Origin of the sequence: Streptomyces cupreus, assembly GCF_014257025.1 — a bacterium.
Lineage (GTDB): Bacteria > Actinomycetota > Actinomycetes > Streptomycetales > Streptomycetaceae > Streptomyces > Streptomyces cupreus.
In genome coordinates this window covers 54,631-110,006 of sequence record NZ_JACMSF010000024.1, presented here as the reverse complement: position 1 = coordinate 110,006, position 55,376 = coordinate 54,631, and the positions used below count along the sequence as shown (strand labels likewise).

Annotated in this window: 54 protein-coding genes and 6 pseudogenes (2 of these 60 only partly in view); 34 read left to right on the top strand and 26 right to left on the bottom strand. The window is 70.2% G+C overall.

Annotated elements, in window-relative coordinates; translation table 11 throughout:
- On the top strand, positions 1–393 hold the 3' end of the coding sequence (locus H4N64_RS22610; RefSeq protein WP_186284232.1) for a cytochrome P450 family protein. 903 nt of this gene lie to the left of the window's left edge; only the last 393 of its 1,296 coding nucleotides appear in the window; the start codon falls outside the window, past its left edge; it ends in the stop codon at positions 391–393.
- Between the two features lie 48 nt (positions 394–441).
- Here H4N64_RS22610 and H4N64_RS22605 read toward each other — a convergent pair whose 3' ends face one another.
- Positions 442–1,830: a cytochrome P450 gene (locus H4N64_RS22605; RefSeq protein WP_186284231.1), complete on the bottom strand. Its 1,389-nt coding sequence runs from the start codon at positions 1,828–1,830 to the stop codon at positions 442–444.
- Between the two features lie 208 nt (positions 1,831–2,038).
- On the opposite strand from H4N64_RS22605, the gene H4N64_RS22600 reads away from it, so the two are divergent.
- From H4N64_RS22600 to H4N64_RS22590, 3 genes are all read left to right on the top strand, one after another.
- A complete protein-coding gene (locus H4N64_RS22600; RefSeq protein ID WP_186284230.1) occupies positions 2,039–2,722 on the top strand; it encodes a hypothetical protein in 684 nt (227 codons plus the stop codon).
- Positions 2,723–2,726: 4 nt separating this feature from the next.
- On the top strand, positions 2,727–3,929 hold the full coding sequence (locus H4N64_RS22595; protein WP_186284229.1) for a DUF6545 domain-containing protein: 1,203 nt from the start codon (positions 2,727–2,729) through the stop codon (positions 3,927–3,929).
- 127 nt (positions 3,930–4,056) lie between these two features.
- Positions 4,057–4,368, top strand: coding sequence for a hypothetical protein (locus H4N64_RS22590; RefSeq protein WP_186284228.1), 312 nt, complete (start codon positions 4,057–4,059; stop codon positions 4,366–4,368).
- Positions 4,369–4,409: 41 nt separating this feature from the next.
- Here H4N64_RS22590 and H4N64_RS22585 read toward each other — a convergent pair whose 3' ends face one another.
- The 7 genes from H4N64_RS22585 to H4N64_RS22555 form a co-directional block, all read right to left on the bottom strand.
- Positions 4,410–5,075 (bottom strand): hypothetical protein, encoded by a 666-nt coding sequence (locus tag H4N64_RS22585; protein WP_186284227.1) that lies wholly within the window; start codon positions 5,073–5,075, stop codon positions 4,410–4,412.
- Positions 5,076–5,233: 158 nt separating this feature from the next.
- Entirely contained in the window at positions 5,234–9,304 is a 4,071-nt protein-coding gene (locus tag H4N64_RS45290; RefSeq protein WP_186284226.1) for an SAV_2336 N-terminal domain-related protein, read from the bottom strand.
- Positions 9,301–10,368: an AAA family ATPase gene (locus H4N64_RS22575; RefSeq protein WP_186284225.1), complete on the bottom strand. Its 1,068-nt coding sequence runs from the start codon at positions 10,366–10,368 to the stop codon at positions 9,301–9,303. Before H4N64_RS22575 ends, H4N64_RS45290 begins: the two co-directional genes overlap by 4 nt.
- 26 nt (positions 10,369–10,394) lie before the next feature.
- Positions 10,395–12,308 (bottom strand): VMAP-C domain-containing protein, encoded by a 1,914-nt coding sequence (locus H4N64_RS22570; RefSeq protein ID WP_186284224.1) that lies wholly within the window; start codon positions 12,306–12,308, stop codon positions 10,395–10,397.
- A complete protein-coding gene (locus tag H4N64_RS22565) occupies positions 12,305–13,513 on the bottom strand; it encodes an RBBP9/YdeN family alpha/beta hydrolase (protein ID WP_186284223.1) in 1,209 nt (402 codons plus the stop codon). The genes H4N64_RS22570 and H4N64_RS22565 overlap by 4 nt, the downstream gene beginning before the upstream one ends.
- A 106-nt stretch (positions 13,514–13,619) precedes the next feature.
- On the bottom strand, positions 13,620–14,180 hold the full coding sequence (locus tag H4N64_RS22560; protein WP_186284222.1) for a carboxymuconolactone decarboxylase family protein: 561 nt from the start codon (positions 14,178–14,180) through the stop codon (positions 13,620–13,622).
- Between the two features lie 96 nt (positions 14,181–14,276).
- The gene (locus tag H4N64_RS22555) at positions 14,277–15,119 is read right to left on the bottom strand and encodes a LysR family transcriptional regulator (RefSeq protein ID WP_186284221.1); all 843 of its coding nucleotides are present in this window, start codon (positions 15,117–15,119) and stop codon (positions 14,277–14,279) included.
- Positions 15,120–15,201: 82 nt separating this feature from the next.
- Here H4N64_RS22555 and H4N64_RS22550 point away from each other — a divergent pair, with 82 nt between their 5' ends.
- Positions 15,202–16,107, top strand: coding sequence for an MBL fold metallo-hydrolase (locus tag H4N64_RS22550; RefSeq protein WP_186284220.1), 906 nt, complete (start codon positions 15,202–15,204; stop codon positions 16,105–16,107).
- 157 nt (positions 16,108–16,264) lie between these two features.
- A pseudogene (locus H4N64_RS45280) lies at positions 16,265–16,405 on the top strand (ergot alkaloid biosynthesis protein); the annotation flags it as partial.
- A 31-nt stretch (positions 16,406–16,436) separates the two neighbouring features.
- Here H4N64_RS45280 and H4N64_RS22545 read toward each other — a convergent pair.
- The 3 genes from H4N64_RS22545 to H4N64_RS22535 form a co-directional block, all read right to left on the bottom strand.
- Complete coding sequence (locus tag H4N64_RS22545) at positions 16,437–17,183, bottom strand: carbonic anhydrase (protein ID WP_336246760.1); 747 nt, start codon at positions 17,181–17,183, stop codon at positions 16,437–16,439.
- 123 nt (positions 17,184–17,306) lie between these two features.
- Positions 17,307–17,849, bottom strand: a complete 543-nt coding sequence (cpt, locus tag H4N64_RS22540) for a chloramphenicol phosphotransferase CPT (RefSeq protein ID WP_186284218.1) — start codon at positions 17,847–17,849, stop codon at positions 17,307–17,309.
- Positions 17,850–17,852: 3 nt separating this feature from the next.
- Positions 17,853–18,983, bottom strand: a complete 1,131-nt coding sequence (locus H4N64_RS22535; protein ID WP_186284217.1) for an RNA-guided endonuclease InsQ/TnpB family protein — start codon at positions 18,981–18,983, stop codon at positions 17,853–17,855.
- Between the two features lie 50 nt (positions 18,984–19,033).
- Between H4N64_RS22535 and tnpA the strand changes: the two are divergent.
- Positions 19,034–19,405 (top strand): annotated as a pseudogene (gene tnpA / locus H4N64_RS22530) (IS200/IS605 family transposase).
- An 89-nt stretch (positions 19,406–19,494) separates the two neighbouring features.
- Here tnpA and H4N64_RS45275 read toward each other — a convergent pair.
- Positions 19,495–19,575, bottom strand: a pseudogene (locus tag H4N64_RS45275) (phosphotransferase-like protein); the annotation flags it as partial.
- 64 nt (positions 19,576–19,639) lie between these two features.
- On the opposite strand from H4N64_RS45275, the gene H4N64_RS22520 reads away from it, so the two are divergent.
- Positions 19,640–20,164 carry a hypothetical protein gene (locus H4N64_RS22520; protein ID WP_260859871.1) on the top strand — a complete coding sequence of 175 codons (525 nt, stop codon included), beginning with the start codon at positions 19,640–19,642 and terminating at the stop codon, positions 20,162–20,164.
- Here H4N64_RS22520 and H4N64_RS22515 read toward each other — a convergent pair.
- Complete coding sequence (locus H4N64_RS22515) at positions 20,088–21,041, bottom strand: LysR family transcriptional regulator (RefSeq protein WP_186284247.1); 954 nt, start codon at positions 21,039–21,041, stop codon at positions 20,088–20,090. The genes H4N64_RS22520 and H4N64_RS22515 overlap by 77 nt on opposite strands.
- A 114-nt stretch (positions 21,042–21,155) precedes the next feature.
- Here H4N64_RS22515 and H4N64_RS22510 point away from each other — a divergent pair, with 114 nt between their 5' ends.
- The 5 genes from H4N64_RS22510 to H4N64_RS22495 all read left to right on the top strand — a co-directional run bounded on the left by H4N64_RS22510 (position 21,156) and on the right by H4N64_RS22495 (position 24,637).
- Positions 21,156–22,223, top strand: a complete 1,068-nt coding sequence (locus H4N64_RS22510; RefSeq protein ID WP_186284216.1) for a diaminopropionate ammonia-lyase — start codon at positions 21,156–21,158, stop codon at positions 22,221–22,223.
- A 3-nt stretch (positions 22,224–22,226) separates the two neighbouring features.
- The gene (locus tag H4N64_RS22505) at positions 22,227–22,766 is read left to right on the top strand and encodes a LysE family translocator (protein ID WP_186284246.1); all 540 of its coding nucleotides are present in this window, start codon (positions 22,227–22,229) and stop codon (positions 22,764–22,766) included.
- Between the two features lie 174 nt (positions 22,767–22,940).
- A complete protein-coding gene (locus tag H4N64_RS45270) occupies positions 22,941–23,066 on the top strand; it encodes a hypothetical protein (RefSeq protein ID WP_260859870.1) in 126 nt (41 codons plus the stop codon).
- An 88-nt stretch (positions 23,067–23,154) separates the two neighbouring features.
- Positions 23,155–23,700: a hypothetical protein gene (locus tag H4N64_RS22500; protein WP_186284215.1), complete on the top strand. Its 546-nt coding sequence runs from the start codon at positions 23,155–23,157 to the stop codon at positions 23,698–23,700.
- An 88-nt stretch (positions 23,701–23,788) separates the two neighbouring features.
- On the top strand, positions 23,789–24,637 hold the full coding sequence (locus tag H4N64_RS22495) for a Cof-type HAD-IIB family hydrolase (protein WP_186284214.1): 849 nt from the start codon (positions 23,789–23,791) through the stop codon (positions 24,635–24,637).
- 248 nt (positions 24,638–24,885) lie between these two features.
- Here H4N64_RS22495 and H4N64_RS22490 read toward each other — a convergent pair whose 3' ends face one another.
- On the bottom strand, positions 24,886–26,130 hold the full coding sequence (locus H4N64_RS22490; RefSeq protein ID WP_336246758.1) for a cytochrome P450: 1,245 nt from the start codon (positions 26,128–26,130) through the stop codon (positions 24,886–24,888).
- A gap of 197 nt (positions 26,131–26,327) precedes the next feature.
- Between H4N64_RS22490 and H4N64_RS22485 the strand changes: the two genes are divergently transcribed.
- The 3 genes from H4N64_RS22485 to H4N64_RS22475 all read left to right on the top strand — a co-directional run bounded on the left by H4N64_RS22485 (position 26,328) and on the right by H4N64_RS22475 (position 28,382).
- Positions 26,328–26,795 (top strand): MarR family winged helix-turn-helix transcriptional regulator, encoded by a 468-nt coding sequence (locus H4N64_RS22485; protein ID WP_186284212.1) that lies wholly within the window; start codon positions 26,328–26,330, stop codon positions 26,793–26,795.
- A gap of 64 nt (positions 26,796–26,859) precedes the next feature.
- Positions 26,860–27,849 carry a pirin family protein gene (locus H4N64_RS22480; protein ID WP_186284211.1) on the top strand — a complete coding sequence of 330 codons (990 nt, stop codon included), beginning with the start codon at positions 26,860–26,862 and terminating at the stop codon, positions 27,847–27,849.
- Between the two features lie 98 nt (positions 27,850–27,947).
- Positions 27,948–28,382: a tetratricopeptide repeat protein gene (locus H4N64_RS22475; protein WP_186284210.1), complete on the top strand. Its 435-nt coding sequence runs from the start codon at positions 27,948–27,950 to the stop codon at positions 28,380–28,382.
- 202 nt (positions 28,383–28,584) lie between these two features.
- On the opposite strand, the gene H4N64_RS22470 is transcribed toward H4N64_RS22475, so the two are convergent.
- The gene (locus H4N64_RS22470) at positions 28,585–29,280 is read right to left on the bottom strand and encodes an NAD(P)-dependent oxidoreductase (protein WP_186284209.1); all 696 of its coding nucleotides are present in this window, start codon (positions 29,278–29,280) and stop codon (positions 28,585–28,587) included.
- Positions 29,281–29,366: 86 nt separating this feature from the next.
- Between H4N64_RS22470 and H4N64_RS22465 the strand changes: the two genes are divergently transcribed.
- The 3 genes and pseudogenes from H4N64_RS22465 to H4N64_RS22455 form a co-directional block, all read left to right on the top strand.
- Complete coding sequence (locus H4N64_RS22465) at positions 29,367–30,038, top strand: TetR/AcrR family transcriptional regulator (protein WP_186284208.1); 672 nt, start codon at positions 29,367–29,369, stop codon at positions 30,036–30,038.
- Between the two features lie 106 nt (positions 30,039–30,144).
- A complete protein-coding gene (locus tag H4N64_RS22460) occupies positions 30,145–31,059 on the top strand; it encodes an oxygenase MpaB family protein (RefSeq protein ID WP_186284207.1) in 915 nt (304 codons plus the stop codon).
- A gap of 180 nt (positions 31,060–31,239) precedes the next feature.
- Positions 31,240–31,524, top strand: a pseudogene (locus tag H4N64_RS22455) (RNA polymerase subunit sigma-24); the annotation flags it as partial.
- 215 nt (positions 31,525–31,739) lie between these two features.
- On the opposite strand, the pseudogene H4N64_RS45265 reads toward H4N64_RS22455, so the two are convergent.
- The 3 genes and pseudogenes from H4N64_RS45265 to H4N64_RS22445 form a co-directional block, all read right to left on the bottom strand.
- Positions 31,740–31,998, bottom strand: a pseudogene (locus H4N64_RS45265) (IS200/IS605 family accessory protein TnpB-related protein); the annotation flags it as partial.
- A 151-nt stretch (positions 31,999–32,149) separates the two neighbouring features.
- Complete coding sequence (locus H4N64_RS22450) at positions 32,150–32,821, bottom strand: DUF2278 family protein (protein WP_186284206.1); 672 nt, start codon at positions 32,819–32,821, stop codon at positions 32,150–32,152.
- 66 nt (positions 32,822–32,887) lie between these two features.
- The gene (locus H4N64_RS22445; protein WP_186284205.1) at positions 32,888–35,437 is read right to left on the bottom strand and encodes an AMP-binding protein; all 2,550 of its coding nucleotides are present in this window, start codon (positions 35,435–35,437) and stop codon (positions 32,888–32,890) included.
- A gap of 262 nt (positions 35,438–35,699) precedes the next feature.
- Here H4N64_RS22445 and H4N64_RS22440 point away from each other — a divergent pair, with 262 nt between their 5' ends.
- From H4N64_RS22440 to H4N64_RS22405, 8 genes are all read left to right on the top strand, one after another.
- A complete protein-coding gene (locus tag H4N64_RS22440) occupies positions 35,700–36,719 on the top strand; it encodes an iron ABC transporter substrate-binding protein (RefSeq protein WP_186284204.1) in 1,020 nt (339 codons plus the stop codon).
- 13 nt (positions 36,720–36,732) lie between these two features.
- Positions 36,733–38,295: an ABC transporter permease gene (locus H4N64_RS22435; protein ID WP_260859869.1), complete on the top strand. Its 1,563-nt coding sequence runs from the start codon at positions 36,733–36,735 to the stop codon at positions 38,293–38,295.
- Positions 38,292–39,359 carry an ABC transporter ATP-binding protein gene (locus H4N64_RS22430; RefSeq protein WP_186284203.1) on the top strand — a complete coding sequence of 356 codons (1,068 nt, stop codon included), beginning with the start codon at positions 38,292–38,294 and terminating at the stop codon, positions 39,357–39,359. Before H4N64_RS22435 ends, H4N64_RS22430 begins: the two co-directional genes overlap by 4 nt.
- Before the next feature lie 205 nt (positions 39,360–39,564).
- Positions 39,565–40,665, top strand: coding sequence for an ABC transporter substrate-binding protein (locus H4N64_RS22425; RefSeq protein WP_186284202.1), 1,101 nt, complete (start codon positions 39,565–39,567; stop codon positions 40,663–40,665).
- A gap of 139 nt (positions 40,666–40,804) precedes the next feature.
- A complete protein-coding gene (locus H4N64_RS22420) occupies positions 40,805–41,620 on the top strand; it encodes an SAM-dependent methyltransferase (RefSeq protein ID WP_186284201.1) in 816 nt (271 codons plus the stop codon).
- Positions 41,621–41,809: 189 nt separating this feature from the next.
- Positions 41,810–42,874 (top strand): peptidoglycan recognition protein family protein, encoded by a 1,065-nt coding sequence (locus H4N64_RS22415; RefSeq protein ID WP_186284200.1) that lies wholly within the window; start codon positions 41,810–41,812, stop codon positions 42,872–42,874.
- 105 nt (positions 42,875–42,979) lie between these two features.
- A complete protein-coding gene (locus tag H4N64_RS22410) occupies positions 42,980–43,417 on the top strand; it encodes a hypothetical protein (protein WP_186284199.1) in 438 nt (145 codons plus the stop codon).
- Between the two features lie 110 nt (positions 43,418–43,527).
- The gene (locus H4N64_RS22405; RefSeq protein WP_186284198.1) at positions 43,528–43,998 is read left to right on the top strand and encodes a DUF6174 domain-containing protein; all 471 of its coding nucleotides are present in this window, start codon (positions 43,528–43,530) and stop codon (positions 43,996–43,998) included.
- Positions 43,999–44,042: 44 nt separating this feature from the next.
- On the opposite strand, the gene H4N64_RS22400 is transcribed toward H4N64_RS22405, so the two are convergent.
- A complete protein-coding gene (locus H4N64_RS22400) occupies positions 44,043–44,531 on the bottom strand; it encodes a hypothetical protein (RefSeq protein WP_418896280.1) in 489 nt (162 codons plus the stop codon).
- 182 nt (positions 44,532–44,713) lie between these two features.
- Here H4N64_RS22400 and H4N64_RS22395 point away from each other — a divergent pair, with 182 nt between their 5' ends.
- On the top strand, positions 44,714–45,268 hold the full coding sequence (locus H4N64_RS22395; protein WP_186284197.1) for a YciI family protein: 555 nt from the start codon (positions 44,714–44,716) through the stop codon (positions 45,266–45,268).
- A gap of 234 nt (positions 45,269–45,502) precedes the next feature.
- Here the strand turns inward: H4N64_RS22395 and H4N64_RS22390 are convergent, their stop codons facing one another.
- Complete coding sequence (locus tag H4N64_RS22390) at positions 45,503–45,736, bottom strand: hypothetical protein (RefSeq protein ID WP_186284196.1); 234 nt, start codon at positions 45,734–45,736, stop codon at positions 45,503–45,505.
- Positions 45,737–45,911: 175 nt separating this feature from the next.
- On the opposite strand from H4N64_RS22390, the gene H4N64_RS22385 reads away from it, so the two are divergent.
- Positions 45,912–46,571 carry a DUF1707 SHOCT-like domain-containing protein gene (locus tag H4N64_RS22385; protein ID WP_186284195.1) on the top strand — a complete coding sequence of 220 codons (660 nt, stop codon included), beginning with the start codon at positions 45,912–45,914 and terminating at the stop codon, positions 46,569–46,571.
- A gap of 460 nt (positions 46,572–47,031) precedes the next feature.
- On the top strand, positions 47,032–47,337 hold the full coding sequence (locus tag H4N64_RS22380) for a hypothetical protein (protein WP_186284194.1): 306 nt from the start codon (positions 47,032–47,034) through the stop codon (positions 47,335–47,337).
- Between the two features lie 531 nt (positions 47,338–47,868).
- Here the strand turns inward: H4N64_RS22380 and H4N64_RS22375 are convergent.
- On the bottom strand, positions 47,869–48,141 hold the full coding sequence (locus tag H4N64_RS22375; protein ID WP_186284193.1) for a hypothetical protein: 273 nt from the start codon (positions 48,139–48,141) through the stop codon (positions 47,869–47,871).
- A gap of 103 nt (positions 48,142–48,244) precedes the next feature.
- Between H4N64_RS22375 and H4N64_RS22370 the strand changes: the two genes are divergently transcribed.
- Together H4N64_RS22370 and H4N64_RS22365 are read left to right on the top strand one after the other, a co-directional pair.
- The gene (locus tag H4N64_RS22370; RefSeq protein ID WP_186284243.1) at positions 48,245–48,802 is read left to right on the top strand and encodes a Chromate resistance protein ChrB; all 558 of its coding nucleotides are present in this window, start codon (positions 48,245–48,247) and stop codon (positions 48,800–48,802) included.
- Positions 48,799–49,980 carry an MFS transporter gene (locus H4N64_RS22365; protein ID WP_260859868.1) on the top strand — a complete coding sequence of 394 codons (1,182 nt, stop codon included), beginning with the start codon at positions 48,799–48,801 and terminating at the stop codon, positions 49,978–49,980. Before H4N64_RS22370 ends, H4N64_RS22365 begins: the two co-directional genes overlap by 4 nt.
- A 155-nt stretch (positions 49,981–50,135) precedes the next feature.
- On the opposite strand, the gene H4N64_RS22360 is transcribed toward H4N64_RS22365, so the two are convergent.
- Positions 50,136–50,663: a hypothetical protein gene (locus H4N64_RS22360; RefSeq protein ID WP_186284241.1), complete on the bottom strand. Its 528-nt coding sequence runs from the start codon at positions 50,661–50,663 to the stop codon at positions 50,136–50,138.
- Positions 50,664–50,782: 119 nt separating this feature from the next.
- Here H4N64_RS22360 and H4N64_RS22355 point away from each other — a divergent pair, with 119 nt between their 5' ends.
- Positions 50,783–51,889 (top strand): protein kinase family protein, encoded by a 1,107-nt coding sequence (locus H4N64_RS22355; protein ID WP_260859867.1) that lies wholly within the window; start codon positions 50,783–50,785, stop codon positions 51,887–51,889.
- 24 nt (positions 51,890–51,913) lie between these two features.
- Here the strand turns inward: H4N64_RS22355 and H4N64_RS22350 are convergent, their stop codons facing one another.
- Positions 51,914–52,894: an alpha/beta fold hydrolase gene (locus tag H4N64_RS22350; protein ID WP_186284192.1), complete on the bottom strand. Its 981-nt coding sequence runs from the start codon at positions 52,892–52,894 to the stop codon at positions 51,914–51,916.
- A gap of 150 nt (positions 52,895–53,044) precedes the next feature.
- Here H4N64_RS22350 and H4N64_RS45260 point away from each other — a divergent pair.
- Positions 53,045–53,143, top strand: a pseudogene (locus H4N64_RS45260) (DinB family protein); the annotation flags it as partial.
- A gap of 19 nt (positions 53,144–53,162) precedes the next feature.
- Here H4N64_RS45260 and H4N64_RS22345 read toward each other — a convergent pair.
- The 3 genes from H4N64_RS22345 to H4N64_RS22335 all read right to left on the bottom strand — a co-directional run.
- A complete protein-coding gene (locus H4N64_RS22345; protein WP_186284191.1) occupies positions 53,163–54,824 on the bottom strand; it encodes a DEAD/DEAH box helicase in 1,662 nt (553 codons plus the stop codon).
- Positions 54,825–54,912: 88 nt separating this feature from the next.
- Entirely contained in the window at positions 54,913–55,116 is a 204-nt protein-coding gene (locus tag H4N64_RS22340; RefSeq protein WP_030069301.1) for a cold-shock protein, read from the bottom strand.
- A 158-nt stretch (positions 55,117–55,274) separates the two neighbouring features.
- Positions 55,275–55,376, bottom strand: the 3' end of a protein-coding gene (locus H4N64_RS22335; protein ID WP_186284239.1) for a DUF899 domain-containing protein. Its footprint extends 678 nt past the window's final position; 102 of the gene's 780 nt are visible here — the last part of the coding sequence; its start codon lies beyond the right edge, outside the window; its stop codon occupies positions 55,275–55,277.

The following is a 55,376-nucleotide window of genomic DNA, read 5'->3' as shown; positions in this document are numbered from 1 at the left end:
CTACGACTGGATGCGCCCGCCGCGACCACGATGTTCCTGTACGCGGTCCGGGACGTGACGGTCGCCGGGGTCACCATCCGGGAGGGCGAGCCCGTCCTGATCTACACCGCCGCCCTCGGCCGGGACGACGAGGTGTTCGACGATCCCGACGCGTTCCGCCCCGGGCGCCCCGACGCCCACCAGCACCGCGCCTTCGGCCACGGCCCCCACCACTGCCTGGGGGCGCCGCTCGCCCGGCTTGAGGCGCAGATCGCCCTGCCCGCGCTGCACAGACGGTTCGTGATCACCCCGGCGGAGCCGTTGGCGGAGGTGGAGAGGCTGGAGTCCCTGTCGAGCAACGCCCCGGCGAGACTGCCGGTCCGACTCGCTCCCAGGGAGGCGGACCGCCCGTAGGACACGCAAGGGCGGAAGCGGCACGGGGACCGCCTCCGCCCTCGCGGATCACTGAGCCATACGCGCAGTGAGCTGGGTCAGCATGCGCGGCGGGAACAGCGCGTGGGAGCTGCGGGAGGCGTCTCCCAGCGCCGAACTGAACTCCGCGTCCCCGTCGGCGGGCTGCCCGCCGGAAGCGAACGCGATGCGCAGACTGCTCAGTTGCCGCACGATGACCGAGCCGCCCCACTGGACGGCGTCCTCGTCCTCAAGGCGTAGGTTCCGGCACCGCACGAGCAGCCGCTCGACCGCGGCCTGGGCGATGATGTGGGCCAACTTCTGGGCCGCGGTGGGGCATTCGTGCGGGCCCGCGCCGAAGGCGTAGTGGTACTCGTTGGCGAGATGGGCGCCCTGTTCCTCGCCGCCGGTCGCGTCCGGGTCGGCATTGGCTCCGGCGAGTCCGAGGACCACCAGGGCGCCGCGCGGGATGGGGTGCTGGTTGCCCAGTTCGCCCTCGGGGATGTCCCGCACGGGGAACCGGCCGAGGACGTTCTGCACCGCTGGGTTCGACCGATGGGTCTCGTTCATGATCTCCGCGACCGACGCCTTGCCCGCCAGATACAGCGCGTGCAGGTCGGCTCCGCGCACGAGTTGTTCCATCACGTTGGCCATCCAGCCCGTGGTCCCGCCGGCGCCCGCCATGACCGTGAGCCAGGCCAGGTTGCGCACTTCGAGGTCGCTGAGGGCGGGCCCGTCCGTGACGGGGCCGTGGATCAGCCAGGACACCAGGTCCCGCTCCGGCTTGACCCGCCGCTCGTCCACCAGACGGCCGAGAATCGAGTTGATCTCCTCGTTCGCGCTCCGCGCCTCGGCGCCGCCCTCCAACAGCCGGAAGATCGCGGGCAGCAGGGCCTCCCCGGTCTCGTGCGGCAGCCCCAGCAGACGCAGCATGACGAGCATGGGCAGGGGAGCGGCGTACTCGCTGACGATGTCGGCACGACCGGTGGCGGCGAACCGGTCGATCAGCCGGTCGGCGACCCAGGTGACGAACCGGCGGACGAAGGCGCCGTCGGCCTGGTTGATGCCGGAGGACAACAGGCCGCGCAGCCGCCGGTGTTCGGGCCCCGTGGTGAAGCGGGCGTTGCCCTCGGCGTAGGCGACCTGGGGGAGCCAGGGCCAGTCGGCGGGCACACGGCCCTCGCGCAATGCGCTCCACTCGCGCGAGTCGGGGGTGAAGATGCCTTCCTGGCGGCATACGCCCAGCAGGGCGCGGTGACCGATGACCAGGTGCGCCTCGACACCGTCCAGCTCGATCGGCACGACCGGGCCGTGTTCCGCCCGCCACTTCTCGTACAGGCCGGCCAGTTCGCCCAGCATGGTGTCGCTGGACAGCCGTACGCGCCCGGCGTGGGCCGGGCACTCGGGCGGAGCAGGTCGGTCATGGGGAGGGAGGGTCATCGCACCGTCTTCTGGTCGTTGGTGGTGCAGATCTTGGGGCACCGGCCGCCATACAGTCAACAATTGTGAACAGTTGATGAGGGGCAGTCAAAGCCCCACAGGCAAGGCAGTTGAGGGTGTACCCGGAGTGCGTCGTTCCGTGGGCGGTGCCCTGGTAGCCTCGCTGCGTATACCGGCCAGTACTCACGGCGACAGGGGAATTGGCGGCGTGGACGTCCTTTTACCGGCGCCCGGCGACGGACCTGGAGTCAGGGGCCCGCGCTTCGCCCTCCGTGAAGCGACCGCCCTGTGGTCCAGGCGCCGCCGCGTGGTGCGCGCCGCGAAGAAACTCGGGCTGCGTCCGGACCTCGGACTTCAGGCCGTGGTCGCCCGCGTCGCCGACCTGCGGGGACAGCCCATCGACATCGTCGCCGAACCCCTGCCGCGCGCGACCACCGGACTGTGCTGCTTCGGCGAGCACCGCGACACCATCGTGGTCAACGCGGCCGCCGAACCACTGCACCGGGTCCTGATCACCCTGCATGAACTCTGGCACCTGATCGAGGACTTCGTGGGTCCGCGACGCCCGGTCCGCATCTGGCGCCGCTGCGTCCTCACACCCCTGGAGCGCTGCGGACTGCGCGAACCGCGCCCGGCCCAGGCCCTCTTCGGCGAACACTCGGTCTTCGAGCTGGACAACCTGCCGGACGTACTGAACGCACTCTCGCCCGAACTGGTGCGTGCCGTCCTCGACGACCGCCGCCAGGTGAAGATGCGCGGCGAGCACAACCACGGACACGACCCGGCCGAGGTGTTCGCCCGGCAGATGCTCCAGATGCTCGCCCTCGACGAGGACACCGACGGGACAGGGCCCATCACCTCGTCGTTCGCCCACCGCCGCACGGGTATCTGAGCCGATGCTCGAAACCGTCCTCACCACCGTCAACCTGATGATCTTCGCGGTGTGCCTCACCGTGGGTCTGGCCAAGGCCGCCGCGGCCCGCAGCGACCGCGACACGACCCTGCGCATCACCGCGTCCGTACTGCTGTGCGCGGCGGTGGTGTACCTGCTGTCCGCCCCCGCCGCCTACCGCATCGTCGGCACCGCGGCCGACTCGCCCAGCCTGCCCTCCCTGCTGGTCAACATCGCCATCCTGGTCTGCGTCGGCCACGCCCACGCCCTCACCCTGCTGTGGCACCCCCGCAGCCGCACCCCGGAAGCGCTGCGCCGCTCGGTGCTGCTGTGGGCGCCGATGTACGCGGCGGCGATCATCGCCATGACGGTGCTGTTCTGGGCCGCCGATCTCTCCGGCCCGGCCCGCCCGCTGTCCTTCGCCACGTCCTACGCCCATGTGCCCGCCGCCTGCGCCATGGAACTCGTGTATCTCACGGCCCTGGTCGCGGGCATCCTGGCCACGGTCCGCCAGTGCCGAGGCCCCGACGGCGTCATCGCCCTGCCCGGACGCCCCGGCCTCGAAGGCAGCCTGCGCCTGTTCGCCCTCGCGGTCGCCCTGGACCTCGGCTACGTCGCCTGCACCGGCGCCGCCGTCCTCGTCGCCTCCCAGGGCAACCACACCTGGGACTTCCTCGCCGCCGTCGGCTCCTCCGCCAGCAGCACCAGCGCCCTGGTGGCCAGCTACGGCCTGGCCAAGCCGGCGCTCATGGCAAGGGCTGCCGAACGCGCCGACCACGCCAAACTGCTGACACTGTGGCAGACCGTCACGCCCCGCTCCGGCCAGGTCCCCGGCGGCACCCCGGTGACCTGGTGGAACCGGTACGCCCTGGCCGACCTGCTGGCGGAGATCCTGGACGGCACCTACGCCCTGCGGCCCTGGATGACACCGGCAGTCGCCGACACCGTAAAGGATCTGGCCGAGGCCCAGCCGGACGCGGTGTACCTGGATGTGAAGTCGCTGCAGGACGCGGCGGTGATCCGGCACGCGTGTCAACTCCGTGACCGCGCCCTGCGGTTGGGCCTGCCGACGCCGAAGGCGCCCTCCGGGCCGGGTGAGGCGACCCCGCCCACCCTGGAGCGGGCCCGCCAAGTCCGTATCGCCGCGCACCTGTTCCATCCGCTGGTCGACGAGGCGCTGGCCCGGGTGCCACAGGAGCGCACCTGATCCCGCGGTGTTCACAATGATTGACACTTTGGTCGTGGGTCCAGGAGGATCGAACCCGACCGAGACCGCACCCCTGGCGTCGGCCGTATCCGCAGGGCCGGCGCCGCCGCGGTGACGAAGGAGCATCATGATCGTGCCGGTACAACGGGCCGCCTCCGAGTCGGCCGGGGGAGACTACTCCGCACAGGACGTGGCCGAGACCTGCGCCCACATCACCGATCTGCTGAGCGAATGCGCGAGCCTGACACGCCGGTACGCACCCGACGGCCGCTGGGAACCGTCCAGCCCCGATGGCGCCACCACCCGCACCGAGGCCGCCGAACTGCTCGCCTCGATGTCCCGCCTGCTCGCCAGAACCCGCCACGACCTGCGCAAGGTCGATGCCCGGGTGCGACAGCGGGCGTACGACTTGGAGCATGTGCCGCTGTCTGATCCATGAGCGTGTTTCAGCGTGCCGCGGCCCTCTGACTGCTCTGGGGGCTACTGCCGCCGCCGCGCGGCGATGACGGCGGCGAGGATCTCGTCCATCGCGTCGGCGTCGCCGCTCAGGTCCTCGCCGCTGCGTGCGGCGATCTTCGTCACGCCGTGCTCGTAGGCGTCGGCGACTGTCTTCAGGACGCGCAAGTGCTTGACGATCGGCCCGAGTTGGGAGGCGAGGGCCTCGCTCTCGGTGTAGAAGCAGAAGCCCGGGAGAGCTCCGAAGAAACGTTCCATGCCGGCGACGTTCTCCGGGCTCGTCTGACGTCCCTCGGTGAAGACGTAGTGCACGGTCTGCCGACTGAGCCCCGCACCCCGGGCGATCTCGCCATAGGTGTACGGCCGGGGAGTGCGGCCGCTGAGGCGACGGGTCATAGGCCGCTTGAGGCGGGTGGCGCGCAAAAAGACGAGCCGAGCCAGATACCGATCCTGCGCCGCGTCCTTGGAGTCACCGGTGTCAGGCTCGGCGCCCGCGAGGAGTTCGGCGACGCGCTCCGCCTCGATGCCCGTGTCGTAGCTGAGCTTCTCCGGCGACAGCAGACGCGCCAGGTGTTCCTGTGCCGTCGGGGGCAACGCCCGCTCCAGATCACGGAGTTCGGCGAGCAGGGCAGCGAGGCCGTCCTGTGCGGGGGAGTCGTTCTCGGCCGTCTCGTCGGCGGATTCGTTCACCTGGGCTCTCCGTCGCTGGCCGGCGTGACTTCTGGGACGCATTGAGGCTACCCCGGTGGCTGTCCCGTGCAATGAAGCTTCATTGATCGTACGGGTACGGGCCGTTCGGTGCCACAATCATTGACACATTGGCCTGGTGTCAGCGTGCCCTGACGTCATCATTGCTCGGAAGGGACGGGGCGGACGTTCTGCGCCAGTGGTCCCCTTGCGCCCTGGGTGACGCTGAGTCGGACCCGTTGCCCTGCCTCCAGTGAGCGGAAGCCCGGGGTGTCGATCGCGCTGTAGTGGACAAAGACGTCCGGGCCGTTGTCCAGGGCGATGAACCCGTATCCCTTCTCCGCGTTGAACCACTTGACGGTGCCATTGCCTTCCTGCTGGTGGTCGGTGACCGGTGAGAAGGCTGGATTCCGCAGGAAGAGGCTGGGGGTGTTGACGTCGTAGTACTGGTGGAGGCGGACGTTCCCAGCGCCCCTGCGGCCACGGATCCGATTGGCGATGTCCTCCAGGCTCAGCAAGTCCGGGCCGCCGCGGATGCCTGAGGTGAGTACGTCGACAAGCTCGTTCGTGAGGGCGTGGGGATGCTTCCGGTCATCCCATTCCGAGGTCAGGAGTGCCAGGTATCCACGAGGTGTGGTGCGGGGGGCGAACCACTCCCAGATCCTGTCCGGGTATCGGGTGTCGGCGTCGAGGACGAGAACCTTGAACAGGGCCGGGCTGTCGTCCATCAGCGACCGAAGCCGCCTGATGGAGAGGGCGGTATCGACGAGGTGGTCGCGACTAGTGTCGGAGAAGGTGAGTAAAGCGTCGTCGGGAGTTTCGAGTACGTGGCCGGCGTAGTAGAGCACGAGCGTGTGCTCGGCCTGCCGGGCCACGCGGGACATCGCCGCGCGGAATGAATTCCGGGACAGGTTCCAGACGACGGAGACGCTGCCGGCATCGAAGCTGCCGTTCCCTCCTCTCCGCCCCAACGCGGACGCCAGCGCCTGTGCCGCATCGGCGGCACCGGGCAGCTCCGGGAACTCCTCGTAGTCGTCCACGCCGATGAGGACGGCACGTGAGTGCGTGGGGTCGAGGAGGTCGGGGTTCGACGACCGCTCGGGTGTTCGTACGGCGGTCTGGGTGGGGGGAGTGATCCGTGAGGCGATGAGTCTGCCGTACTCCTCGTCGCCGTAAGACACTGCACCGATCACTGCCCCGCGCAGGTCGACGACCGCCGCCCCGAGGACTGGCCACGGCGCGGAGACGATCGGCTCCAACGAGAAGTCCTCGCCGGTGGTCACGACCTGGCAGCGAAGTACGGTCAGCTCGGTGGCTCGCACACGGTCGAGTCCGACGACGAGGACCCGCTCTCCGACCGCTGGCACAGGGGAGGGCGGCAAACGGGTCATGCTCGGCAGTGGCGGCCATGAGGACGGCTCGGTGGACAGGAAGGCCAGACTCGTTTCCGCACTCCAAGGCAAGATCCGTGCAGGCAGGTCGACGTCGCCGAGCCACGACCGCACTCGCAGGACTTCGTCGCTCGGCCACTGTCTTCTGGCGCGCGTGTACTGATCAGCAGAGATGACCACCAGCCCGTCGTCCGAGAGGCGGATTCCCGAGCCGAGCCCGGCACCTCGGTTTGAGACCTGTACCAGCCGTTGCCTGGCATCCCTGATGAGTCCTCGGATGACATCAGAGGAGTCGGGGGAGGTGTCCTGGAACGCGAAGGCGTTGTCGAGGTAGCGGGCCGCCTCGTCCAGCCCTCCCTCCCGTGCGGACCGGGCGAGCGAGCGCAGCGAGCGCGGGTCGGCGTAGCGGGCGAGCACCGTCCAGAGTTCCTCCGGCGGGTCGATGTGCGGGAACTCCGCCAGGTCGACCTGCTCCACGAAGTCACTGAGCCGGTACTGCTCCTGGTTGCGTGAGGTCCGGATCATGATCAGCGGTTCCCCGACGACCGGCCTGCACGCATAGGCCAAGGCTTCCGACACCGCGTCGTACGACAGGTCATGCCGGTAGTGGTCGGGGAGGTAGACGTTCGTCGCGGCTGCCAGCAAGCTGCGCGACAGAGCGGGGCCGTGGCCCAGACGCCGGATGTCCAGTGCCGCCCGGAGCATGCTTCTCGCGACCGGCGGTGCCTCGTACACGCGCCTGATCGCCTCGGACTGTGTGACCCAGGGGGCGACCCGCACCACATCGATACGATCGAGCAGCGGACGGAATCTGACGGCCTCCTCCGAGTCATCGGTCAGCAGCAAGTGCATGTCGTCGGTCGTGAGTTCGCCCAGGACCACGACCGGTCCCTGCCCCGGAGGGGGCATCAGATCGAGAAGTCCCATGGGCATGTACTGGGGATGCTCCGCGGAAGCGAGCGCGAAGGAGCGGAAGTCGTTGAGCATCACGACCGATTGGGGTGGCAACAGGGGCGTCCCCCAAGCCAGTTCGTCCACGCTTCTCGGCGACCACCATGTCCAGCCGCTGGGCAACGCGGTGACGGCACGCAGGATGGCCGACGTCTTTCCCGCACCGGGTTCGCCGACCACCAGCGTGAAAGAACTGTGCCCCTGCTGGGCCCGCGAGATCACATTGCGTAGATCTTCATCCACGCCGCGCACGACATAGGGCACGGGCGGGACTTCCGGCACGAGATCCGCGACCCGCTTCCACTGGAGTTCCGCTCCCTCCATCGAACGGCCCCCGTCCCCCGTACGGACCCGCGCCGCAAATGGCAACGCCCGCGAGGCGAGCCCCCGACTGCCGTCCCCACCCCCCGCACTCCGCCCTGCGAGAAAGTCCCCGCCACTACTGGCCCCCCGCTCACTGACCCCCGCCCCCATCTCCCGCCGCACCACTTCCTGCACCGAAGTGATGGCATCCCGCCGCTGTCCACCGAGCAGCGCCTCCCGAACCCCGGGCCGAAAGTCGAACGGCACCCTGTCCGGGTCTTCCGCCCCCTCCCGCCCCCAGGGAGTGAAGAGGCCGCCGAGCGCAACCTCCGCCAGATGACCGTGCTCGGATTCGGGCAGCATGATCTGGCGGACGAGGTTCATCACCGGGAGGCTCAGCGGTACGGCGGACAGGTACCCGGCCAGTCGCTGCGCGAGCGGAGACGCGCCGGCCCTGAACCGCCGTAGGATCTCGTCGACTTCGTCGGTCACCGTCTCCTGAACCGGGACCGGCGACGCCTCCGCCGCGCGCGGAATCGTCAGGCACGGCACCCGCGTCCACTGCCCGTTCCCCGCGACCAGCTTCGCCAGGACCGACACGGAAGCGGCCTCGGCCTCCACCACCGGAATCGTGATGCCCTGCCGTGCCGACTGCCGCCGAGGGGTTCTGCGGCGGCTCCGCGTGGTCGGGCCCAGCCGCCAGGACGTATTGGCCGAGGCAGGCCCGACCGCCCGCACCAGCACCGGCTGCGGGCGCACCGCACCCCGGTCCCACAAGCGGCGCGGCAACACATTCAGCAGGGCCACCGGACCGTGTGCGGACCACTGCCGCAGCATCTGCGCAACCGAAGCCGCGGCCCACCCGCTGGCCACCGTGTCCGTCACCACCAGGACCAGCCGGTGGCCCGACGGGTCGGACACCTCCTGCACGCTGCGCGGCTCCCCGTCCGGGGTACGGGCGACGGACAGTTCCCCGCCCGCGTCCGTCCCTCGCAGGTACCACGTGCGCACATCCCGAAAGATCCCGGTCTGCACGAACACGCGCCGCAGCTCACCCACCAGATCGTGCCACAGCAGCATCGAATGGTGGGCGTCCACGACGAGCGCCAGGTCGAGCCACCGGCCCCGGCGGGGGCGCAGCACCGGCGTCGGAAGGCGCTGTTCGACCGTCCTGCGGACCGTGAGTTCCTCATCGAGTTCGACGTCGTTGGAGCCGTCCTGGACTCGCCCCGTGCTTCGCCCCAGAGGCCGCAACGCCCGCATCAGCGCCAGCGGGTCCCGGAGGGACGCGGCGCGGCGGACGCGGACCAAGTCGACTCCGCCGCGCGCCGGGCCGGACGCGTCGGTGACATCGCAGGCGTTGAAGAACTGCTCGACCGGCTCGGAGCCCACGCCGCCCGGACCCCCGACAGGCGGCTCGGGCAGCGGCGCCACCTCGGGCTCGTCGTCGGCGTCCGGCAGATCGCGTACGGCGGGATCCCCGGAGCCGCCACTGATCCGCGCGGCCAGCCAGAGGATGTCCGCCAGCTCCTCGGGCCCGGCGTTCGCGCCGGACTCCTCCAGAGCGCGGAACAGCTCCTCGATCACGCCAACGGGCCCGTCAGCCGCTGCAGCACGGTCTCCACGAACTTCGTACGCTCGTCCGACCCGGACCACGCGCCGCTGAGCCGGAGCTGGACGGCATTGAGCAGCTGGTCGGTCGCCAGGTCGCCTTCCGTCCGGCGCGTCATGAACTCCTGGATGAGGTCGCTGTACCGGTCATCACCGGTCGTCTCGTCGAGCTTGAGCCGCTTGCGCACGATCTGCGTCAGCTTCTCCTCGCTGGGCGGTTCGACATGCAGCCGGATGCAGCGGCGCAGGAAGGGCGGCGGGAAGTCGCGTTCGCCATTGCTGGTCAGCACGACAATGGGGAAGGCCCGGCACTGGACACGGCCGCGCTCGACGGTGACGCGCAGTTCCGGATCGTCCTGCGTGCCGATTCTGACCTTGGGCTGCCGTGCGGCGATGCGCGCCAGTTCCGGGATCTCGAAGGAGCCTTCTTCGAAGACCGTGAGCAGGTCGCCGGGCAGGTCGATGTCGCTCTTGTCGATCTCGTCGACCAGAAGGACCCGGGGGCGCTCCTGCGGCAGCAACGCGGTGCCGAGCGGCCCGAGGCGCAGATACGGCGCGATGGCGCTGCCCGACGAACGGGGCCGCCCCCGCTCCCGACGGCCCGGCGCGCCACGGCTCGTTTCCAGATGCCGCAGGTTCGCGTCGTGCAGTCGGCCGATCGCGTCGTACTGGTAGAGCCCGTCCCGCAGTGAACTGCGGCTCGTCACCGGCCAGTGCAGTACCGGACCGAGTTCCAGGTCGGCGGCGATGCTGTGGGCCAGCGTCGACTTGCCCACCCCCGGCTTGCCGGTGACGAGGAGCGGGCGGCGCAGATACAGGGCCGTGTTGACGGCGTCCACCTCCGCCTTGTCGGGCACGTATCCGCTTCCGCGCTCGTACGTCTCGTCCCAGGCGGGCCCGGCGATGGTGGGCGGGGTGTATTCCGGATCGAGTTCGCCCTTGAACTCCCGCCAGGGCGGCCGGTGTTCGTCGAGTCGGGCGCGCATCTCCTCGACCGTGCCGGTACCCCGGTAGATCCACCAGTCCTTGGCGGTGTCCATCCCGATTCCTCTCACTGATGACTGACTCACGAGGACAGCGACCGCCTTTCGGGAATCCGCCCCGGATCGTCCCAGAGCAGGGCGAGCGGGCGACGTCTGACTCGGGCGCGTCTGAGCGCGGCAGGCAGTGACTCCACGTCGAGCAGGGCCGGCGGCGTCGCCCCCAGCGCCGTACGAATGGATTCGTCCGGGCCGGGGGAGGGGCGGCGCCAGACCGCGATCGGTATCCCGCCGTCGAGTACGGCCCCCAACGCGTCCATGACCAGGGGTCCCGTCACTTCGGCCAGTACGCAGACGGGCGACTCGTCCAGTTGCAGTTCGTCGGCCAGTCCGTCCGACACATCGTCGTCCCGGACGTCGTGGACGGCGTCCGGGTGCCGGCCGCCATGGGTCTCGTACCACTCCCATTTGGTCCGCCACGGGGCTTCGGCCAGTCCCTGGCGTTCCTCGGGGCAGCGCAGAAGGACCTGGTACCGGCCGCCGAGTGCGCAAGTCTTGGTGGCGCGTCCCGTGGGCACCTGCCAGGTCTCGAACGGCTCCTCCAGCAGGTCGTACGGGATGTGGAACTCGATCCGTCCCGGGCTGCGCGCGGCGTTGGCCACGAGGTGGGCGCCCAGCGCCAGGCGTACGGCTTCCAGGTCCATGGGTCGCTCATAGTCACCCACGTTCTCGAAGTCACCCTGGTACGACCACAGTTGCAGCCAGAAGCGATCGTCCCCTTCGGGCGTGAGCCGGACATGCAGCGCGGGCAGTTCTGCGGTCCGCGCGGGAGGAGGGGGGATGGGTGCGGCGCCGAGTCGTTCGCGGGTGCGGTCCACCCAGTCGTTCGCGGCGGCGGCCCAGTCGGCATGCCGAGAGCGGGACGCCAGGTGCCGTATGAAGGGCAGCGCGAGCGGGATGTTGCTGCTCGTTCCCTGGCGGCTGTCGAGATCGCGCACGATCTCCGTCAGGTGCCGGGAGGGCAGCGTGTGCTCGGCGGGGGCGGCGCAGCGCGCCACCTCGAAGGCCCAGCGGTAGGCCTCGTAGGTGTACGGCGGCATCGGGCGGCCGGTCAGCAGGTCCCCGAGTTCCGTCCAGGCATGCTGGTCGAGCACGGGCGCGCCGGAAGCCGTGCCGTCGTCCGTCCAGCGGTCTCCGTGGAGGGACGATCCGTCCCAGCCCACGGCGATCTCGAACTGCGGCTCCTGCCAGGCCGTGCCGTTCCCCTTCATGACAGCGAAGTCCCGCTGGACGTCCCGGGCGATCTCGACCAGGCCCAGGGTCGCCTGCTCCAGTGTCCGGTCCTGCAGGTGCCTGAGCAGGGTGTCCGTGAACTGGCCGGCCTCCAGCTCCGCCCGGTTCCTCGCCGTCTCGCCGGGGCGTGCCGCGTAGAGCGTGAACTGCTTTCGATCGGTGTGTCGGCCGGTCGGGTACTCGACCTTGGGGAAGCCCACGCGCTGGGCCCGCCGTGTGTCGATCCGGCAGGAGTCGCCGATGGTGACGAGACGCCGGAAACGCCCGCCGCCCACCTTGTTCGACTGCCACCAGCGCAGCGCCGAGGTGAGATTGAGGTGGGTGGTGTAACCGGCCGTGGCGTCGGCGTAGGGGAGGAGCAGTTGGTGGGTGGGGTCGAGGAAGCCGTGCCCGGCCCAGTAGATCCACAGCAGGTCGCCGTCGCAGTGGGGGAGGTCCTCGAAGAGGGCGTCCTCGACGTTCTCGCGCGTGGCCGGCTTCGCCTCCACGCCGACCTCGTTCCGGGCCAGGGGTGACAGCAGCAGCCGTAAGTTGCTCTTCGGGACGCCTGCGGTGCCGGTGAGCCACTCGGCAAAGCGGACGGCGTCGCGGGCCGGCCCGGACAGGTCCATGCCGCGGCCTATCCCGTACGACTCGATACCCACGACGAGGGCGAAGGTCCGCTCCGGTGCGATCGGCAGCTCGGATGCGTCGGACGCGCCCGTCACCGCAGCGCCTCCGCGATCCGATCGAAGACCGGGTCGAGCCTCCAGTAGGCGCTGTGGGACACCGGGAAGGGCTGGCGGCTGCGCACCTCGTGGTCGGTGATCCGGCGGTCGCCCGCGAAGACGGGCTCGGCGAGGTAGGCGAGCAGGTCCATGGGGTCGTAGACGTTGAGCCAGTCGGGGAAGCTGGCGGGCAGCGCGGCCCCGGGCCGGAGGCCGGCGAGGGCGCCGAGTTCGTGGAGGAAGGGGGCCTGCGAGCCGACGGTGACCAAGAGCCGTACGGGCAAGGGCGGTTGGCGTACGGCGGCCAGGGCGAGGGTGTCCACCAGGGCGATGCCGCCGAGGCTGTGGCCGATGACGACCGGCGGCTCGGTGCTTCGGCCGATGACCTGCTCCAGGTGGGCGCGCAGCGGCTCGCCGCGCGACTGGTAGCGCAGGATGTCGCCGACCTCGGAGGCCTTCTCGTGGGTGAAGTCCCCGCGCCAGCGGTCGCGTGCGGCTTGCGTGGTCATGCGCTGAGCGAGCTTGAAGAGCACGCCCAGGGTTCCCGTCACGACACCGCGGCCGGTGCCGCCGAGCCGGTCACTGAGCACGTCCACGATCTGGTCCCGCTCGTCTCCGGTGCACAGTGTCGTGTCCCGGGCCTCGGCGAGCATGACGGCGACGACGGCACGGCTGGTGAGGAGGACGAGCTCGGCGGCGACCGCGTCGTCCTCGGCGGCGAGGCACGCATCATGGAACTCCTCGGAGTACGCCACGGCGTCCAGGGCATACCCATAGCCGTCGGCCAACCCGGTCTCCCGGAGCAGTACGGCCAGTTTGTCGCCCGGATCGAGGTCGCGAGGCAGTCCCCGCAGACGGTCCCCTACCGCCTCCCCTGCCGACTGCACCCCGGGCAGACCGAACCCGCCGTCATCGGCGCCGGTGCCGATCTCGGCCAGAACCCGGAGCTCGCAGAACGGGTCGGTGAGCAGGAGCAGCCACTCGGCGGTCTCGGGGTCGTCGTCGATGTCCGCGGGCGCCATGGGCGTCGTCCCCGGAACAGACGCACCCCCCGCACTGAGCGTCGCACCGAACTCGTCCCCCCAGTAGCACGGTTCGACCTCCGCCCCCGGAAACCGCTTCAGCAGCCCAGCACTGACCAGCCGGAACAACTCGTCGAACCGCTCGCGCCGCACACCGGTCCCATGAACAAAGACGAACCTCATGCGTCCCCCGCCCCCAACGTGCTTGTGCGGTAGGAGAATAGTCCTCGTCCACGGCCCGTCGCAGCCAGGACGGCAGGCCGCGATGGGCGACGCAGGGGGTGTTGGGTCAGGCCTTCGTCGTCATGGCGGCCAGGGGAATCTCGCAGGAGTCGGAGAAGCCCTGGGAAGTGATCCCGTGGGCCGTGTTGTTCCTGGTGGACATGTTGGCGAAGGCGATCGCCGCGGTGAGTTCGACCATCGCCGCCGGGCCGATCCGGTCCAGCAGGCCGGCGTACAGCTCGTCGGTCACCGTCGGCGGGGTGTTGGTCATGGCCTCGGCGTACTCCAGCACGTCCCGCTCCAGCGGAGTGAACACCTCCGACTCCCGCCAGCGCGGCACCTGGCTCGCCTTGTTGAGGTCCAGGTTCTTGTTGAGGGCCTGGAAGTAGTTAATGTCGAGGCACCAACTGCATCCGACCTGCGCCGCGACCGCCATGTGCGCGAAGGTCTTGAGACCCTCGTCGGCCATGTCCCACCCGTTCACCCTGGCCCCGATCTCGCCCGAGTCCTGGGTGACCTTGGGGTTGTGCGCCGTCACCTCCAGCGGCTCGGGCACGGCACCGAACTGCTTGACCAGGCCTTCGCTGAGCTCGGCGGGAAGCTCAGCCTTCGGAATGCGTAACGCCATGATGTTCTCCTCATGCGTCTGCCTGCGTGACGACATGAAGACACCGACGGGCCCGTGTCTGTGACATCGGCTCCATCGTTCCTCGGAGTCGAACACTCAGTCGTGATACGCAGCCCTCGCTATCTCGACGAACGACCGGATCAACGGGTTCGTATCGCCTTCCTTCCACGCCACCACCACCCGGCTCGGCACCATGTCGGTCAGCGGCACCACGGCCAGCTCTCCAGGCAGCTCATGCCCCAGCGGACTCATCCCGACCGTCCCGTTCCACAGCACGGCCTGCACACACTCCTGGACGGCCCGCACCACCGGCCCCTCCCGCGGCTCACCGCCATTCCAGTACGACCGCCAGAGCACGTCCGTACCGTCCGGGAACTGGAACCACCGGCGTCCCGCCAGGTCGGCCGGCTCAAGGCTGTCGCGGCGGGCCAGCGGATCGTCGGCGCGCAACACCGCCCCCACCGGGTCGGCCCGCAGCCCGCACACCACCAGCCCCGTCTCGTCGAACGGCCCCCGAGTCAGCGCGATGTCGACCAGACCCGCACGCAACCCACAGGTCGGATCGGTGAGGTCGGTCTCGCGGATGCGGACCTCGATGCCCGGGTGCCGCTGCCGGTACGCGGCGGCCAGCCGTACAGCACCCCGGTCGCTGCCGTCGCCCAGGATGCCGACGGTGATGGTCGAGGCCGTGGCCACCCGCGCCCGTACCCGCTCGGCCTGGTCGAGCAGGGCGCGTGCCTCGGCCAGGAGCGTCGCCCCCGCCGGCGTGAGCGCGACACCTGCGGGGGAGCGGAGCAGCAGGGCCGCGCCCAGGTCGGTCTCCAACCGCTTGATCGCGCGGCTCAGTGGCGGTTGGCTCATGTGCAGCCGTGCGGCGGCCCGGCCGAAGTGGAGTTCCTCGGCGACGGCCACGAAGTAGCGCAGCGTGCGTATCTCCATGACCAGCGACGATACCCGCCCGGTATCGGCCAGACCGAGCCGGTCTTGGACGGCCGCATGGCCCCGGCGATGGAATCGCGGCATGACGGACGAACAGTTCCCCGACCCCGCCGTGCAGGTCTCCGGCGCCCAGGAGATCGCCCCCGACCTGCTCGTCATTCCGAACCAACGGGTCCAACTGGTGCCCAACATCGGCATCATCGGCGGCACACAGGCCGTACTCGTCGTAGAGACGGGCATGGGCACCGCCAACGCCGAACAGGTTCTCGCCCTCGCCTCGGAGGTGGCGCGAGGCCGTCGCCTGTACCTGACCACGACCCACTTCCACCCCGAACACGCCTTCGGCGCCCAGGCCTTCACCGACCACGCCAACTACCTGGTCAACCGGGCCCAGGCCGACGACCTGCAGGCTAAGGGTCCCGGCTACCTGGAAATGTTCCGCGGCTTCGGCGACCCGATCGCGGATCGCCTGGACGGCGTCACCGTGCCCACCCCGGATGTGGTCTACGACGACGGCCACGACCTCGACCTCGGAGGCCGGACCGTACGCCTGCGCCCCATGGGTCGCGGCCACACCAAGGGCGACCAAACGGTCGAAGTCCCGGACGCCGGCGTCCTGTTCACCGGCGACCTCGCGGAAACCGGCCAGTTCGCCATCTTCCCGTGGTTCCCGCCGTACGACACGGATGTCTCCGGCGTGCGCTGGCTGGCGGTCATGGACCAACTCACAGCCACCGGACCGCGGATCGTGGTTCCCGGGCACGGCGACATCGGTGGTCCTCAGGTGCTCGGCGACGTCCGCGACTACCTGCGCGAACTGCGCGACGAGACCTGGCGACGCCGAGACTCCGCGATGGGCGAGGAAGAGATCGTCGCCGAGGTCCGGGCGCTGCTCATCGGGCGGCATCCGGAGTGGGTGGGACGGGAGTGGATCGAGCGGGGCGTGGGATGTCTGTGTGCCGAGCATGCCTCAGAACCGCACTGGTGAAGTCCGCCAACTGAGCGCGCAGTTCCTCGCGGCTCTTCACCTGGCCGAGGTAGGCGACGAGGTCGGCCCGGGTGGCGACCAGCAGCGCGTGCGAGGTGAAGTCGCTGTCGGGCAGGCGCGGGATCTGCTTCAGGAGGTCTCGCTGCAGGGCGTGTTCATCCCGCTGGAGTTCGCCACCATGCTGGCCGCCATGGACCGGGCGATCGCCGAAGGCGCCGAGGACCGGACCACCGACACCGTCCGCCGCATCACCTGCCGTCCGCCGCGCGGCTTTCCGGCGGTAGCGGAGCGGGAGTTGCGGACGGTGCCGGAACGCAGCCCGTGGGGTGTCAGGCGATGCGGTGCACCAACTGGTTCGTCAGCTCGTAGCGCGCTCCGACGATGGCGAGTTCACCGGCCGACACCTTGGCCGCGAGGTCCGGTTCCGCGGCGAGGCGGTCGTGGACGAGTCGTATGTTGGCGTCGATGGTGGCGTCTATGCGCGCGTCGCCCTCCGTGGTGTGGTCAATGGCGGGGGCGATCTGGTCGGCCAGGTACTGGATGTGGGCGGGCAGCTTCTCGCCGCTCTCCTCGGCCTCGACCGCCGCGCGCACGGCACCGCAGGACTGATGCCCGAGCACCAGCACCAGGGGTATGTCGAGTTCGAGCACGCCGTACGCGACGCTGCCGAGTACCGCCTCGTCCAGGACCTCCCCGGCGCTGCGGACGGTGAGCAGGTCGCCGAGGCCCTGGTCGAAGACGAGCTCCGGGGGGACACGGGAGTCGATGCAGCCGAGCACCACCGCGAAGGGGTGCTGACCCGACACCAGCTCCTGACGGACCCTATGGGTCTCGTCCGGGTGCTTCTCCCGGAAGGTGCGCCAACGCGCGTTGCCCGCTGCGAGTTCGCGCAGGGCTTCGTCGGGTGTGGTCGGGCGGGGCCGGTGGTTCGTCGCGGCTGTCGCGGGGGCGGCGGCCCCTACAGCGAGGCCGGCGCCGAGGGCGGCGGCTCCGGTGAGTGCGCCGCGCAGGAGGGAGCGACGGGCAGGCTTCGAGTCGGTGGGGCGCAGGGCGCCCGCGGGAGCATCAGAGTTCACGGACAGAACGTACGTCCAGGAGTGTGAACAACCGCCCCCTCCAACGGAATCGTGGACAGGATGTGGACTGCTCATGGCGCAGTGTTGAACGTTTCTTGGTGCCGGCCGACAGGTGCTCGGCGGTCAGCTCAGGCGAGCGGCGATGATGAGCGCGCAGTCCAGGGACTCGGTGTGCGTGGTGTCCACCTTCAGGTCGTAGACCACGCCCTGGTGCACCACGTCCGCCTGCAACTCGGCCATGCCGTGGGTGCGATCCCCTCGCGCGATCTCCCGGCCGGCCGCGACCGCAGGCTCACACCGGACGCCGACCCACAACACGTCGATTCCGGCCAGCGCCTTCCACCACCGCTGCTGGGACGCCGCCCCGCCGAGGAAGACGTCGTCGACGACGATCCGGGCACCGGCACGGGCCATCCCCACGATGCCCTCGACCCAGGCCGCCTGCAGCGCCATGAAGTCGGCCCCGACACTCACCCCGCCGTCCGTGGCGAACGTGATCCCCTCGTCCGACTCCCGCATCTTCGCGGGCAGGGCGTCGACGAACTCGTCGACCCCGAACGCCAGGCACGGATCGGGCAGTACGGCGTCAACTTGACCCGGTCCTGAAGGGCCGGGTTTGGAGGTAGTGCCCGGCTGGCTGCTGGGTGGACTCCTCCGTCCAGACACCCCTTACGGGGTGGCAGGGACGCGTGACTCACGCCCCGCATTCCACACCACGGCGCCGCGTTGGGCGATGTTGTGGGAAGCGTTCCGGTCCGCGTGGGCAACGACCCCGCAGTTCCGGCAGATGAAGAGGGCCTGGTCGACCCGGTTCTTCTTGTCGACGTGCCCGCACTCGCAGCACATCTGTGAGGTGTAGGCGGGGTCGACGTGGACCACGGGCACGCCTGCGCGGCGTGCCTTGTACGCGATGAACTCTCCGAGCTGGGCGAAGGCCCAGGAGTGGAGTGTGACCCGTTGGGGCTTGCGGAGCCGTACCCTCTGCCGGATGCCGCCCAGGTCTTCCAGGGCGATTCCGGCCGAGGTGCGTTCAGCCTCGGTCACGATTCGCTTCGCGATGATGTGGTTGGTGTTGGAGACATGGCGCCGCTCGCGCCTGCCCCGCTTCTTCAGCAGCCGCTTGGCGGACTTGGTGCCATTGCGCTGGAGCTTGGTGCGTAGATCGCCGTGGCGTTTGCGGTGCCGGTTCACATCGCGCCCGGCGGCCTGGTAGCCCGTGGATGTGGTGGCGATGTTGACGATGCCGAGGTCGACGCCGATGAACCCGTCGGGCTCGTACTCTTCAGCCTCGGGGACCTCACAGGTGGCGATCAGGTAGAACACGCCGTCGCGTTCCACCAGATCGGATTCGCCCTGCCGGTGCTTGCGCAGCATCTTCAGGCCGTCGACGGAGCAGATGTACCGCACACCCCGGATGCATCCGGCGGTGGTCCAGATGGACACCGTCTGCGCGTCGTACTGCCAGGACAAGCGTCGGTCGTCGTACGGCTGGGCTGCCTCGGGCCGGAAGGCGATGGGCTTGGACTCGGCCTTCCTGCGCCGTTTCGAGCCCGGTCTGCCGAGGTTCTGGGCCTTGATGTTGGCCTTGAGCGTCGTGTAGGCGTCGCGGACCTTCTTGATGGTGTGCTGGGCTGCTTGCGCCCCCAGCCCCCGCGACTTCAACTCCGCGTAGGTGTGCTTGCGCAACTCGTACTCGCGCGGCACACCCTGCTCGAACGCCACCGCCGACACCCAGTTCGCGGCCTCGTTGACCGTGCGCAGGGTCGCGAGAAGCGCGGCGGCCTGCTCGGCCTCCGGCATCAGCTTCACCTGCACAACGAGTTTCACGGGCGTGACCGTATCGTTGATCCATGTCACCACGCTGGGATTCAAACCCCAGTATTCGCAGGGGCAGAACAGTCGTCCACATCCCTCCACGCGCACTTGGTCTTCACACCCAGGCATCGGCGCGGTCCGTTCACCGATGAGATCCTTCGGCGCTGCGAGGAGGGGACCCCGTCCACCTGCTGGTGCACTACCCGCCCAAAGTCGCCTTGTCCCGGCTGGTCGGCTCTCTCAAGGGCATCTCCTCCCGGCGACTGCGTCAGGAGTTCCCAGCCCATATCCGCAAGTACCTGTGGGGTGACCACTTCTGGTCGCCTTCATACTTCGCCGCCTCGTGCGGCGGAGTACCGTTGGAGATCATCAAGGAGTACATCGAGAACCAGAAGCGACCTGGCTGAGGCCAACGGTGCAGGCCCGTGGGTACCCGCGGGCCAGAGCGATCCAGAGAAGCGCTTCCTCCCGGGCGTGAACCCCCGGGGTTCCGCGCTAGTTCAGGCTGAAGACACCGTACGATCCCGGACTTCCCCGAGCTGGAGCCACCGTTGAGAATGATCACCTGAATCGTCACCGCGCCACAGTAGGGCGGCCGGCGAAGGGCACGAAACGAATTTCGGCTCGGGGAGTGCGGAGCATTGAGCAGCGGCTCGGATCGTGAGGGCTCGGGGCCCGACCTGAGCACCTGGCCTGTTGAGCGGCTTCGGGCCTACGCCATGGAGATCGACGGTGCGGCGCTCGAAGCCGTCCGTGTGGTCGCCCAAGGGCACGCCTACGACGCCGGCCGGCCGGAGGAAGTCCGTCGGGAGTGGGCGGCGCTGTCGCTGCTGGCGAACCGGCGGATGGGCGACGCTGGTTCGGCAGGCCGTGCGGCCCATCAGGAGTTCATGCTCCGTATGTGGGTCATCGACACATTCGGACCCCACCCCGACTGGAGTCCCCACACACTCGCCACCGACACCCTGGGCGCACTCCCACTCCCCCCGTCCGAGGCCCGGGCCCTCGCCCGCGACTGGCGTGATCTGCCGGTCGACCGGATCAGGGAGCTACGGCGTCACAAGAACCTGACAGCCCACCTGGAACGGCTCATCGGCCACCTTGAGGCCGGCCCGACCCGAGACCGGCTGCTGCGCTGGATCGAGGTCCGCCGTCAGCTGCCCTGACCGCGTGGAGCAGGGCTTCCCGGCAGGCCGCGACAGCGGGATGCCGGCCGCCGCCACGGCGTACGACGGTGAAGACGCGACGGGTGCGTTGACCGCGGGGGAGCTGTCGCAGGGCGACGGTCGGCGGGCGTCCGTCCCAGACGAGGTCGGGCAGGAACGCCGCGGCATGGCCCTGCTCGACGAGTCGCAGATGCAGCAGGAGATCGGTGGTCTCGAACCGTACGTCGGGCTCGAAGCCTGCGTTACGGCACAGAGTCATGGCCCAGTGGCGTGCGGCCGTGCCCTCGGGTTCCATCACCCAAGGGTGGTTCGCCAGTGAGCGCAGGGTCGCCGTCGGGCGGCCGGTGTCAGGGAGTGCGAGGTGCAGGGGGTCGTCGAGCAGGTCTTCCTGTTCGAGCTCGGCGGGGCGCGCGTTGGGGTTGCCGGGGTACTCCTCGGCGATGACCAGGTCGAAGTCGCGGGCCTGCAAGGCGGGAAGGGCCTTTTCCGGTTCCATCTGCGTGACATGGACGCGCAACCGCGGATGCAGGTCGCGCAGCAGGCCGAGCGCGGCCGGGACCAGGGCCAGGGCCGCCGTCTGGAACGAGGCGATGCGCAGGGTGCCGCTCAGATCCGTCAGCGAGGCCGCGATGTCCGCCTCCGCGCGCTCCAGGCGCTCCAGCACGGCCTCGGTGTGCGCGACGAGGATATGGGCCTGCGCGGTCAGCCGTACCCGGCGCCCGACCGGTTCCAGCAGCTTGACCCCCACTTCGGCCTCCAGTTGGGAGAGCTGCTGGGAGACGGAGGAGGGCGCGTACGAGAGTGCCTCGGCGACCGCCGCGAGTGTGCCGCGGTGCTTGAGCTCGCGCAGCAGGCGCAGTCGGTGCAGATCGAACATCGCCGGTTCGCTCTCCTGCCGTCCGATCACGGGCGTCAATGCTCGGGTTTTCCGATGATTATAGTGCGAAAACATTCGCTGGACCGATGATGGATCGGGCCCGACCATGAACACGTGACCGACTACCTCCCCAGCCCGCCCTGGTTCGCACAGCCCGGCGCCCGTACCTGGCGGTGCGACCCACCGCCCGCCGAGGTGCGGGACTTCCACGCCGCCCTGCCCGACCACTCACCGACACCGCTCATCGAACTGCCGCCGTTGGCAGCGGAGTTGGGCGTCGCCAGGGTCTACGTCAAGGACGAATCGCAGCGCCTCGGGCTGCCCGCCTTCAAGGCGCTGGGCGCGTCCTGGGCGGTCCACCGCGCCTTGGCCGAGCGGACCGCGAGCGGCCCGGTCACCTTCGTGACCGCCACCGACGGCAACCACGGCCGTGCCGTGGCCCGTACGGCACGGCTGCTCGGGCAGGACGCCCATGTCTTCGTCGCGCGGGGCGTGCATCCACGGGCCGTGGCGGCCATCGTCGCCGAGCGGGCGAAGGTCACGGAGGTCCCGGGCCCGTACGACGAGGCGGTACGACAGGCGGCCGAGGCCGCTGACGCGCCGGACGCGGTGCTGGTCCAGGACACGGCCTGGCCGGGCTACGAGCGGATTCCGGGGTGGATCGTCGAGGGCTACTCCACCCTGTGCGCCGAGATCGACGAGCAGTTGGCCGCCGTAGGACCGGACCTCGTCGCCATACCGGTCGGCGTGGGATCAATGGCCCAGGCCGTCGTCACCCACTACCGCAGCCGCCCCGCGGGCCGGGCCCCCGCGCTGCTGTCCGTGGAGCCCGAAGCCGCGGCCTGCGTCCTCGCAAGCCTCATCGCGGGCGAACCCGTCACCATCACCACCGGCTCAACCACGATGGCGGGCCTGAACTGCGGTACCCCGTCCAGCCTCGCCTGGCCGTACCTGCACCGCGGTCTGGACGCCGCCATCGCCGTCACCGACGCCGAAAGCGCCCGCGCGGCCGCTCGCCTCGCCGAACTCGGTGTCTCCTCGGGCCCGTGCGGAGCCGCAGCGCTCGCCGGTGCCCGAGCGGCGCTGATCGGCGCGGAGGAACGCCGTACGGCCATGGGGCTCGACGCGACCTCGGTGGTCGTCCTGCTGAACACCGAAGGGGCCGCCGCCAACCGTTCCTAGAGGCTGAGCGGGAGTGAGCCCTGTTGCCAGGACTCGTGCTCACCCGGGGACGCGTTGCGGACCGTGGGCGGGGTCGCGACCGGGCTGCTGCTGTGGGGCGCGTTGACCGTCGCGGGACTCGCAGCCGTGCTCGCCGCGTCGCCTGCGGCCCATCTGATCGTGAAGCTCCTCGGCGCCGCCTACCTGGTGTTCCTGGGCGCACAGGCCCTGTGGCAGAGCCCACCGGCAGAGACGGCAGTCCCGGCTGTCGGGAATCCGTGGCGTACCGGCCTGATCAGCAACGCCCTCAACCCGAAGATCGCCGTCTTCTACACGGCGCTGCTCCCCACCCTCGCCCCACCCCACCTGCCCGCCGCCTGGGCGATGACGCTCCTGGTCCTCCTCCACATCACGCTCACCCTCACCTGGCTGGGCAGCTACGTCCTCCTGCTCGCCAAGGCCGAACCGCTCCTCCGCAGGCCGACGGTCCGCCGCGCGCTGGGCCGGATCACCGGCGTCGTACTGATCGCCTTCGGCGTCGCCGTCGCGAGCACCGCGCCCTGATCACGGCGCATCCTCGGCCGGCAATCCGCCGGATCGGCCACTCAGCCCAAGTGGCCTCGCTACTATCGGAGTTGCTTCCATCCAACGCCCTGTGCGGGCTCACCGGGGGGAGCCGCTGCCCGCGCTGTTCAGCGATAGCGCGGGCGGGGGCGAACCGGATGGGAGGTGAAAAGTATGGCCGACGACAAGTCGACCAGGACGACGGCACTCTGCGCGGACATGGCCAAGCGAGTCATCGCCGCACTGAGCGCTCGTGCGATGTGGGCAGCGCTGCTGTACCTGCTGCACCGCGACGTGTGACGTCCGGGGCCCCGCCTGCTTCCCCCTCTCGGGTCGGGGCCCCACTTTTGGATCGCGTGCGACGCCCGCACTCTGTCACGCTGCCCCCATGGAGCACGCGGAAGTACTGCTGATCGGCGGGCGGGCCGGTGTCGGCAAGACGACGGTCGGGTGGGAGGTGTCCGCGCAACTGCGCACCGCGGCGGTCGCCCACGCCGTCATCGAGGGCGACTTCATGGGCCAGGTCCACCCGGCCCCGGACGGTGACCCGCACCGCGAACAGGTCACCGAGAGCAACCTGACCGCCGTATGGGCCAACTTCGCCCAGCGGGGCTGTCGACGCCTGATCTACACGAACACCGTGAGCGTGCTTCCCGAGGCCACGGGCATGTTCGAGCGAGCCATGGGCTCCGAGGTGCGCATCACCCGCGTCCTGCTCACCGCCTCCGACGCCACGGCCCGAGCACGCCTGCTGGGCCGCGAACTCGGCTCGGAACTGGACCATGAGCTGGCGGGCAGCATGCGCAAGGCACGGATGCTGGACGAGCGGGCCCCGGCAGAGACGGTGCGGGTGGCGACGGACGGACGGCTGGTGGTGGACATCGCGCGGGAGGTAGTGGCGGCCACGGGGTGGGCCAATTCTCTCGGCCCGTAGGCCCGTGACGCGTACCTGGGAATGATCACGGGCCCATCAGTCGTTGACCTGTCACGAAGCCCGTCCGCCGACCAAGAAGGTGCACACCGTGGCAATGACGCCGGCTCTTCCGCCTGTCGCCCCACCTCGACTGATCGCCACGGACCTGGACGGCACGCTGCTGCGCAGTGACGGAACGCTGTCGCCGCGCACGAAGGCCGCTCTGGCGGCGGTGGAAGAGGCCGGAATCCGCGTCGTGCTGGTCACGGGACGCCCGTCACGATCGGTCCATGCGCTGCTGGAGATCATCGGACCGCACTACGTCATCGCCGCCAACGGCGCCGCCGTACACGCCCCCGACGGATCCCTGGACCACGTGTCGCCGATCCCGCCGCTCACGGCCGCGCAACTCGTGGCCCGCGTGCGCGCCGCGGTGCCCGGTGTCTCCTTCTCCGTGGAGTACGACCAGGACTTCGGCCACGAACCGACCTATCCGACCTGGTCGTTCGAGGAGGGCGCCGTCGAACTGGTCGGAACGGCCGAGGCGTTGGTGACCCGTACCCCGCCCAGACCGTTGCTGAAGATCCTCGCCCACCATCCGACGCTCCCGCTCGACGACTTCTACGCGCAGGCACTGCGCGCCGCGGGCCCGAGTGCCGAGACCACCCACTCCACCGGCCTGTCACTCGTGGAGTTCAGCGCACCCGGTGTCACCAAGGCGACCACCCTGATCGACTGGAGCGCCCGGCAGGGCATCGCCGGCCAGGAGATCGCCGCGTTCGGCGACATGCCCAACGATCTGCCCATGCTCACCGCGGTCGGCCACTCCTACGCCATGGCCAACGCCCACCCGGACGTCCTGGCCACCGCACGTCACCGCACCTCCTCCAACGACGAGGACGGTGTCGCCCGGATACTCGAAGGGTTCCTCGACGCGCTCGTCCATGAACGCGGCTGACTGCACCGGCGCGCAGGATCCCGCCCGCTTCTCCGCCGGGCGCCGACTTCCTCGTAACGGACAAAACGGCCACGGCAGTCGGCCCGAACCTGTCCGCACCGCAGGGCACGGCCACTGCGGGCAAGCTCGCGGAGCTGGTCCTGCTCCGGCCGGTATCGACCTCACCCGTGCCCGCCGGCTGGCCGAGGCGGCATGGCGGAACCTCGTGGATCCACCGCGCTCTTGACCCGGCGCTAAGGACGCTTGCGCTAAGGACGCTCGACCGGCACGCGCAGCGGCGCGCGGAACGACAGCAGCCCCAGCATCGGCCCGTCGGCGGTCGAGAGCCGTACCCCTGGCAGACGGCGAGCCGCCGCCCTGAGCGCCACCGTCGCCTCCGTACGAGCCAGTGACGCGCCCGGGCAGCGGTGGCGGCCGACGCCGAAGGCCAGGTGCCGGCGGATGTTCGCCCGGTGCGGGCACATACGCTCCGGAGCGTCGAAGACCTCCGGGTCCGATCCGCTGCCCAGGAGCATCAGGAGCAGTTGCGCCCCCTCGGGCAGGTTGACCCCGCCCAGCTCGACCGGGCGCGCGGTGACCCTGCGCCAGGTGGTCACCGGCGGCTCACGCCGGAGCACCTCCTCCACCCAGGCCCGCGCCAAGCCGTCCTCGGAGGCGACGCGGGCCCACATTCCGGGCTCGGTCAGCGCATGACGCAGCACGGTGGCGATGAGTTGGCCGGTGGTGGACTGTCCGGCGATGAAGACGAAGAAGCACGCGGCGACGGCGGTCTCCACATCGAGCCGTTCGCCGCCGGGCAGGCGATGGTCGGTCAGAGCCTCGACGAAGGAACCGGGCCGGGCCGTCCCGCCCGCCACCGTCTCGGTCAGCCACCGGTGGAACTCGCCCACCAGCTCCGCCAGTTCAAGCTGACGCTCCGGCGTGGGCCGCCCCCAGAACAGCTCCAGCGAAGCATCGCTCCAGCGGATCAGCGTGGCCGGAGGGACGCCCTCGATGCCGAGCAGCTCCATCAGCACCCGGCACGGCAGGACCTGGGCGAAGGACGTGAACAGATCGCAGCCGCCCGAGGCGGGTACCGCGTCCAGCAGCTCGTCGGCGATGCGCTCGATCACCGGTACGGCGGCGGCCACCCGCTGGGCGTTGAAGAACCGGGTGACCACCCGCCGCAGTCCGGGGTGGCTGTCACTGCCGTTGTTGGCCAGGGCGGGCGGCAGATTGAAGCCCGCCCGTGCGAGCACCCTGAGCACGCCGAACGGCAGCGGGGTGACGGCGTGCTGGGCGTTGTCCGGCAGGAAGTCGTCCGGGGCGAGCAGCACATGGCGTACGTCCTGGTAGCGGCTGACCAACCACAGCCCGGTTCCGGGATCGAAGTGCACCGGCGCCTCGGCGCGCAGCGACTCGAGCCACGGGTACGGATCGCGAGCGAAGTCGTCGCTGAACAGGTCGAACGCATCGATGACGGGTGCGGATGCGCCCAGGGCCGGGGAAGTCACGGCCGGGACGCTAACACGCGCCCGCGTGCCCTCCGGCCGGTATGTGCGCGGCATCACCCAAGGCCTGTGCCGCCTGGCACGCGGGCGCCACGACGCTTCCCGCGCCGCCACGGCCGGACAGGCAAGACTCCCTGGGCCGAGCAGCCACTGACCCACCACGCTTTAGGTGATTGGTCAACTACGACTACACTTTCCGCATGACCGAGACGGTGCGTTGGCTGACGGCGGACGAGCAGCATGCCTGGCGGTGTTTCGTGCGTCTGCAGGAGCGGCTCGGCGGCCGGCTGGCCCGTCGGCTCCAGTCGGATTCGAAGCTGTCGGCCGCCGACTTCCAGGTGCTGGTCCATCTGACCGACGTATCCGAAGGGCGGCAGCGGTTCCTGGATCTCTCCCAGGCGCTCGAATGGGAGAAGAGCCGGATGTCGCATCACATCGCCCGGATGGTCAAGCGCGGTCTTGTGGCTCGGGAGGAGTGCCCGGAGGACGGTCGCGGCGCCTTCGTGGTGATCACCCCGGCCGGCCGGGAGGCCATCGAAGCGGCCGCCCCGCTGCATGTCGAGGCGGTGCGCTCGCTGTTCCTCGACCATGTCACCCCGGCGGAACTCAGAACGCTGGCCCAGATCTCCGAGCGGGTCGTCGCGCACCTGGACGAGGACCCGTCATGACCGTCGCCGGCCGCACCGACCAGACAACCGGCCGCACCGACCAGACAAGTGGGAGATGGTCCCGTTGAGCAATGTGGAAGCCGAACCCGCCGCGGTGCGCTGCGGAGCACTCGTCGACGACAGCCGGCCGACCCGGGCGCCGCGAGTCGAGGTGCTCTCCGCCCGGGAGGTGCCGCTGGGCGGCCCGCGCGCGATGACCGTACGACGGACGCTGCCCCAGCGGGCCCGGACCCTGATCGGCGCCTGGTGCTTCGCCGATCACTACGGCCCCGACGACGTCGCCACGACCAACGGCATGCGAGTCCCCCCGCACCCGCACACCGGCCTGCAGACGGTGAGCTGGCTGTTCAGCGGAGAGATCGAGCACCGCGACAGCCTCGGCTCGCACGCCTTTGTCCGGCCCGGCGAGATGAACCTGATGACCGGCGGCTATGGCATCGCCCACTCGGAAGTCTCCACGCCACGCACCACCGTCCTGCACGGCGTCCAGCTCTGGGTCGCCCTGCCCGAGGAGCACCGCAACACCGCACGCGACTTCCAGCACCACGTCCCCGAACCCCTGTCGGTCGACGGCGCCGAGATCAGGGTCTTCCTCGGCTCGCTCGCCTCGGCCACCTCCCCGGTGCGCACCTTCACGCCCCTGCTCGGCGCCGAGATCACCCTCGCGCCGCGCGTCACGGTCACCCTCCCCGTGGACCCGGAGTTCGAGCACGGCCTGCTGGTCGACAGCGGGGACGTCCGCCTGTCCGACACCCTGCTGCACCGGGCGGAGCTGGGCTACGTCCACCCCGGCGTCGACGCTTTCACGCTGGTCAACGAGTCGGACGAACCGGCGCGTACGGTCCTGCTCGGCGGAGTCCCGTTCGAGGAGGAGATCGTCATGTGGTGGAACTTCGTCGGCCGCAGCCATGACGACATCGCCCGGGCCCGCGAGGACTGGGAGGAATCCTCCGACCGCTTCGGCGTGGTCGAGGGCTACCCCGGCGACCGCCTGCCCGCCCCCGCCCTGCCGAACGCCACCATCACGCCCCGCAGGAACCCGCCGCGCCGCTGACCGGAGCAGCGCGGAATAGCGGGGAACGGGTCCGCGTTCCAAGCGTGTGGTTGATGCGTCAACCTCATGGAAGGGCTGTCACGACCGAGGACCGAGGAATGACGACCGAGAGCTTCAACGACTACGCCGCGCACGACGGGGTCGCGCCCGACCGCTGGGCCAGCGCCCTGCACCTGTTCGACAACGGCGTCGGCGTCCCCCACGAGGAGACCGTCCTCGAACGCTGGGAAAGGGCCCAACTCCTCTTCGAGGCCAAGGACTACATCGGCGCCGCCCGCCTCCTCGCCGACGTCGTCGAGGAGGTCCCGGAGCAGACCGGCCCCCGCCTGCTGCTGGCCCGCGCCTACTACCACTCCGCCCAACTGCGCCGCGCCGAGGAGCAGTTGCGCCGGATCATTGACCGCGACCCGGTCGAGCACTACGCCCACCTGATGCTGGGCCGCACCCTGGAACGCCAGGGCCGCCGCGACGAGTCGGCGCCCTGGCTGCGGATGGCCGCGGCCTTCTCGGGCGAACTGCCCGGGGAGGGCTGAGCGGCACCTGCGAGGGGGCACCGGTCGACCGGTCCCCCCTCCATTTCGTCGTACGCGGGTTGCCTACGGAGTGCCGGGAAGCCGGACCGTGACGTGGAGACCGCCGGCGGGCCGGGGGACGAGGTCGAGGGTTCCGTCGTGGGGACCGTCACGGTGCCGCCGGCCGGGAGGCCCGCGACGCACGGAATCCCCGGGACGGTCTTCAGGCGTGGGCCACAGCGCTTGGCGTGCGGCGGCCGACGATCGCCGGGGCCTCCTGGACGAGCGTGTCGTCGGTGAGCGCCTCGACCATGAACAGCGCGAAGTCCACTCGGCGGGTGAGGTTGCTGGCCAGCACCGGGTCGCCCACATGCCGGCTCCACACCGGCAGGCCCTGGCTCTCGCCCTCCTCCAGGGAACTGCCGCGCACCACGGTCCACCGGGTGTCGCTGGCGAAGATCCGTCGGCAGGCCTCGACCTGGTCGTCGATCTCGGCGGCGCGGACGAGCTTGGCCAGGACGGCGGCGATCCGGACGCCGGCCGTGAACAGCCGTGAGTATTTGTCCTTGCCGTCGCGCGTGATGTGCCAGCCGCAGGAGAAGACCAGGCGCGCGCCCGGCCGAGCGTGATCGAGCACCGCCTGCGCCGTACCGGACGAGTACTGGCGCACACCCCAGGGCGCCAGCACCGTCAGCACCCCGTCGCACCCGGCGACCGCCTTCCGGATCACCTCCGGGTCGTTCGTGGGCCCGGGTACGACGGTGATCCGCCCCTCGAACGCGGCCAGCTTCGGCACACTGCTCTCCCGGCACACGCCGACCACCTCGTAGCCGCGCTCCAGCGCGTGCCGGACCATGTACTGCCCGAGCTTCCCCGAAGCTCCGACGATACAGATCTTCTTCATCCGATCCGTGCCCATGGTGCAGCCCCTTCGCCGACATCCTGACCTTATGCTGTAAGGGACGCTAGCCTTATGCTGTAAGGCAGTCAATGAAGGAGGGCCGGATGCCCGAGGGTGGCAAGGGCCGGCGCGTCCCGCTCAGCCGTGAGCGAGTGATTCGTACGGCCGTGGCGGTGGCCGACGAGAAGGGCTCGGCCGCGCTCACGATGCGGGCCATCGCCGAACCCCTGGGCGTCGAGGCGATGTCGCTCTACCACCATGTGAAGGGCCGGGAGGACATCCTCGACGGCATGGTGGACGCGGTGTTCGCCGAGATCGACCTGCCGCCGCGTGACACGGACTGGAAGAGCGCCATGCGCCATCGCGCGCTCTCCGCCCGCGCCGCCCTCAAGCGCCACCCGTGGGCCATCGGCCTGATGGACTCCCGCTCCCGGCCCGGCCCCGCGACCCTGCGCCACCACGACGCCGTCATCGGAGCGCTGCGCGCCGCAGGATTCTCCGTCCCGATGACGGCGCACGCCGTCTCACTGATCGACAGCTATCTGTACGGCTTCGTGCTCCAGGAGTTGAGCCTGCCGTTCAGCGGTGAGGCGGAACTGGACGAGGTGGCGGGCGCCATCCTGAGCGACATGCCCACCGACGCCTACCCCCACCTCGCCGAACTCGCCACCGAGCACGTCCTGAAGCCCGGCTACGACTACGCCGACGAGTTCACCTACGGGCTCGCCCTCATCCTGGACGGCCTGGAAAGGAACAAGCCGGCACGGACGAGGTAGGCGTAGCCCTGGTTTTCCCGGCCCTCTTGCAGTTCCTTGCGTCCGGCGCGGCGGGAAAACCAACGGATGTATGTTTCAAGTATCGGCGTAGAGCGCGGAGGCACTGATGGGCGTACGGGAGCGGATCGCCGACGAGCTCAAGGCGACCGTGCACGGTGGCGACCTCAAGCTGGAGCGGTATGCGGGGCCGCCTGGTGACCCCGGACTCTTCGGTATCGCCCCGGACAGCCCGGCATGGCGGGTGCACGGCCATCCGGCCGGAATGCTCACCGGCGGCTTCGCGGCGCTCATGCTCCAGTCACTGCATCCGCTGGCGATGGCCGGTGTCGACCAGCACTCGGACTTCCGTACCGACCCCGTCGGCCGCCTCACCCGCACCGCGCGGTTCATCACCACAACCACCTTCGGCTCGCAGCAGGCGGCGCGGGAGGTCATCGACGTCGTACGCCGGATCCATACCCACGTGCATGGGACGGCACCGGACGGGCGGCTGTACCGCGCGGACGACCCGCAGCTGCTGACGTGGGTTCATACCGCCGAGGTGTACAGCTTCCTGACGGGCTATCAGGTGTACGCGCCGCGCGGATCCCGTCTCACCCAGGCCGAATGCGACACCTACTACGCGCAGGTCGCCCCTGTCGCCGAGGCGCTGGGCGCGGAGCGGGTACCGCGCACCGCACGCGAGGTCACGCGCTATCTCGCCGGTATGCGGCCCGAACTCCACGTCACCCCGGCCGCGTTGGAGGCCATGCGGTTCCTGCGCGGCTTCGGTCGCAACCGGCGGGAACGGCTGGTCGCGGGCCTGTTGATGAACGCCTCGCTGGGACTGCTCCCGAGCTGGGCGAGGGCCGAACTCGGCATCCAGCGGCCCGTCTTGGTGCGCGCCGGCTGGGACCGGCCGCTGGCCACCGTGGTCGGCCGTGGGCTGGAGTGGGCCCGCGGCCCGTCCCCGATCCAGGCCGCCGCACGCGCCCGTCTGGCCCCCGGGCGCCATCAGCCTGACCTCAGCCACCCGTCGTGACAGTGCACCAGCGTCCCCGCCTCCGCCGCATCTATTCCACAGGCCGCCTCCAACGGATCATGAGTACCGGGCAAGACGCCAGGCAATGGGGACCGGTTCCGCAGGTTCCGCGTCCGGTCGCCGGAGCACCGTACTGTGGCCACGATCGCCCGACGGTCGAGCTGCGGAGGCATCGGCACCATGGACGAGCGGCAACCGCTCACCAACGACTCGCTCAGCGAAGCGGCGGACGCTTTCGAGCGGCTGCGGCCCCGGCTGTTCGGCATCGCCTATCGCATCCTGGGCAGCATCGCCGAGGCCACACGTCTGGCCATCAACGTGGCTCAGTCGGCGCGGGTCCGCCGCGAGTCGTACGTCGGACCCTGGCTGCCGGAGCCGGTGGACACCAGCGTGGATCCGCAGGTCGGCGCGGAGCGCGGCGAGGCGCTGGAACTGGCGGTACTGCTGGTCCTGGAGAAGCTGAACCGTTCCTGACTTGTTCAATCGATCCCAGACGCGCGGTTCGCGGCCGTAGCGTCGAGGGTGCCGGACGGCGCGGGCTCGACCTGTTCCTTGCCGCCCCCGGGCTGGCTCTTCTTTAGCGTGCCGCCGCCGTCCGGTACCCGCGTGGTGTGGCTCGACAGAGGCATGAACATCATGGTGACGCTGCGACTTCAAGTCAGGATGCCCACCGCACTTTCCTCCGTGTCCCAGGGCGAGCCTGCCGATCGCCACGGCGGCCGCGTCGTGGCGAGAGGTTGTGCGAGTCTTGCTGGTGAGGGGCTTCTGCCAGTGCTGGGCGCCCCATTTGCTGGTGTAGGCCGGGTCGACGGCGACGATGGTGATGTCGAGTTCGGCCGCCATGGACACGAGCCGGGCCCGCAGCCTGGAGGTGGGCATGCCGGAGATGAGCCGGCGGAACCGTTTGCGGCGGCCGTGCTTCTCGCGGGTCTTCTCCGCTATGCCGGGCCGCGAGGCGAACGTCGCCGCCGTCTCATGCCCCGCCGCGGTGGCTCGGCGGACCAACTCTGTGCCCAGGAACCCACTGCCGCCGATGATCAGGACGGTCGTGGACCGGCACGGTAGCGAACGCCGGTCGGCGGCAACACGTTCAGGCGACCGGGTGACCCGAACTGTCCGTATGCCCGGCCTGGCTGGAGAACTTGTTCAGGAACACGTCGTACCGGCCGTCAGGGCGCTGCGTGAGCGTTGCCCCGTCCTGCCAGATTCCGTTCTCCGGCCACCATGGGGAACCGGCCGGGTCGCCCTGGTTCTGGTGGATGTTGTGCATGCCGAGGTCCCCCTCGGGATCCTCGTCGAAGGGCTCCCCGAAGACGAGAATGTGCTGCCCTTCCACCAAGATCGTCTCCAGTGCGGCGGCCGCGTCGACGTTGGACCCCGCATGCCACGGCCGCGAGCCGAACAGTGCGAGGATGTCCTCCAGCCAGGACGGCGGGCGGCGTTGGAACAGGACGCCCGACCGATCCACCAGCGCCGGATGCCGCAGATAGTCCAGGGCTCCGGAGTCCGGATCGGACGCGAGGTCGTGGTAGCCCCGGACGAGCGCCGGGACCGGCCCGAGGTCGACGGCGTCCAAGGTGAACGCCTTCCACTGCACTCCCACATTGGACTTGTGGCTGTCGACGTCGATGGCACAGTGGTAGCGCCCCTGCGGGGCATCCACTTCCAGGTTCACATGGAACCAACGGCCTTGGCTGTCCGGCTGGTCGCGGTAGTGGCGGTACAGAGTTCCCGAGAGGACGCCGTAGCGTGCAAAAGGCATGCCGCCAGTGAAGCACCGAGCCCCGCGCCGCGGCCCCCAACGGTGACCGGCCTTGAGTCGAACGGCCTAGAGCGGGAGTTCCGCAGCCCCCCGTCGTCGCTGCGCCCACACCCCCGCCAGCCACCGCATCCCCCGATTCGCCACCGCCGCATACCCGATCCCGAACAGAAGCGCGGCAACCAGGGCCAACCAGCCCGAGACGTCGTCGATCAGCGGATAGATCTGCCAGTGAGTCAGATAGATGTACAGCGAGCCGCTGGCCAGCACACCCGCCACGCTGTTGACGACCCCCGAGCTCGGCACACTGCGCACCCACACCAGCAGGACGAACCCGGCCGCGATCACCGCGTCCCGGAACGGCTCCCCGGGAAAGAACCCCGGAATCGTCGCCACGGCGACCACGGTCACCAGCACCCGCTGACGTGTGCTCTCCGCCTTCGCCGCCGCCCACCCCAGCGCGAACAGCCAGAAGGTCACGACTGCCGACGGGATGTGCACGCGATCGCCCAGACCGAGAAGGTCGTAACGCGTCATGAGCCCGAGCGCCGCGATCGACATGGGAAGCGCGAACGGGAAACGCCGCTCGGTGCGGTCCACGACCCGCAGACTCAGCAGGGCCACCGCCGCCACCAGGATGTAGGTCAGCGCCTCGATGAACCAGAAGTGCATCGCCGTCTCGCTTGCGTGCGGCCCGAGGACGCTGTGCAGCAGGAAGAGGTTCGTCCATCCGTAGTCGTCGGTGAGCGGAACGACCACGGCGATCCAGGCCAGGCTGGGCAGCACGATCCGCGCGATGCTGCGGAGCCCGTGCCGGACGCGTTCGCGGCGCTCGGCGGACGGGGTGAGGTGGAAGCGCGCGAGGTTGTACCCCGCGACCGCCAGCAGGAGATGGGCGCCGCCCTTGACGTAGAAGACATGGATGTGCGAGCCGACGATCAGCACGATGGCCGCGGCGCGCAGCGCGATGCCCGTCTCCAGCGTGCGTCTGCGGGAGCCCTTGGAGGGGGGCGCGGGTCGGCGCAGGTCGCGGATGGGTTTCGTGTGCCAGTCCGGCGGCAGATGGCCGAGAGCCTGCTCCAGGTTCAGCGACATCTCGACGTACGAGAGTGAATCGCCGCCCAGGGATACAAAGCTGCTGTCCTCGGTGACGTCGGGGCGGTCGAGTATCCGGGCGTACAGCCGGCACAGGTCCGACGGCGGTTCCGGCGCGGGTGCCGCGGCGGCCAGTTTCCGCACCGCCTCGTAGTCCGGCTTGCCCGTGGCCAGCCGGGGCAGTTCGGGCAGGACATGTACGGCGACCGCCCGTGCCGGGAGCCCGCATTCACCGGTCACGATGCGTCGTACCGTCTCGGGGGCCGGGCCCCCGACGTCCGATACGGCCACGACGAGTTCGTCGTCGCGCCCCGCGCACAACGCACGAAAACCGTGCCGGGCCAGCAGCGCCTCCACCCGCTCCGGGTCGATCCGCAGGCCGAGGATCTTCGCGAAACGGTTGTTGCGGCCGACGATTTCGTACAGTCCGTCCGGTGTGCGCCGGGCGATGTCGCCGGTGTGGAGGTCATGGGTGGTGCGGCCGAGCGCCAGGTCCCTCGGGTGCTCGGCGTAGCCCAGCATGACGTTGGGGCCTGAGTACACCAGCTCGCCGGTTGCCTCGGTCGGCCAGTCAGGGTGGGGCTCCAGATGGAAAGAGCCGCCCGGTATCGGGATGCCGATCGCCGACGGGTGGGTCGTGGCGAGGTGCGGGGGCAGGTAGGCCAAGCGGGCCGTGGCCTCGGTCTGGCCGTACATCACATACAGGTCCCAGCCCTCGCGTCGGCCCAGTTCGGCGTAGTGGCGGACCCGGTCGGGGGCGAGGCGCCCGCCCGCCTGGGTGATGTAGCGCAGGTGGGGGAGGGACAGGTCGGCGAAGCCGATGCGGTCGAGCAGGTCGAAGGTGTAGGGGACGGCGGCGAAGGTCGTGGCGCGGGCGGCGCGGAAGAGGTCCCAGAAGGCGTCGTCGGCGACGGAGAGGTCGGTGAGGACGAGGCCGGCGCCGCGCAGCAGATGGCTGTTGATGACGGACAGGCCGTAGCAGTAGTGCATGGGGAGGCTGGTGGCGGCGCGGTCGTCCTCGCGGATGTCCAGGTAGGTGGCGATGGACTCGGCGTTGGCCTGGAGGTTGTCGTACGACAGCCGGACCAGTTTGGGTGATCCGGTGGAGCCCGAGGTGCTCAGCAGCAGGGCGAGGTCGGGGTGGAGTTCGTGCGCGGAGACCGCTCGCCGCTCGTCCAGTCGGCCGTCGGCGCTCACCACGACGTCGGGGTCGTAGGCGGCGGTCAGGGACCGTACGGCCTCGGGGTTGTCGCCGGGGACCAGCAGGACCGGGTGGCCGGCGGCGAGTGCGGCGAGGTAGGTGACGAGGACGTCGGTCGTGTGGGCGCCGGTCAGGAGCACCAGGCGCCGGTGGGTGCCCAGCCGAGCGGCGGTGCGGGTGACCTTTTCGGCCAGTCGGCGGTACGACAGTGCGCCGTCCGCGGTCAGCAGGGCCGGACGGTCGCCGTGCGCGGCGAGGTGTCTGGCGAACAGCGGCGAGGTGTCGCCGGGTCTGCCGGACAGCAGGTCGGAAGGGGTGAGCACAGGCGCATATTAGGTTTGCCTAACCTCAAAGGAAAGACACAGAAGGGTCACGGCCGAGGCATGGCGGGCGCACAGTTGCGCGTGGCGCAAGTCGAGCAACGCCCGTTATCAAGCCGTTCTTGACGGTGAGGTTAGCTTTACCTTATTCATGGCTCGTTCGCAGCTTTCTCCGCGGCACCGCTCACCGCGCTCGCTCCCCTTCGCCGTACCCACGGCGTGCTGCCCGGCACTGGAAGTGAGCCACTGTCAGGAAGGCTTTACCATGCGACGCTCCTCGGTCAGACGCCTCGCCGTACCCGTCATCGCGCTCGGCCTGCTCGCCCCGGCACTCGCGGCGTGCAGCGACGAGCCGGCCGACCTGGTCATCTACTCCGGCCGCAACGAGGACCTGGTCGAACCCCTGCTGGAGAAGCTGGAGAAGGAGCTCGACGCGAACGTCGAGGTCCGTTACGGCGACAGCGCCGAGCTCGCCGCCCAGATCCTGGAGGAGGGCGACAAGACCGAGGCGGGGCTGTTCTTCTCGCAGGACGCCGGTGCCCTCGGCGCCCTGTCGAAGGAGGGCGCCCTGACCGCCCTCCCGCAGCCGACGCTCGACAAGGTCGAGGAGGCCTACCGGGGCGGCGAGGGCGACTGGGTCGGCGTCTCCGGTCGCGTCCGCGTCCTGGCGTACAACCCCGGCAAGGTCCCCACCCCGCCGGACAGCGTGCACCAGCTGACCGAGCCGGAGTGGAAGGGGAAGATCGGGTTCGCGCCGAACAACGCCTCCTTCCAGGCGTTCGTCACCGGCATGCGCGTCCTCGAAGGCGACGACGCGGCCCGCGAGTGGCTCAAGGGCTTCAAGGCCAACTCCCCGAAGACGTACGAGAGCAACACCGACATCCTGGAGGCCGTGGACTCCGGGGAGGTCTCCGCGGGACTGATCAACCACTACTACTGGTACGAGAAGGCCGCCGAGGAGGGCGAGGACAAGCTCACCGCCAAGCTCCACTTCCTGCCCGGCGGCGACCCGGGCGGTCTCGTCAACGTCGCGGGCGTGGGCCTCCTCAAGGGCGCCGACACCAAGCAGGCCGACTACGCCCAGCAGGCCGCCGACTACCTGCTCGGCGAGGAGGCGCAGACCTACTTCGCCGAGGAGACCAAGGAGTACCCGCTGGCCGCGGGCGTCGCACCGGCGGACGGCCTGCCCGCGCTCGACTCGCTGGAGGCGCCCAGGATCAACCTCGGTGAGCTCGACTCGCTGAAGGAGACACTGGCCATGCTCCAGGAAGCCGGACTGGTCTGAGACGCGGTCCGTCATGGGGGTATCCATCGGGAAAGACCCCGGCGCCCGCCCGGTTCCCTGGCTCCGGCCGCCCGGGCGGGTCCCGTGGGCGCTGGCCCTGCCGGCGGCGCTCGCCGCCGCTTTCGCGCTGCTGCCGCTCGTCTACCTCTGCGTCCGCGCCCTCGAACAGGGGCCCGGCCACGCCTGGGACATCGTCACCACCGAGCGCGCCGCCCAACTCCTCGGCCACAGCATCGCCCTGGCCGCGGTCGTCGTCACGGCCTGTCTGGTCCTCGGCATCTCCCTGGCCTGGCTCACCACCCGCACGAATCTGCCGTGGGCCCGCGGCTGGGCCGTACTCGTGACCCTGCCCCTGGCCGTGCCCAGCTATGTCGCCGCCTTCGCCTGGCTGTCGGCGGTTCCCGAACTGTCCGGGTTCACCGGCTCGGCCCTCTCGCTGACCCTGGTGAGCTTCCCGTACGTCCATCTCCCTGTCGCCGCCGCCCTGCGCCGCACCGACCCCGCCCAGGAGGAGACCGCCCGCTCCCTCGGCCTCGGCACCCTGCGCACCTTCTGGCGCGTCACCCTTCCGCAACTGCGCCCCGCGGCCGCGGGCGGAGCGGTCCTGGTGGCGCTGTACGTGCTCTCCGACTTCGGCGCAGTCTCCCTCATGCGGTACGACACCTTCACCCGCGGCATCTACACGTCGTACCGGGCGTCCTTCGACCGGACCCCGGCCGCCGCGCTGAGCGTCGTCCTGGTGCTGCTCACCGTGGCCCTGGTTGCCGCCGAGGCACGTACCCGCGGCCGGGCGGGGTACGCGCGCACCGGTACCGGCACCGCACGCCCCGCGGACCCCACGTCCTTGGGCAAGTGGCGGGCCCCGGCGCTCGGTTGGTGCGCCGCGGTGTCGGCCGCCGCCGTCGCCTTCCCGCTCGCCACGCTCGGCTACTGGCTCGCCGTCGGCAACTCCGCGACCTGGGACCCCGCCCGCCTCACCGAGACCGCCACCTCCACCCTCGGCGTCGCCGCCGCGGGCGCCGCGCTGACGACCGTCCTGGCCCTGCCGATCGGCGTGATCGCGGCCCGCCACCGGGGCCGGACGGCCCACCTGCTGGAGCAGGCGGCGTACGCGGGCCACGCCCTGCCGGGCATCACGATCGCCCTCTCCCTCGTCTTCTTCGCGGTGCGCTACGCCCACCCCCTGTACCAGGAACTCCCGCTGCTGGTGGGCGCGTACGCGGTGCTGTTCCTGCCCGTCGCGGTCGCCGCCACCCGCGCCGCCGTCCTCCAGGCCCCGCCCGTCCTGGAGGACGTGGCCCGCTCCCTGGGCCGCGGGCCCTGGCGGGTGCTGCGCGAGATCACCGTGCCGCTGGCGGCACCCGGCGTGGCGGCGGGCGCCGCGCTGACCTTCGTGGTGTGCATGAAGGAACTCCCCGCCACCCTCCTGCTGCGCCCCACCGGCATGGACACCCTGGCCACCCGTCTGTGGACGGAGACCGGCACCGCCTCCTACGCCGCCGCGGCCCCCTACGCCGCCGCCCTCATCCTGCTGGCCGCGATCCCCTCCTACCTCCTCGGGAGGCACCGCACATGACCGAACTGCGCATCGAAGGGCTGACCAAGTCCTACGGCCCGCAGGCCCCGCGCGTCCTCGACGGCCTCGACCTCACCGTCCCCGCCGGCGCTCTGGCAGCGGTCCTCGGGCCCTCGGGCTGCGGCAAGACGACGCTGCTGCGCATCGTCGCCGGCTTCCTGCGCGCGGACGCGGGCAGCGTGACGGTCGCGGAACGAGTCCTGTCCGCCCCCGGCGTCCACCTGCCGCCCGAACGCCGCCGGATCGGGACAGTCCCCCAAGAGGGCGCGCTGTTCCCGCACTTGAGCGTGGCCCGCAACGTGGCCTTCGGCCTCACCGGCGTCGACAGGACCGAGCGCCGCCGCCGAACCGACGAAATGCTGGAGCTGGTAGGCCTGTCCGGGTACGGCGCCCGCATGCCCCACGAACTCTCCGGGGGCCAGCAACAACGCATCGCCCTGGCCAGGGCCTTGGCCCCACGCCCAGCCCTGGTGCTGCTGGACGAACCCTTCAACGCCCTGGACAGCGCCCTGCGCGCGGGCGTCCGCGCTGATGTCCGCACGGCCCTGCGGCTGAGCGGCGCGACCGCGGTCCTGGTCACCCACGACCAACAAGAAGCCCTGTCCACGGCCGACGTCGTCGCCGTCGTACGGGAGGGCCGAGTGGCCCAGTGCGACACCCCGGAACAGGTCTACCGCCGCCCCGCCGACCCGTGGGTCGCGGGCTTCGTGGGCGACGCGGTGCTCCTCCCGGCGACCGCAAGGGCGGGCGGCACGGCGGAGACGGCGCTGGGAGTCGTCCCGCTCGCGGAGGAAGCGGGCGCGGGCCGCGGCACGGTGCTGCTGCGCCCCGAGCAACTCGAACTGACCGAGCAGGCCTCCACGTCGGCCCACGGCACGGTCACGGACGTGCGCTTCTACGGGCACGATGCGATGGTCACGGTGACCGTCGAGGGGCTGGCCGAGCCGGTCGACATCCGGGCGGCGGGGCCCGTCGCGGTGAAGCCGGGGGAGCGGACCGGGATTCGAGTGAACGGGGAGGCAGTTCTGCATCGCCCTGCAGTCACCGATCACGCCGTGAAATAACCCGCGCCGGAGCGGTCGCGGACGGGGACGACATGGCGCGTGTCCGAGGGGTTGCCTCGCGCCGGCGCTGTTCGCGGGGATGGCCCTGGGGGGCCGGTTCGGGGACAGCCGTGGCCTGAGGAAGTCGGCCAGTGCCGGTTCGGCTACTCTCGGCGCCACTGATGATCACACCGCGACCGAATCGCCACTCGGGGGATGCCAACGCATGAGTACGTCACCGTCGCCGTCAGGAGCGGAGAGCGCGGTCCGGATCGGCGCACTCGTCCCGCTGACCCGGCCCGGCTGGACCGAGGCGGGCCAGCACCTGCTCGCCGGACTGGAGCTGGCCGTCGGCGAAGTCAATGACGCCGGCGGGGTCGGCGGAAGGCCGATCGAGCTGGTGGTCCGGGACACCGCGGCCGATCCGCAGCGGGCCGCGGCGGCCGTGGAGGAGTTGGCCGGCCTGGGCGTCGCTGCCCTGGCGGGGGAGTACCACAGCGTCGTCGCCCGGGCCGCTGCCACCAGGGCTGACGCCCTCGGCCTGCCGTTCCTGTGCTCGTCCGCGGTTCTCGACGCGCTCACCGAACAGCCGACGGACTGGGTCGCGCGCATCTCCCCGCCGCAGTCCCGCGGCTGGCGGATCTACGCCGACTTCCTCCTCGACGCGGGCCACAGCCGCATCGCCGTAGCGGCCCAGCCGAGCGTCTACTGGGCAACGGGAACCCGCATCCTGCGGGACCACCTATCCGCACACAACGGCACGGTCATCGAACTCGACATGAGCGCGCTCACCCCCGCTGCCGTGTGCGACGCCCTTGTCGAGCACCGAGCGACAGCCCTCCTCCTGCTGGTCGGCCACCCGGAACCGGCCGTGCCCATCGTCAAGTTCGTCCGCCGCGACCAGCGCCTCGCCGAGGTCTTGATCGGTGCTCCGGCCGGGCAGCCGGAGTTCGCCGAATGGGCGAAATTGCTGGGCGAGGACGGCGCCGAAGTCCCGTTCCTGCGCTACCTGCCCGAGCGCCTCACCCCACTCGGCGCACGAGTCGAGACGGTCCTCCGCGAGCGGCTGGCCCAAGCGCCCTCCTTCGTCGCCTTCGAGGGCTACGACACGGTCACCGTCCTCGCCGAGCTGCTGCGTTCGCACGACATAAACCGGGCACGCACCGCCGAATCATGGCCGCGCGTCGCAGTCGAAGGCACCCGCGGGCAGATCCGGTTCTCCCGTACGCCGGGCATCAGCGTGTGGCAGTGGACGTGGGCGCCGATTCAGGTCGTCGACCGGGATCCGGCGGAACCGGAGCGCTTGCGGATCCGGTACACCGGCTGAGACGGCCTGCGAGGTCCGATGAGACGCCCTGCAGGGTCCGAGCAGCCCGAAATCGTGAACCAGTGTGCATGCGAAGGGAGTTCGGACATAGGTTGTGGCGTGAATGATCCACGCCATGTTCGAAGGACGGACACGACTGATGACTGACCCTGTGACGACGCCCGAGCCGGCGGAGCACCAGAAGATCGACACGTCCGTTCCGCACTCCGCCCGCATCTGGAACTACTGGCTCGGCGGCAAGGACAACTACCCCGTCGACGAGGAGGCCGGCGACGCGTACACCGCGGTCTTCCCCGGCATCGTCACGATCGCCCGCTGCAGCCGTGCCTTCCTGCGCCGCAACATCGCGTATCTCGTCTCCGAGGCGGGCATCCGGCAGTTCCTGGACATCGGCACCGGTCTGCCGACCGCCCAGAACACCCACGAGGTCGCCCAACAACTCGCCCCCGAGGCACGGATCGTGTACGTCGACAACGATCCGATGGTTCTCGCCCACGCCCGCGCGCTGCTCTACTCCACCCCCCAGGGCGCGACCGCCTACATCGACGCCAACGTGACCGACCCGGCCCGCATCCTCGCGGCCGCCGCCGAGACCCTGGACTTCGACCGGCCCACCGCGCTCATCCTCAGCAACATCCTTGGCCACGTCGCCGATTACGCCCAGGCGCGCGCCCTCGTCACCGAGCTGATGAGCGCCCTGCCCTCGGGCAGTTACCTCTCCATCAACGACGGGTCGCGCGGCATCGACCCGGTCTTCGAGCAGGCCCAGGACGCCTACAACAACAGCGGCGCCGTGCCGTACAACCTGCGCACCGTCGACGAAATCACCAGCTTCTTCGACGGCTTGGAGCTCATCGACCCCGGCGTCGTCTCGGTGACGCAGTGGCGCCCGGAGCCCGGCGCGCCCACCCCCGAGGTCATCGCCGAGCACGGCGGACTGGCCCGCAAGCCGTAGCCCGCGAAGAGCCGCAACCCGCAGTGCCCATGATCCTCTCTCGGCCGTGTGAGTGAAGGGCCGGGCCCGGCATGCCCATCTTTACTGGTGGTGACGGTTTCTCCGACCAGACCGCGGGAGACAGAGACTTTGACGGACCGCGTGTGGACCGAGACAGCCACTGCTGCACCGCGATCGGAGGACTGAACCATGGCCGATCCGCTCAATGCCGACCGGCTGGTTGCCGCACTGCGCGCCGAAGGATGCGCCGTCCACGAGGTCAGCGGCTGGCGCACCAACAACCGTAACCACGTGGGCCCTTGGGGCCCGGTGCACGGCGTGATGATCCACCACACCGTGACCGGCCCCAGCACGGACGTGGTGGACCTGATCTTCGACGGTCACAGCGCCCTGCCCGGCCCGCTGGCCACCGGCTGCATCACCAAGGACGGCACGGTCCACCTCACCGGCAACGGCCGCGCCAATCACGCCGGCGGCGGCGACCCCGACGTGCTCACCGCCGTCATCAACGAGTCGTACGGCGACTACCCGCCCGCCACCCACGAGCACGAGGGCAGCGCGGGCGCCGTGGACGGCAACAGCCGCTTCTACGGCTGGGAGTGCGAGAACGAGGGCGACGGCCAGGACCCGTGGCCGCGTGTCCAGTACGTCGCCATGGTCAAGGCCACCGCCGGGATCTGCCGTGCGCACGGCTGGAGCGCGAAGAGCGCCATCGGCCACCTGGAGTGGTCCGACTGGAAGCCCGACCCCCGCGGCTTCGACATGAAGGACTTCCGCAGCGACCTCGCCGTATGCCTGGATCTCCCGGCCGGCGTATGGGAAGGAGAGGACGACCCCATGCCCCAGTACGTCAACCTCGGCCTGGCGGAACCGTACGAACTGGCGCCGGGCACCTGGGACTCGGTCGAGCTCACCGCCGAATGGACCGACGAGCCCGGCGACCACGCCGAAGGCGGCAGCGTCTTCGTCCGGGGCCCGGCCCGCTTCACCGGCTCCGTCAGCCTGCGCTTCGACGGCCTGCCCGACAGATCCGTGGTCCAGGCCCGCATGTCCGAGTTCGAAGGCGCCGAGCACCGCGCGGACCACCCCATCGACGAGATCGTCGGAACCGGGGGCAACACATTCGCGGTCGTGCCGCTGACCAAACGACTGGCGTCGGGCCGGAGCATGCGCGTACGGCTGCTCAACCAGGCCGACGTGCCGATCACCGTCACCAGCGCGGTCCTCACCGTGCTCGTCTGGACGGAAGCCTGAATCGGGCGAACGGAACAGCGTCGGAATTCGGCAGACCCTCGCCATGGCGACGGGCTACTGTACGGACGCACCGTGCTACTCACGGTCAGTTCGAGGAGGCGTCCTGTGTCATCGCCCTGCGACCCCCAGCACGCTCCAGCCGGCGATGTGGGCGCAGCGCTCATGATGGTCGACTCCCGACTCAAGGCCATCTACGACGCCAAGACCCCGACCGATGCCGAACAAAAGGCGCTGACCGACCAGTTCGCCGCGTCCGACGTCATCGAGCGCGTCGTACCCAACGTCGTGGTCTCGATGTGCATGATGCCCAGGAGCATCCGTCCCGAGGTCATCCCCACCATGGCCGGCCTGCTCGTCGCCGCGGGCACCGGCCTGAGCCCCAGCCTGTGGCGCAAGCGGTACGGAGACTGGACCGCGGACGAGATGAATCCCCTGGAAGCCACCGCCTTCCTGCTCGCGGAGCACATCAACCGACTCACCGACGACCGCGATTTCGCGACCCGCCTGATCACCGAAGCGTTGTCCCGCGCGGATGAACGCTGACGAGCAGCCCCAGCACAAGCTCATCCTCGCGCCCTCCTCCATCTCGGTCCGAACGTTCCGCCCTCGGCCGGCGTCGTAGCAGCAGTGACCGTGTCGAAGGGATCGCCACCATGAACCCCGCACTGCTGCGCGTCCGCGCCGTCTCAACTGCCGTACTGGTGGGGACTCTCCTGTCCGCGGCGGTCGCCTGCGGCACCGAGGAGGAGAACAACGGCCAAACGGCGCCGGGCGAGCCGGTCTGGGTAGAGCCCGCCGAGTACGCCTACACGCTGGAGTCGACGCAGGGAGAACGCGCACTGATCGGCAAGTTCCGGGTGACGGTCCGGGACGGCGTCGTGACCAAGGCGGTCGGACTCGACGACAGCGCGCGACGCCTGGTCGACCAGTCGCCCGACCAAGTCCCCACGATCGGCGCCCTGTTGGAGGAACTGAACCAGGCCCGAAAGGAGAACGCGGACGAGGCGGAAGCCGAGTACGCCGCCGACGGCCGCCCGGAACGCATCAGCATCGACTGGCTCGAAAACGCAATCGACGACGAAGCGCTGTACGCCATCAGCGACTACAGGCCGACCGCGGAGTAGGCCGGGCCGGAAAGATCCGTAGGGGAATGAACAGCTCCCAGCGACTACGAACCCGGCGTGGGCCCGATGCCCTGGAGCTGTTCGATCGTCCCGCCGAGCTTCTCATGCAACGACCCGAGCAACTCCGGCTTCGCGCTGACCACCCAGCGAGAACCGACCAGATACGTCCCCCCGTACACACTGGCCGAGTCCAGCCACGTCTGCTTGTACTTCTCCTCGGGGAAGGTGGTGATGAGGTAGTCGGCCTTCTTCGTGTGGCACAGGCCCTGGCGCAGTTCGTCCGCCTCGATACGGATCTTCGCCTTGCAGCCGGTCAGACCCGCGATCACCTCGACCTTGGCCGGCGCGACGACTCCGGCGGCCGGGGCAGCGGATACCTTCGACGACTTGGGATCGTCGGCCGCACTGCCCTCGCCGCCGCTGCAGGCCGTTGCCAGCGGAACGATCGCCAGACTTCCGGCGATGGCCACGCGTCTCGCGGACGCGAAGGACACCTTTCTGCCGATGGATCCCCGCGGTTGCTGCTCGGGCACGTCACTCCACCCTGTTCAGTGCTGTCGTCGTCGGTGTCGAATACGGATGGGGACGTAGGGCCGTTCACCCCGTACGACGTACGGCAGTCGTGCGGACGGGGAACGAAGGAGCGTGAGCGCCGTACGCCGGTCCCCACAAAGTCGGTTGAGGCACTCCGAGTTGTGGGAGAGGCTCTGCGGCCATGGAGTACTTCTGTTACCACCGCGACCGGCCCGGGTCCCTCGCCCTGCGTGACGAACTGCTGGAAGAGCACTGGTCGTACATGGACCGGTACGCAGCGCAGATGATCGCTCGCGGACCGACCTTCGCCGCCGACGGCGATACGCCCACCGGCAGCGTGCACATCGTCGATCTGCCCGATGCCGCCGCGGCCCGCGCGTTCGCCTTCGACGAGCCCAACTACCAGGCCGGCGCGTACCGGGATGTGATGGTGCGCCGCTGGCGCAATCTGCTCGGGCGGACGATGTGGCAGTTCCCCGGTGGCCGGCACGGCGGCAACCGGTACCTCGTGCTGGGCCTCGGCGAAGGGCAGGCCGCCGACCTCACTGTGCCTGCCGACCGCGACCAAGACCTCATCGCCTACGGACCCCTGCTGTCCGACGACGGCACCCTCTGGCTCGGCACAGCGGTACTGCTCAGAGCCACCGACCCGGACACGGCACGCACCGTCCTGACCCCGGACCGGTATGCCGACATCGAGGTCCACGACTGGCAGTTCGGCGGGCGCGAGGAATGACCCGTCCCGTCGAACACGAGGACCGGTGGGTCCTGCGCCTCCGTCGCCTGAGGAAGCGCCCGTCGGCCTCTCGCTCGGGACAGTCCACGCCAACCCGTCCGTGCTCCTGAAACCGTAGTCGCAGGACGTGGCAGCGGCGCTTGATCTCCTCGGAGCGAATGTCCAGCGGTTCGTGTCGCTGCCCGGAGGCGATCTCACCGTCTGGTCCGCAACCTGGGATGGAGAAGCGGTCGCCTACTCGATGTGCCCGGTTGCCGGGTCGACCTGCGTGAGGAAGTCCCGGACGGCCTCTTCGAGTTCGCCCCGGCCGACCCGCACCGGGGGATGGACGCGGAATCCGAACCCGTACTGCGGGTCAGGTCCGGTCACCCAGCTGATGTGGTACGTCCCCGGGCTGTCGTACGGCTGGACGACCTCGAACTCCTCACCGTCGACCGTGATCCGCGACCGCTCGCCGTCGGAGGTCATGACCCTGCTCCTTTCGCCGCGGTGAGACTACGTCACCCGACGGTGAGGCTGCTGAACGAGCCGTCCCGGCCGTGACGCGGCCCAGCCGGGACCTGTGTCGCGATATAGCGTTAGTCTTCTGCTTGCGTCGCTGACTGCGTCGCGCGGAGACGTTCGACAGGACCAGGACGGAAGCATGTCGGGAGAGATTTCGCCCACCGGGAAGCGCTCCGGCCCCGGCTCGTCGTCTGAGCTACGGGCCTCTCATGCGGACCGGGACCGAGTGGTGGATGTGCTGCGTATCGCGGCGGGGGACGGTCTGCTGACCGCGGACGAGTTGGACGAGCGCCTGGAGGCCGCCCTGTCGGCGCGGACTCTGAGCGAACTGGCCCCGCTGACCGCAGACTTGCCGCCGGTATCGGCTACGGCGGGTGTGACTGGAGCAGAGGTCAAGGACTTCGTTCGGATCGAACAGGTCCACAGCGGCGCCGTCGAGCGCGTGGGGCGCTGGGTGGTACCGCGGAGGCTGGAGCTCGCGGTGACGTTCTGCGATGTGACGCTCGACTTCACTGACGCCGTGATCACGCAGGACACCCTGCGGATCGACGTGGCGATGACGGGGAAGACCCTGACGTTGGTCACGAGGCCGGGCATCGTGGTCGATACCGATGGTCTGCAGCTGGTGCACAGCAGGATCAAGTACCGCCGGACTCCGTCGGATCCCGATACGCCGGTCACGCTGCGAGTGGAGTTGGTCGGTCAGAAGGTCCACGGCCGCGTGGTCGTACGGCCCCCGCGCCGGACGCTCGGGCAGTGGCTGCTGCGCAGGCCCACGTTCCCTTCCGCAGACGCCTGACTCCATCGCCGGCAAGGCGGCGACAGCACCTTGAGGACGCCTGGGCCTGACCGGCGCGTGCGGCATGCTGAGAGCAGCGGGCGTACAGTCCGGTTCGCCCGAGACAGGTACGCCGCCGGGCCTGCCACGCCCAACGTCTCCTGGAGCCTTGCCGCGCCGCCCGATGAGCCCGCGGGCCGGCACACGCGTCCGCGGGCCGTGCTGTCGGTGGTCGACCCGTCCCCGTACATGCTGTCCGTGCTCGCCTCACTCGTCTCCGGCAGCGGCCGCCTGCACGATCTGCCCTGCCTCCCGCTCGACGCCGACTGGTCCACCGACGAACCTCGGACCGGAAGAAGACAGGCCCACCGACCCCGGCCGGGCCGCACTGCGCGCCGTGCGCTGGTTCGAGGAGAGTGCCTCGCCCGCCGCCAGGGAACTCGCGGGATTCCTCCCGGCCGTACCCCTTACCCTCCCGGTGATGAATCTCGTACGGCGCGCCATGCTGCCCGAGTCCGACCACGGGCACCTGGCCGAAGTGGCGTTGGGCGGACTCGTGCAACCCTGGGAGGACTACCACCGGGCCGACCCGACGTACCTGGAGTTCCGCTTCCTCCCAGGCGTCCGCGACGCGCTTATCGGCGGCCGGCTCCGGCAGGAGATCGCCACCGTGCGGGAACTGGTCCGTCAGGAGGTTCCGCCTATCTGGACGAGCGCCGCACCACCACGACTTCCCCGCGATCCGGCACACCTCCGCCGAGACCGGCGCCCGGACCATCCCGCCTGAGGCACTGCCCTTCGCCCGTACGACGGCTCCCGACGCCCCGGCCGTCGCCGACCTGCCGATGGACGGCATCGCTCACGCCTTCGAAGACCGCGACGTCAGCATCGACGCCGTCGTCGGCACTGCCGCGGCATTGCTCGCAGCGCTGACCCCGCAGGCGTGGCGAGTCACCGGAGGAGAGGTGAGACCCGCGTCGATCCGTGTCCGCGTGCTTGCGATGGGCGACGAGGCGGACCGCGGCGATATCGAGGCACTGCGGCGCCTGCTGCAGCTCATTCAGGGGCGGACTTCAGCGAGGCGACGTTCGAGGCGAGAACCTCCGCATCCCAGCCTCCCACCGAGCTCTACCTGATCAACGGTCGCACCGTGCTGACGTCGTACGTCCACATGCCCGGAGAGAACGAGCATGTGCTGCACGTACAGCCCGAGGACCGGCTGGAGGAGACGCGGGAGTGGTTCAACTCCTGGTGGGAGCTGCTCGGGGAGGTCTGGCGACGACCGGCCGCCAGGGCACCGAGGCACAGCCCACGGCGCCTACTCCGCCTTGCGCACTGCCTCCGCCACCTCAGCCTCCACGCCGCCGAGGGACGCACCCTGCTCCTTCGCGTACTCGGTGAGGGCGGTGCGGGCGTCACGGGCCAGGTCACGCCAGGCCCGCAATGCGGTGTCGTACGTCTGGGTCTGGGTCGCCGACCAGCCGCCGACCTGGGTCTGTGGACCGTACTGCTCACGCAGCTCCTCGACCATGCGGTGCGCCTGGTCCGCGGCGCGCTGCTTCTCGGTCAGCTCCTCAAAGGTGTGTGCCACTAGATGAGCGTAAGAAGCCTCTGCCTGGACCGCGCGCTGAACGCCGCCGAGCTACGTCCCAAGTGCGGATGTAACGCCTGTTACATTCTCCACTGTGACAACCATGGAACCGGAAGCGCGTTGGCTCGTTCTGGTGATCAAGATCCCCGCGGAACCCTCCCGCCACCGGGTCGCCGTCTGGCGTGAGCTGCGCCGGATCGGTGCGCTCTCCCTCGGCCAGGGGATCTGGGCCGTTCCCGACGTACCGGTCTTCGCCGGCGGTGTCTCCCGGGCACTGGAGCTGACCGAGAAGTCCGGTGGCGTCGCCGTCACCCTGAACGCGTCGGGACGCGGCCCCGAGGACGCCGTCCGCTTCCGGGAGATGTTCAACGCCGCCCGCTCGGCGGACTGGACCGAATTCCTCGCCGATTGCGGCAAGTTCGAAGCGGAGATCGCCAAGGAGATCCGCAACGCCAAGTTCACCCTCGCCGAACTGGAAGAGGAGGAGCAGTCGTTGGAGCGGCTGCGCCGCTGGCACCGGGATCTGACCGCCCGCGATGTCTTCGGCGCACCGGAGGCCGCGGAGGCGGCGACCCGCCTCAAGATCTGCGTGGCCGTCTGCGAGGACTACGCCGAGCGCGTCTTCGCCGCCCTGCACGAAACCCCGGAGGACGACCGATGACCGCCCCGGGGCCCGCACGCCGGATGTGGCCTCTGTACGCGGCCGGGTTCACCACCGCCTTCGGCGCCCACGGCATCGCCGCGAACCTTGGAGGCTTCTCCGACGACGCGGTCACCTCCCTCCTCGTGCTCGGCGGCCTCCTCGCCCTCTACGACGGCGCCGAAGTCGTCCTCAAGCCGGTCTTCGGCACCCTCGCGGACCGTATCGGCGCCAAGCCGGTCCTCCTCGGCGGCCTCGTCGCCTTCTCGATAGCCTCGGCGCTGTACGTCGTGGCCGACAGCCCCGGCTGGCTCTGGGCCGCCCGCCTGGGCCAGGGCGCCGCCGCCTCCGCCTTCTCCCCGTCCGCCTCCGCACTGGTGGCCCGCCTCAACCCGTCGGCCAAGCGCGGCCGGGCCTTCGGCAGCTACGGCTTCTACAAGTCGATCGGCTACACCCTCGGCCCCCTCCTCGGCGGCCTGCTGGTCTGGGCGGGAGGCCTGCGCCTGCTGTTCACGGTGCTGGCGGTTCTCGGTGCCGCGGTGGCGTTGTGGGCGGCGCTCGCCGTACCGGTGGTCCCTCCACTGCCCAAGCAGCGTCAGACCCTCCTCGACCTTGCCCGCCGCCTGGCCGACCCCGTCTTCCTCGGCCCCACCGCCGCCCTCGCCGTCGCGACGGCCGCGCTCTCCGTCGGGGTCGGCTTCCTCCCGGTCTCCGGCGCCGCGGCCGGCCTGGGCACCATCGCCACGGGAGCGGCCGTCTCGGTCCTCGCGGCCACGGCGGCCGTGGTCCAGCCGTACGCCGGACGCGCCCTGGACAACGGCAAGGTGACCACCCGAACCGGCCTGGCCGCAGGCCTGGCCCTCACAGCGGCCGGCCTGGCCGGCGCCATGCTGCCGGGCCTGACCGGCGTACTCCTCGCCGCAACCCTGATCGGCGCCGGAACCGGCCTGATCACCCCCCTCGGCTTCGCCGCCCTGGCCACCAGCACCCCGGAAGAACGCATGGGCCAGACCATGGGCGCCGCCGAACTCGGCCGCGAACTCGGCGACGCAGGAGGCCCCCTCCTTGTCGCCGCCGTCGCCACGGCAGCGACCCTGACCTACGGCTTCGCAGCGCTTGCCCTGCTTGCGGCTGTGGGAGCCGGGCTGGCGGTCGTAGGACGTGGTGGCGCGATGGTGGATGCCGGTCCGACGCAATAGCACCGAAACGACAGCCGCGGGCGGGAGGAGGCCGGTGACGATCACCGTCCCCGAACCAGCAGCCCGCCCGGTCGCCGGTCAGTACCTCCGAGCCGCCCTGGTCCCGGTCCTGAACGACCAACAGAAGCGATTGCCCCGCGACAGACATGTGCGGCTCAGCCAGGTGCGCCGTACCAGCGCCACTTGGTCAGCCGTGGCCGGCCGGGAAGTTCCGCTCGGCCGGTTGCCCACAGCAGGGTCGGCCACCGGTCTGTGTCGGTCGGGGCATCGGGGAACAGCCGGGTCAGCGCGCGGTCGCACAGGTCTGCGGGTGGCGTCCAGTCCAGGCCCAGCCCCTGGGCGACGTCGTGGGTGTGCACCAGGGTCTCGACCACGCCCACCGCGGCGAACCCCTCGGGATCGGATGCGCCGAAGACGTGGTGGGCCCGGACCGTCGGCGGCGTGGTGCGGACGATCGCGGTGAGCAAGGCACCGCCGGCTTCCAGGACTTGCAGTGGCCGTTTGCGGCTCCACGCGAAGGGGACGTGGGTGTCCAACGGCGGCTTCGCCGGGCCCAGTTGGACCGCGTAGGCGAACAGGTCATCGGCGAGATGCTCGACGGTCTCCCAGCAGTCCCACTCCAGGGAACCGGCCTTCACACTCCAGTCCGACGCGTCGGCCCCGCGCAGAGCGGCGACCGCCAGGCGGACGGCATGCTCGACATCGGCCGCGGTGACCGGCCCGCTGGATGATCTCTATGTTTCAGCCGTGGCGGGACCGTATCAATGAGCATCCAGCCCCGGGAGTTGGGCGTGGAGCTGCGATGATCGGCGGAGGTGGGCGGGCGCGAGGACTGGGGTGGCGGGTGGGCGTGAGCGGGGCGGGGGCTGCGGCGCGGGTGTCGGCTTGTACGGCCGTAGGAGCGCGGCTTTCGTCGTTGAGTGACGGGCGGCTCAGGGAGGCGGTGGCCGCCGCCATGGGGCTCGGTTCCGGGATCGGGGGCAGGTCGGCGCGGATGGATGTCGAGGGCGTGCCTGTCTTCGTCAAGCGGGTGCCGCTGACGGACCTGGAGTTGCGGCCGGAGCATGTGCGGTCGACCGCCAACCTGTTCGGGCTTCCCCTCTTCTACCAGTACGGGGTGGGGTCGGCGGGGTTCGGCGCCTGGCGTGAACTGGCCGCGCATGCCATGACCACCGGGTGGGTGCTCGCGGGCGAGTACGCGGGCTTCCCGCTGCTGTATCACTGGCGGGTACTGCCCGACAGCCCTCCCGCAGGCTTCGCCGACCAGTTCGGGGGAGTGGAGGGCGCCGTCGCGCACTGGGAGGGGTCGACTGCCGTTGGCCGCCGACTGGAGGCCATCGCCTCCTCCTCCCACAGCCTGGTTCTCTTCCTGGAGTACATGCCCCACACGCTCGCCGGGTGTCTCGCCGACGCCCGTGAGGGGGCGAGCCTCTCGCCGTACCAGTGGGTGAACGATGAGCTGGAGCGCGGGACGCGGTTCATGAGCGCGCGCGGACTGGTCCACTTCGACGCGCACTTCGCCAACCTCCTCACCGACGGCCACCAGGTGTACTTCGCCGACTTCGGGCTCGCCCTCAGCGGCGACTTCGCACTGTCGCCGCCCGAACGAGCCTTCCTCGCCGACCATCTCGTGTACGACTGCTCCTACGCACCGAGCCACCTGTTGCGCCACCACATACCCGACACCGTGCGTGCGGGCGCCGAACACAGTGCCTTCCTGCGTGCATGGGCCGACGGCCACCGCCCCGCCAGCGTCCCACCCGACATCGGCGCACTTCTGGACCGCCATGCCCAACACGCGCTCGTCCTGGACGACTTCCACCAGCGCCTACTCACCAGGAGCAAGCGCACGCCCTTCCCCGCGGCCGAGGTCCAGCGCGCTCTGAACGGCGTATCGGCGTCAAGGTGATGAGCTTCCCGGCGTGCTCCAGGGTCAGCGGGGCAGGGCAGCGAGCCAGTCGGTGAGGATCCGATTGACCTCGCGGGGGCGTTCTTGCTGGATCCAGTGCCCGCAACCGTCGAGGAGATGGGAGGAGATCAGCCCCGGCAAGGTGTCCGGGTACGCCTTGATCGCGTCCGCCAGCCAGGTCGTGGACGCATCCAGCGCGCCCCCCACGAACAGGGACGGCTGGGGGATGGGCGCGCCCTCGAAGGCGGCGAGGTCTTCCCAGTCACGGTCCATGTTCCGGTAGCGGTTGAGTGCTCCGGCCAGGCCGGTGCGTTCGAACTCCCCGGCGTAGACGTCGAGTTCGCGCTCGCTCAGCCAGGTGGGCAACCGGCCCACGGGGAACCGGTCACGCAACGTCCCGCCCCTGCTCACGAAGTGCGGATCGGGAGCGCCGGGTTCGGGCATCGTGTCGGCGGACAGGGCCGCGTAGAAGCCCGCGAGCCAGCCGCGTACATCGGGCTCGATCTCGGCCTCGGCGCGGCCCGGCTCCTGGAAGTACGAGACGTAGAACTCCTCCTCCCCACCCAACTGCGCGAAGACGTCGCTGGGGCGGGTCCCGCCGCGCGGGGTGTAGGGAACGCTCAGCAGCCCCACCGCGCGGAAGACCTCCGGCCGGAGCAGCGCGGAGTTCGCGGCAATCGTCGCACCCCAGTCGTGGCCGACGACGATCGCCGATTCCTCGCCCAGGGCGTGCACGACTGAGACGTTGTCCTCGACGAGTTCGACCATCCGGTACGCGTCCGTCGCGGCCGGCTTGGAGGAGCGGCCGTAGCCACGGACGTCGAGAGCGACCGCGCGGTACCCCGCCGCCGCGAGTGCGGGCAGCTGATGGCGCCAGGAATACCAGGACTCCGGGAAACCGTGCAGGAGCAGCACCAGGGGCCCGGTTCCCTGCTCCGCGAGGTGGATCCGGCCTGCCGGAGAGGAGACCAGCCGGTGTGTGATCTGCGAGGCGTGCGGGGGCATGCGTGTCCTCCAGGACCGTCGGTCGGGTGCGCGGTACGGCGCTCGTCCGCCGTACCGTCGCCTCGACACCGATCATGCGGAGGAGCCTGCCGTGACGACGAGCGGGTTTGCCGGTTCGGCAAGTCTGGCCCTCTACCGGCGGAAAATCGCTCGCCGTACCCCTACGGCTCCGACCCCGACGAATCCTTCGTCAGCGTCCTGTGGGGCTCCAACCTGGAGTTCATCCACCACATGGCCGAGACCGCACTGGCAGCCTGGACAAGATCTCCTACGTCGCAGAATTACGGCGCACGCCTCGGCGGTCCGAGCCGCGGCCGCTGTTGCCGGCGGTGCCGCCGGCGGCCGTCGCCCGGCGGCCGGACCCTCGGACCGCCTTGCCGGAGGCAGCGCCCTTCGCGGCACCACCCGCTTCCGCTCGGCGGGCAGCACCGCGCACACCGGCTGCGGTAGTGCCACCACCCGTCGCCGCCCCGGCCTGGACCCGGCGGTCGGAGCCCCGGCCCCCGGTACCGCTCGCCGTACCTGTCGCCGCTCCCGCCCGCCCGCCGCTTCGGCGGCTGCGGCCGGACCGCTTGCCGGACTCAGTGGCCGTCTTCCGGTCCGGGCGGGACGCCGTCGGGGTCGCCGGCTGGGGGACCTCGATGGTGACGGGCACGCCGGACGGCTCGCGGGCGCCGGTGATGGTGGCCAGTGCCGCGTCGCTCGACGTGATGCGGGCCGTCCGGGGGCGGATGCCCGCGTTCGACATGAGCTGGCTGACATCCCGCTTCTGCTCGGGCAGGACCAGCGTGACCACGCTGCCGGAGCCGCCGGCGCGGGCCGTACGGCCGCCCCGGTGGACGTAGTCCTTGTGGTCGGTGGGGGGATCGACGTTCACGACGAGGTCGAGGTCGTCGACGTGTATGCCCCGGGCGGCGACGTTCGTCGCGACGAGCGCGGTGACGTGGCCGTTCTTGAACTGCTCCAGGGTGCGATTGCGCTGCGGCTGGGAGCGGCCGCCGTGCAGTGCCGCCGCACGCACCCCGACGGCCAGCAGCCGCTTGGTGAGCCGGTCGGCGGATCTCTTGGTGTCGAGAAAGAGGATGACCCGGCCGTCACGGGCCGCGATGCGCGTGGTGACGGCCTTCTTGTCGGTCTCGTCCAGGACGTGGAGCACGTGGTGCTCCATGGTGGTCACCGCCCCCGCGGACGGGTCCACGGAGTGCACCACGGGGTCGGTCAGGAACCGCTGCACCAAGCGGTCGATGTTCCGGTCCAGGGTGGCCGAGAAGAGCATGCGCTGACCGTCGGGCCGCACCTGCTGGATCAGCTTGGTGATCTGCGGCAGGAAGCCCATGTCGGTCATCTGGTCGGCTTCGTCCAGCACCGTGATGCGTACGCTGCCGAGCACGCAGTCCCCGCGGTCCACCAGGTCGTTGAGCCGGCCGGGAGTCGCCACGAGCACTTCGGCGCCGCGCCGGAGCGTACCGGCCTGCTTGGTGATGGACAGCCCGCCGACCACGGTGGCCAGCCGGAGGTTCACCGCCGTCGCGTAGGGGGTCAGCGCGTCCGTCACCTGCTGGGCGAGCTCACGGGTGGGCACCAGCACGAGGGCCAGCGGTGCCTTGGGCTCGGCGCGCAGTCCGGCCGTGCGGGCCAGGAGCGCGAGTCCGAACGCGAGGGTCTTGCCGGAGCCGGTGCGTCCACGTCCCAGCAGGTCACGGCCGGCGAGGGAGTTCGGCAGCGTGGCGGCCTGGATGGGAAAGGGGGTGGTGACGCCTTGCGCGGTGAGGGTCTTCAGCAGCCCCGCGGGCATGTCCAGACCGGCGAAATCCTCGACGGCGGGAAGTGCTGGTGTCGTGTTTTCCGGCAGCCGGAATTCCCTGGGCGACGAGGCGGACGGCGCGGGAGTGGAGGTGCGCCGGTTCGACTTCTGGAACCTACGGGACATGCAGTTATTTGCCTTCCTGGAAACAGCACAAACCGGGGTCCGCACCAAGACGGTGCGGACCCCGGTCGAGCGGATACGCGTCCGGCGATTACGCGGGGACGATGTTCTCCGCCTGCGGGCCCTTCTGGCCCTGCGTGACGTCGAAGCTGACCCGCTGGCCCTCCTGGAGCTCACGGAAGCCCTGCGTCGCGATGTTCGAGTAGTGGGCGAAGACGTCGGGGCCGCCGCCGTCCTGCTCGATGAAGCCGAAACCCTTTTCGGCGTTGAACCACTTCACGGTTCCCTGTGCCATGACGTTCTCCTTCTGTAGGCAGAGGCCCCATCCGGAGATGCCGGAAAAACAAATAATGCGCCCGAAGGAGAAACATTCCCGTCAGGCGCACATAGGTTCATGGGTACCACAACTGCAACTCGATAACCGTAGCACAGTTCAGCGGCCCGTGTGGATCATCAGTGATGGCCGTGGCGGCCGAGGGTTTCCACCGGGGTCGCGCCGGGGCGGGTCCACTGCGGTACGGGGCGGCTGGTCGGGCCCCAGGTGGCGTTCCCGTC

Bases quoted from the DNA above. Each gene is read 5' to 3' on its own strand.
- H4N64_RS22605 (WP_186284231.1), bottom strand. From the start codon at position 1,830: ATGACCCTCCCTCCCCATGACCGACCTGCTCCGCCCGAGTGCCCGGCC.
- H4N64_RS22595 (WP_186284229.1), top strand. From the start codon at position 2,727: ATGCTCGAAACCGTCCTCACCACCGTCAACCTGATGATCTTCGCGGTG.
- H4N64_RS22590 (WP_186284228.1), top strand. From the start codon at position 4,057: ATGATCGTGCCGGTACAACGGGCCGCCTCCGAGTCGGCCGGGGGAGAC.
- H4N64_RS22575 (WP_186284225.1), bottom strand. From the start codon at position 10,368: ATGGACACCGCCAAGGACTGGTGGATCTACCGGGGTACCGGCACGGTC.
- H4N64_RS22565 (WP_186284223.1), bottom strand. From the start codon at position 13,513: ATGAGGTTCGTCTTTGTTCATGGGACCGGTGTGCGGCGCGAGCGGTTC.
- H4N64_RS22560 (WP_186284222.1), bottom strand. From the start codon at position 14,180: ATGGCGTTACGCATTCCGAAGGCTGAGCTTCCCGCCGAGCTCAGCGAA.
- H4N64_RS22555 (WP_186284221.1), bottom strand. From the start codon at position 15,119: ATGGAGATACGCACGCTGCGCTACTTCGTGGCCGTCGCCGAGGAACTC.
- H4N64_RS22550 (WP_186284220.1), top strand. From the start codon at position 15,202: ATGACGGACGAACAGTTCCCCGACCCCGCCGTGCAGGTCTCCGGCGCC.
- H4N64_RS22535 (WP_186284217.1), bottom strand. From the start codon at position 18,983: ATGCCGGAGGCCGAGCAGGCCGCCGCGCTTCTCGCGACCCTGCGCACG.
- H4N64_RS22515 (WP_186284247.1), bottom strand. From the start codon at position 21,041: ATGTTCGATCTGCACCGACTGCGCCTGCTGCGCGAGCTCAAGCACCGC.
- H4N64_RS45270 (WP_260859870.1), top strand. From the start codon at position 22,941: ATGGCCGACGACAAGTCGACCAGGACGACGGCACTCTGCGCGGACATG.
- H4N64_RS22500 (WP_186284215.1), top strand. From the start codon at position 23,155: ATGGAGCACGCGGAAGTACTGCTGATCGGCGGGCGGGCCGGTGTCGGC.
- H4N64_RS22485 (WP_186284212.1), top strand. From the start codon at position 26,328: ATGACCGAGACGGTGCGTTGGCTGACGGCGGACGAGCAGCATGCCTGG.
- H4N64_RS22475 (WP_186284210.1), top strand. From the start codon at position 27,948: ATGACGACCGAGAGCTTCAACGACTACGCCGCGCACGACGGGGTCGCG.
- H4N64_RS22470 (WP_186284209.1), bottom strand. From the start codon at position 29,280: ATGGGCACGGATCGGATGAAGAAGATCTGTATCGTCGGAGCTTCGGGG.
- H4N64_RS22465 (WP_186284208.1), top strand. From the start codon at position 29,367: ATGCCCGAGGGTGGCAAGGGCCGGCGCGTCCCGCTCAGCCGTGAGCGA.
- H4N64_RS22460 (WP_186284207.1), top strand. From the start codon at position 30,145: ATGGGCGTACGGGAGCGGATCGCCGACGAGCTCAAGGCGACCGTGCAC.
- H4N64_RS22450 (WP_186284206.1), bottom strand. From the start codon at position 32,821: ATGCCTTTTGCACGCTACGGCGTCCTCTCGGGAACTCTGTACCGCCAC.
- H4N64_RS22440 (WP_186284204.1), top strand. From the start codon at position 35,700: ATGCGACGCTCCTCGGTCAGACGCCTCGCCGTACCCGTCATCGCGCTC.
- H4N64_RS22435 (WP_260859869.1), top strand. From the start codon at position 36,733: ATGGGGGTATCCATCGGGAAAGACCCCGGCGCCCGCCCGGTTCCCTGG.
- H4N64_RS22430 (WP_186284203.1), top strand. From the start codon at position 38,292: ATGACCGAACTGCGCATCGAAGGGCTGACCAAGTCCTACGGCCCGCAG.
- H4N64_RS22425 (WP_186284202.1), top strand. From the start codon at position 39,565: ATGAGTACGTCACCGTCGCCGTCAGGAGCGGAGAGCGCGGTCCGGATC.
- H4N64_RS22420 (WP_186284201.1), top strand. From the start codon at position 40,805: ATGACTGACCCTGTGACGACGCCCGAGCCGGCGGAGCACCAGAAGATC.
- H4N64_RS22415 (WP_186284200.1), top strand. From the start codon at position 41,810: ATGGCCGATCCGCTCAATGCCGACCGGCTGGTTGCCGCACTGCGCGCC.
- H4N64_RS22405 (WP_186284198.1), top strand. From the start codon at position 43,528: ATGAACCCCGCACTGCTGCGCGTCCGCGCCGTCTCAACTGCCGTACTG.
- H4N64_RS22395 (WP_186284197.1), top strand. From the start codon at position 44,714: ATGGAGTACTTCTGTTACCACCGCGACCGGCCCGGGTCCCTCGCCCTG.
- H4N64_RS22390 (WP_186284196.1), bottom strand. From the start codon at position 45,736: ATGACCTCCGACGGCGAGCGGTCGCGGATCACGGTCGACGGTGAGGAG.
- H4N64_RS22385 (WP_186284195.1), top strand. From the start codon at position 45,912: ATGTCGGGAGAGATTTCGCCCACCGGGAAGCGCTCCGGCCCCGGCTCG.
- H4N64_RS22380 (WP_186284194.1), top strand. From the start codon at position 47,032: ATGAATCTCGTACGGCGCGCCATGCTGCCCGAGTCCGACCACGGGCAC.
- H4N64_RS22370 (WP_186284243.1), top strand. From the start codon at position 48,245: ATGGAACCGGAAGCGCGTTGGCTCGTTCTGGTGATCAAGATCCCCGCG.
- H4N64_RS22365 (WP_260859868.1), top strand. From the start codon at position 48,799: ATGACCGCCCCGGGGCCCGCACGCCGGATGTGGCCTCTGTACGCGGCC.
- H4N64_RS22355 (WP_260859867.1), top strand. From the start codon at position 50,783: ATGATCGGCGGAGGTGGGCGGGCGCGAGGACTGGGGTGGCGGGTGGGC.
- H4N64_RS22350 (WP_186284192.1), bottom strand. From the start codon at position 52,894: ATGCCCCCGCACGCCTCGCAGATCACACACCGGCTGGTCTCCTCTCCG.
- H4N64_RS22345 (WP_186284191.1), bottom strand. From the start codon at position 54,824: ATGTCCCGTAGGTTCCAGAAGTCGAACCGGCGCACCTCCACTCCCGCG.
- H4N64_RS22340 (WP_030069301.1), bottom strand. From the start codon at position 55,116: ATGGCACAGGGAACCGTGAAGTGGTTCAACGCCGAAAAGGGTTTCGGC.